This window comes from Pseudomonas sp. IT-347P, assembly GCF_949768005.1.
Taxonomy (GTDB): domain Bacteria; phylum Pseudomonadota; class Gammaproteobacteria; order Pseudomonadales; family Pseudomonadaceae; genus Aquipseudomonas.
On the sequence record NZ_CATKPQ010000009.1, the window covers coordinates 1 to 44,632 of the forward strand.

Consider the following 44,632-nt stretch of genomic DNA (forward strand, 5'->3'; position numbering starts at 1 on the left):
ACCGCCACGCAAAACCCGCCGGATGTACGCCGTCACCGCCGACTTCAAAAACGAGGAACTGCTGGCCGATGCCAGCGAAACACTTGCTTCGGCCAGAACCATCGCCCATGACTTCGCCCATCTGGTACCCGCGTCGCAACGCAGGACGCTGTTGGGGATCGCGCAGCTGATCATGCTCGGCGAGCTGGCGGTGAATCGGGTGATGGATAATCTGGAATTGCCGCAGTAACAAGGATCTGTGACAAAGCCTTGAATGAGGCGGTGTGCCTGCTGACGCCTTCGTGGGCAAGCCCGCTCCCACAGAGGATTTCTGTCGGTCACACGACTGCGTTTACAGCGCCAGATGTGTAGGAGCGAGCCTGCTCGCGAAGGCGGAGGGTCAGTCAGTGAGATGTCGACTGGAAAACCCCCTTCGCGAGCAAGCCCGCTCCCACAGGGGATTTCTGTCGGTCACACGGCTGCGTTTACAGCGCCAGATGTGTGGGAGCGAGCCTGCTCGCGAAGGCGGTGGGTCAGTCAGTGAGAGGTCGACTGGAAAACCCCATTCGCGAGCTGGCTCGCTCCCACAGGGGATCTGGGGTGGCTTTGAACATGCGGGTTAGTCTTCCCCATCCTCGCGGGCAGAAAGATCAAAAGATCGCAGTTTTCGGCGGTTCATACAGGTTGGTATTGCAACTGCAGGAGCTGCTGAAGGCTGCGATCTTTCGTTTAAACGCCGGTCACTGGGCAATCAGGATCTGTTTGGGCGAAATTTCGCCAAACTTGAGTTGCTTGCCATTGAGGTACTGCGTCCCTCGCAGCAACTTCGTTCCCTCCACCTCGACTTCGTCCTCATCCATATACATGAACACGACCTTCGTCACAGGCGCATGAATGCGAGGACCTCGAAGGTGAATCCCGGGTCCGGTCAGGTGACCTTCCAACAGGTTGAGCGCCCAATGGAACCGCATGATCGGCAACTCACCAAGTTGAATCATTGGGTGATCGTCCAGCGATCGAAAATCCCTGCTGGCAATGATGCGTAACTTGCCGCCGACCGTTTCAAACCTCGGCTTGCCATAGCGCACTGCCAGTTCCGGACCGGTCGCCCATTGATCCATGTAATACCGTGGTGAGGTGAACAGCTCGAACAAGGCCTTTTTGTCGAGAATATGTCCGGCGGCATCAAACAGGTAGTTGTAGGAATAGTGGTAAGCCAGGCCGTCCAGCTCTGGCCTGATGGCATTCACCGGATTGTTCAGATACCCCGGGATATAAACATTGGCCATTTGCACAAAGTGGGTGAAGTCCAGATCCAGGTCGAAGCTCGCCGTGTAACGGATGCTCCGCTCCTTCGGGTTTTCCTCCAGTCGCCCTGAAACAAACTCCAGCGTCATTCCTTCAAGCTTTCTATAGATTCGCTCCACCATGATTGTGCTCTCTGCGCTACGGGATTATTCCCAAGCCCATGGCACCTCAGTGGAAGCCGGCCGTCTACTGTCAGAACTAACAGGTACAGAGGGATTTCAGACAGACGGCAACCATCAGGTATCGCGACGCAAATCCGGCGGAATCGGCAAATCGTCCTTGAGCGGGTCCGGGCGCTTGCCCTTGCCGGCGCGGTACTGGCGGATCTGATAGACGTAGGCCAAGACCTGGGCAACCGCCAGGTAGAGCCCGCCGGGGATTTCCTGATCCAGCTCAGTGGAGTAGTAGATCGAACGCGCCAGCCCCGGCGATTCAAGCAGCATGACATTGTTGGCCACGGCGATTTCGCGGATCTTCAAGGCGAGGAAGTCGCTGCCCTTGGCCAGCAGTACAGGCGCCCCGCCCTTCTCCGAGTCGTACTTGAGGGCGACGGCGTAGTGAGTCGGGTTGGTGATGACCACGTCGGCGTCAGGAATCGCCGCCATCATGCGCCGCTGGGACATCTCGCGCTGGGTCTGGCGGATGCGCTGTTTGACCTCCGGGCGACCCTCCTGATCCTTATGTTCGTCGCGCACTTCCTGCTTGGTCATCAGCAGTTTCTTGTGGGCTTCCCAGAGCTGTACCGGTACGTCGACGGCGGCAATGATGATCAAGCCGCAGGCCAGCCATAACGTACTCCAGCCGACCAGCGTGACGCTGTGAATGATCGCCATCTCAAGCGGCTCGTGGGCGATCCGCAATAAATCATCGACGTCGGCTGACAACACCACCAACGCCACGCCCAAGGTGATCAGGAACTTGGCCAGCGCCTTGAGCAGTTCGACCACTGCCTTGAACGAGAACATCCGCTTCAGGCCCGCTGCCGGGTTCATCCGACTGAACTTGGGCGCCATGGAGCCGGCCGCGAACAGCCAGCCACCAAGGGAAATCGGCCCGATCAGCGCCGCCAGCAACAGAGTGATCATGATTGGCTGGATCGCCAGCAGTGCCATCTGCCCCGACTGCAACAGAAACGCGCCCATGGAACCCTGATCCATGATCACCTCACGCGAGAGCGTGAAGTTCAGGCGCATCAGTTCCATCAGGTCTTCGGCCAGCATGCCGCCGAACACCAGCAACGCACCGGCACCGGCCATCATCACGGCGAGGGTGTTGAGTTCTTTGGAACGGGCAATCTCACCCTTCTCACGGGAGTCTTTTTTGCGTTTGTCCGTGGGGTCTTCTGTTTTGTCCTGACCGCTTTCGCTCTCTGCCATGACTCAGCGCGCCCGTGCCAGTTCGCGTAACAGTTGCAAGGCTTCAGTGGCCAGCGGCTGATACTGATTGAGAATGTCTGCCAGACCGACCCAGACGATGAACAGGCCGAGCACCAGGGTCAGCGGAAAACCGATGGAGAAAATGTTCAGTTGCGGCGCGGCGCGAGTCATCACGCCAAATGCGATGTTGACCACCAGCAACGCGGTGACTGCCGGCAACACCAGCAACAACGCCGCGCCCAGTACCCAGCCGAGTTTGCCGGCCAGCTCCCAGTATTGCGCGGTCATCAGTCCGCCGCCGACCGGCAGTGTGGTGAAGCTCTCTGTGAGGACTTCGAACACCACCAGATGGCCGTTCATTGACAGGAACAACAGCGTCACGAGCATGGTGAAGAACTGCCCGATCACCGCCACCGAAACGCCGTTGGCCGGGTCGACCATCGAGGCGAAGCCCATGCCCATCTGGATCGCGACGATCTGCCCGGCCACGGCGAAGGCCTGGAAAAACAGTTGCAGGGAAAACCCGAGTACCGCTCCGACCAGAATCTGCTCGGCAATCAATAGCAAACCGCTCAGATCGAGCGGACTGACCGCTGGCATCGGCGGCAGGCTCGGCGCGATGCATACGGTAATCGCCACCGCGAAATACAGGCGGATCCGGCGCGATACCAAAGTGGTGCCGAACACCGGCATCACCATCAGCATCGAGGCGACACGAAACAGCGGCAACATGAACGACGCCACCCAGGTGCTGATCTGGGTGTCGGTCAGCTGAAGCAGCGATTGCATGGCTTAGCCGATGACCATCGGGATGTTTTTGTACAACTGAATGATGTATTCCATGAACGTCTGCACGATCCACGGACCGGCGACGATCAGGGTCACCAACATTACCAGCAGCCGCGGCAGGAAGCTCAGGGTCTGTTCGTTGATCTGCGTGGCGGCCTGGAACATCGCCACCAGCAAGCCGACCAGCAGGCTCGGCACCACCAGAATCGCCACCATCAAGGTGGTCAGCCACAGCGCTTCACGAAAGATATCGACCGCGACTTCCGGCGTCATGGCGAGACACCTCCGAAACTGCTGGCCAGAGTGCCGATGATCAGCGCCCAGCCATCGACCAGCACGAACAGCATGATTTTGAACGGCAGCGAGATGATCAGCGGCGAGAGCATCATCATCCCCATCGCCATCAGCACACTGGCCACAACCAGGTCGATGATCAGGAACGGAATGAAGATCATGAAGCCGATCTGGAACGCGGTTTTAAGTTCGGAAGTCACGAAGGCCGGCACCAGAATGGTCAGCGGCGCCTGATCCGGGGTGGCGATGTCGGTGCGTTTGGACAGGCGCATGAACAGCTCCAGATCGCTGGTGCGCGTCTGGGCGAGCATGAAGTCCTTGATCGGCACCTGGGCCTTTTCCACCGCTTGCTGGGCGGTGAGCTTTTCCGCCAGATACGGTTGCAGGGCATCGTTGTTCACCCGGTCGAACACCGGCGCCATGATGAACAGGGTCAGGAACAGCGCCATGCCGGTAAGGATCTGGTTCGACGGCGTCTGTTGCAGGCCGAGGGCCTGACGCAGGATCGAGAAGACGATGATGATCCGGGTGAAGCTGGTCATCAGAATCACGGCCGCCGGAATGAAGCTCAGGGCGGTCATGATCAGCAGGATCTGCAGACTGACCGAATACTCCTGCGCGCCGTCGGCGTTGGTGCCCAGCGTGATCGCCGGGATCGACAACGGATCGGCGGCGAACGCCAGTGGCGCGGCCAGCAACAGGGCCAGCGTCAAGACGATGCGTAGCGCACCCATTACTTCGTATCCTTCTGATCCTTGCCGAGAATCTTCAGCAGATGCTGGGCGAATTCCGGGGTCGCTTTTTCACTGGTCGCAGGCACCTCGACCGGTTCCTTGAGCACATGCAGCGCGGTGATCGTACCGGGGCTGAGGCCGAGCAGAATCTGCTCGTTGCCGACCTGCACCAGCAGCAAGCGGTCACGCGGACTGAGGGCGCGCGAACCGATCAGCTCGATCACTTGCCCCTTGCCCGCAGGCCCCGCCTGCTGCACCCGGCGCAACAGCCAGGCGAGGAAGAAGATCACCCCCAGCACCAGCAACAGGCCGAACACCAGTTGCGTCAGTTGCCCGGCCACACCGCTGTGGACCATCGGCGCGGTGGCCGCAGGCACTGCGGTTGTCGTCGACGGCTCGGCGGCCAGCACACTCAATGGCAATGCCAGCAATGCCCAGAGAAACCGTTTCACTCAGCGCAGCTTCTTGATGCGTTCGCTTGGGCTGATCACGTCAGTCAGGCGGATGCCGAACTTCTCGTTGACCACCACCACTTCACCGTGCGCAATCAGGGTGCCGTTGACCAGCACGTCCAGCGGCTCGCCGGCCAGGCGATCGAGCTCGATCACCGATCCCTGGTTGAGTTGCAGCAGGTTGCGAATGTTGATGTCGGTACTGCCCACTTCCATCGAGATCGACACCGGGATGTCGAGGATCACGTCCAGGTTCGGGCCGTCCAGCGTCACTGGATCGTTGTTTTTCGGCACACTGCCGAACTCTTCCATCGGCAGACGGTTGGAGCTGGCAGCGCCAGCGTCAGCGGCCAGCAGTGCATCGATGTCAGCCTGGCCGGCGTCACCGGTTTCTTCCAGGGCCGCAGCCCATTCATCGGCCAGTGCCTGATCGTCCTGCGCGTTCATATCGTCGTTCATCATGTGTCCTCGGCGGGCAACAATTCAGTTAAATGCGGGGGGTGAAAGGCGCCGCCTCAGCGACGCTCGATCGGCTCGATCACCTGCAACGCGAGGTTGCCTTTGTGCGAGCCCATCTTGACCTTGAAGGCCGGCACGCCGTTGGCGCGCATGATCATGTCTTCCGGCATTTCCACCGGGATCACGTCACCCGGCTGCATGTGCAGGATGTCGCGCAGTTTCAACTGACGGCGCGCCACGGTGGCGCCAATCGGCACATCGACATCGAGCACGTCCTGACGCAGCGCGTTGACCCAGCGCTCGTCCTGATCGTCGAGGTCGGACTGGAAACCGGCGTCGAGCATTTCCCGCACCGGCTCGATCATCGAGTACGGCATGGTCACGTGCAGGTCGCCGCCACCACCATCGAGTTCGATGTGGAACGTGGAGACCACAATCGCTTCGCTCGGGCCGACGATGTTGGCCATGGCCGGGTTCACTTCCGAGTTGATGTACTCGAAATTGACTTCCATGATCGCCTGCCAGGCTTCCTTCAGATCGACGAAGGCCTGCTCCAGCACCATGCGCACCACGCGCAGTTCGGTCGGGGTGAATTCACGCCCTTCGATCTTGGCGTGACGACCGTCGCCGCCGAAGAAGTTATCCACCAGTTTGAACACCAGTTTGGCGTCGAGGATGAACAGCGCGGTGCCGCGCAACGGTTTGATCTTGACCAGGTTGAGACTGGTCGGCACGTACAGCGAGTGTACGTATTCGCCGAACTTCATTACCTGCACGCCACCGACGGCAACGTCCGCCGAGCGGCGCAGCATGTTGAACATGCTGATGCGGGTGTAGCGGGCGAAACGCTCGTTGATCATTTCCAGCGTCGGCATGCGTCCACGGACGATGCGATCCTGGCTGGTCAGGTCATAGCTTTTGACACTGCCGGGTTCGGCAGCGTTATCGGTCTGTACCAGACCATCGTCGACGCCATGCAACAGCGCGTCGATTTCATCCTGGGACAGCAGATCCTGCACGGCCATGTCGTGTTCCTACTGCAGTACGAAATTAGTGAAAAGCAACTGTTCGATCACCACTTTGCCCAGCTCTTTCTGCGCCACTTCCTGGACGCTGGCTGTGGCCTTTTGGCGCAACATCTCCTGGCCGACCGGGGTCGCCAGTGTGGCGAAATCCTGACCGGAGAAGAGCATCACCAGATTGTTGCGAATCACCGGCATGTGCACTTTGAGCGCTTCCAGATCGGCCTGATTACGCGCCAGCATGGTGATGCTCACCTGCATGTAGCGCTGACGGCCGTTCTGGTTGTAGTTGGCGACAAAGGCCGGCGCCATCGGCTCGAAAATCGCCGGTTGCTTGCCGACTGGCGCTGCATCAGCGGCCTCGGCAGGCTTGCTCTGGGCGCTGTGCATGAAGAACCAGGTCGCCCCCACGGATGCACCAATGGCCAACAGCAACGCCAGCACGATCACAATGATCAGCTTGAGTTTGCCTTTGGTTGCGGGGTCTTTCACTGCTGCTGTTTCGCTCTTCGCCATGCCAATAATCCGTCACTAATCGGGTTTTCACAGTCGCACGGCAAGGCAAGAGCAAGTGTTATGCCAGAAGTGTCGGTGGTAGTGGAGACAACGCTAAAGTCAAAGGCACCCTCACCCCTGCCCTCTCCCGGAGGGAGAGGGAGCCGACCGAGTTATTTTGCCGTGGTACGTCGACCTGAAGTACCGAGTCGACTATGGATTCGGCGTAAATAATCAGGTCGGCGAGCGTCCTGAGCATCCCCCAATCAGTCCCCTCTCCCTCTGGGAGAGGGCTAGGGTGAGGGGCTGTTGATTTGATCAGGCGTAATAGTCGACTGCGCTGCTGCCGATCACGCTGGTGGTTTGCGCAGCGGCTTCAGCAATGGCAGCAGGCGCCGGTTCTTCATCCGCCGAATCGAGGCGACCGCCGGCAGCGCTGGTGCGACCACTCTGGCCCTGCTGCGCCTGCTCCTGGCCTTGCTGCCCCTGCCAGCCCCGATTCTGGTCGGCAACATTGACGTCGACCTGCCCCATGCCCTGCTGATTGAACATTTCGCGCAGACGATGCATCTGCCCGTCCAGCGCTTCACGCACACTTGGATGCGCGCTCATGAAGGTCACTTGCGTCTGCTGATCCGGAACCATGTTGACGCGAATGTCCAGACGCCCTAGCTCAGCCGGCTGCAATTGAATGTCCGCCGCCTTCAGATTGGCGCTCGACAGATACATGACGCGGTTGACCACTTCTTCGGTCCAGCCGCTCTGGTGCATGGCGATCGGCTGGTTCACCGGTACGGCGTTGGCTGTTTTTGGCGTGGCGGCCTGAGTCAGTGCCGCCAGACGGTTGGCGAAGTCATCCACGCGGGTATCGCTGGTCGCGTTCTTGAGGTCCTTGAGGCCGTCGTCGATCAAGCCGCTGAACGCCTTCTCGCCCCCCTGGCTGGTGCTGTCCTTGTCGGCTTGCACGTCGAGCATGCTGGCCATGCCGGCGGCGAAATTCTGTGCTGCAGTCAATTCGCCGTCGGCCTGCGCCTGAGCCGGCGACGCCTTCGGTTGTGCCTGGCTGGCAGCGGAAATATGCCCGCCCTGCTCCATGGCCATGCGCACGGCTGGCATCGAGTCGAGGGGATCGGCAGCAGGATCGAAATCACTGTCAGTGGTCGGTGACGGATCTTTGACCGTACCCGGCAATGCGGCGAGCGCAAGGGTTTCAGTGTCTGGCTGGGCCGTGGCTACAACAGTCGGCGTCTGCACCACAGCTGCCGTGACCACCGGCTGCACAGCCGTTGCCAGTGCCGGATCGAGTGTCGGGTCAACCGGCGCAGCATCCACCACCGGAGTCTGCGCGGCGTCAGTGTTGTCGTCGCTGCTGGCGCTGGTGTCATCGGTCGCTGCAGTTTTGTCGGCAGGCAAGTCGTTGCCGCTTTCGGCAACCGCCGGTTGCGCAGCGGCAGACGAATCTTTGCCAACGTCCTTTTTGCCGCTGCTGTCAGCGACCTTGTCCCGTGAAGACCTGGGCGAATTGTCAGCGGTGGCGACAGGCTTGCTCGACCCCTGATCGGCGAACACTTTGGCGAAGCTGGAGGCTTTATCCCCGGTATCTACGGCCATGGCCGACGCTTTGGCAGAGGCGGCTTGCGCCTTGGCCTGAGCGGCATTCTGAAGAAGGATGTTGGGGGTCGCAGGCATGAAACGGTCTCCGCTGCACTGGGATCGTAGGTACAGTTGCGCAGATAACTGCAAGTGCCGGGCCAGTTTTGTCCGGCGCTTGAGAAAAGCGCCGGATGGCGGGTCAATGCGTGTGTGCGTGGTGTTTTTCGTTTTCGTAAACCGGGCGGACTTCGGCGAACTCGCCCGTGATGTCCGCGACCAGCCTGGCAATGTCCGAGGGGCTTTTGATTTTGGCTCCCGATTCCAGCTCCTGGCAGAGCTCCGCCAACCGGACAGCCCCCATGTTACTGGCACTGCCCTTGAAACTATGGGCAGCTTCCGACAACGCTTTGGCATCCGAGGCCTTTTGCAACTCGTGCAAGCGATTTTCGGAATCGGCCAGAAAGGTATCCAGAAGCTCCGGATACCCCTCTTCCATGACTTCGCGCAGTACGCTCAGCACCTCGCGATCGATATGTGTGTCAGTCACTTGTTCACTCCTTGATCAAGAATTGCGCGAATTATGCCTCAACCTCCCAGGAAAACTCCACGCGGGCACTACGACCTTCGTCCGACCAACTGGCGTTATGCCCCAATTGCCGGACCAGACTGACGCCGCGCCCCGACAAACGGACACCGTCCAGCGGCCGCTCCATGATGCGCGCCACATCAAAACCCTTGCCGCTGTCTTCGACGCGAATCACCAGGCGGCCGCCCTCGCCTTGTGGCTGCACCTGCAGATGCACGCGGACAAAACCGTCCTGTAGCGCCTCCAGCCGATCATTGCGCTGCTGATAATACCGGGCAAAACCCGCCGCATCGCGCTTGAGGCCGGAATCCAGCCCCAGCACGCCGTGCTCCAGCGCATTGGAATACAACTCGGCCAGCACGCTGTATAAAGCGCCACTCTGTCCCCGCAGCCCATGCACCTCAAGCAGCAACTGCAACAGGTACGGCAAGGGATTGAAGCGCTTGAGCGTGGCCCCGCGAAATTCGAAGCTCACTGACCAGTCGAGCGGGGACGACTGACCGCTGTCGGAATACACCGGCGCCGAAGGCTTGACCTGCGCCAGCTCCAGCAGGCTGACCTCGACCATGCTGACATCGTCGCGCGCCTCGCCGCGAAAATCCCGCAGCGCCTGCTCGATATCCTCGAACAAGCGATCCGGCTCGCGATTGGCGGCAAACACTTGCTGCAAACGCTCGACCCCGAACAGTTGATCACTGGCATCGCTGGTGTCGATCACGCCGTCGGACAACAGAAAGACCCGATCACCGGCGGCCATCGGATGCACTTCCGTACGGTCATCGAACGCCTGCGCGCTCAGCACGCCCAACGGCAAATGCCGTGCTGCCAGTGGTTCACGCTCGCCCGTGGCGATCCGGTGCAAATACCCGTCGGGCATGCCGCCATTCCATACCTCTACGCAGCGGCGCTGGAAGCTGAGGCACAGCAGCGTCGCACAGCAGAACATGTCCACCGGCAGGATGCGTTTGAGCTTGGCATTCATCTCGCGCAGCGTTTCCGCCAAGCCATAACCCTTGGCGGTCATGCCATAGAACACTTCGGCCAGCGGCATCGCACCGACCGCTGCCGGCAGGCCATGGCCGGTGAAATCGCCTAACAGCACATGCATGTCACCCGCCGGCGTGTAGGCCGCCAACAGCAGGTCACCGTTGAACAAGGCATAGGGCGATTGCAGGTAACGGATGTTCGGCGCACTCAGGCAGCCGGAGTGCGCGACCTTATCGAACACCGCTTTGGCGACGCGCTGTTCGTTGAGCAGGTAATCATGGTGCCTGGCGATCAGGTCGCGCTGTTGCAACACCGTTGCCTGCAAGCGGCGCAAGCGATCCATCGCCTTGATTTTGGCGGCGAGGATCACCTGGTTGTAAGGCTTCGCCAGAAAGTCGTCACCGCCAGCCTCCAGACATCGAGCCAGCGCCTCGCTTTCAGTCAGCGACGTGAGAAAAATAATCGGCACCAGCGTCTCGCCCGCCAGCGCCTTGATCCGCCGTGCCGCCTCGAAGCCATCCATGACTGGCATCATCGCGTCCATCAGCACCAGATCGGGTTGTTGTTGCTGAAAAGTTTCGACCGCTTCGGCGCCATTAGCCGCTGTCAGCACCTGATGGCCCTGGCGACGGACGATGGTCGACAACAGCAGCCGGTCGGCGGCGCTGTCTTCAGCGATCAGGATAATCAGCGGCTCTTGCGCCAGCATGGGCGTCAACTGATGTCGAAGAGTTTGTCGAAATTGGAAATCGCGAGGATTTTCTTCACATCGGAACTGCTGTTGACGACGCGGATATCCGACTCGTCCCCACCGGCGTGGTCTCGCAGCAGGAGCAGCATGCCCAGCGCCGAGCTGTCGAGGTAAGTGGCCTTCTTCAGATCCACGACTATGGATTCAGGCTTCTCGTGGAGTCGCTCATAGGACTCGCGAAACTCCTGATGCCGACCGAAATCGAATCGCCCCTCGATCGATATCGTCAGCTTTTTCCCATCTTGAGAGACTTCTGTAACGACTGACATTAACTGGCTTCCTTGTCATTGACGAACCTGTACAAGGTTTAGCACCTGCACAGGGTTGCAGCAAGGCGCATCACAGAACCAAATGTGGGAGCGAGCTTGCTCGCGAAGGCGTCGTATCAGTCAACAATTCAGTCAACTGAGCGATTGCCTTCGCGAGCAGGCTCGCTCCCACAGGGTTTAGCGGCGCGGTTTAGAACGGATTCTGCCGCGGTAACCGCTGCGACAACTCATCAAGCAGCTTCTGTTCGCGCTTGTCTTCGAGGCGTTGCGCTTCTTCGCGATAGCGCTGTACCAGTTTGCGCAAACCCTCGACCTTGGCGAATGCCTGTTGCCATTCCTCGCGAGCCTTGTCGAGCTTGTTCTGGTGCCAGACCAAGCTCTGCCGCTGCTGATCAACCGCAGTGTCGAGCTGCGCCAGAAAGCCCTGAAAACCGAGCAGCCATTGCCCGGTCACGCCGGTGCTGCCGCGCACGATCCATTGCTGCGAGTAATCCAGACGAAAGGCATTGAGGTCGGCCAGTTTGCTTTCCGCAACCTTCACCTGGCCCTGAAAATAGCCCAGCCGTTGCACGGCGGCTTTCTCGGCCTTTTCGGCCATGTCCACCACCGGTGCCAGGCGTGCAGCGCGGCTGACGGCCATGGCCGGTTACCCGCCCGCCGCCGGGGCGAACAAGGTCTCGAGATAGGCCTGGCTTTCACCCATGTTGATTTTGTCGTTGAGGCCCTGACGCTGGTAGCGGACCAACTGCGGCTGCAAAGAGATCGCCAGATCGGTCTCGCGGTCGCCGCCGGCGACGTAGGCGCCGACGCTGATCAGATCGCGGCTCTGCTGATAGCGCGACCACAACTGCTTGAAGTATTGCGCGCGCTGCATGTGCTCCGGGGAGACCACCGCCGGCATCACCCGGCTGATCGATGCTTCGATGTCGATGGCCGGATAGTGCCCCTCTTCGGCCAGACGCCGGGACAAGACAATGTGGCCGTCGAGTACGCCTCGCGCCGAGTCGGCAATCGGGTCCTGCTGGTCATCGCCTTCGGACAACACGGTGTAGAACGCGGTAATCGAACCGCCGCCCTTCTCGGCGTTACCGGCACGCTCGACCAGTTTCGGCAACTTGGCGAACACCGAGGGCGGATAACCCTTGGTCGCCGGCGGTTCGCCGATGGCCAGGGCGATTTCCCGCTGGGCCTGGGCGAAACGGGTCAGCGAATCCATCAGCAACAGGACGTTCTTGCCCTTGTCGCGAAAATACTCGGCGATCCGCGTGCAATACATGGCAGCGCGCAGACGCATCAGCGGCGCATCGTCCGCCGGCGAGGCGACCACGACGGAGCGCTTGAGGCCTTCTTCACCGAGGATGTGCTCGATGAATTCTTTAACCTCTCGACCCCGCTCACCGATCAGGCCAACGACGATAATGTCGGCCTCGGTGAAGCGGGTCATCATGCCCAGCAGTACGGATTTACCGACACCGGTACCGGCGAACAGACCCAGACGCTGGCCACGGCCGACCGTCAGCAAACCGTTGATGCAACGGATACCGACGTCCAGCGGCACGCTGATCGGGTCACGGTTGAGCGGGTTGATCGTCGGGCCGTCCATCGGCACCCAGTCTTCGGCCTTCATGCCGCCCTTGCCGTCCAGCGCACGACCGGCGCCATCAAGGACGCGCCCGAGCATGCTCATGCCCATCGGCAAGCGCCCGGTTTCGGCCAGCGGCACCACGCGGGCACCCGGAGCAATACCGGCGACGCTGCCGACCGGCATCAGGAACACCTTGCCGCCGGAAAAGCCCATGACTTCCGCTTCAACCTGAGACGGGTGGTAGCTGTCGTCGTTGATCACCAGGCAGCGCGTGCCCATGGCGGCGCGCAGGCCTTCGGCTTCAAGGGTGAGGCCGACCATGCGCAGCAGGCGACCTTCGAGAATCGGCGCGCCGGCAATCTCGGTGGCCTCAGCGTAAGTACTCAGGCGCTTGGCGAAACTGGTGCGTTCAAGGCGCATCGGGTTGGTCCGCGAGCGGCTCTTCAGGTGAGGCCGCCGGTTTTACATCTTCTGGAATATCCAGGCTCAAATCCGCCTCGGCCGGGTGCAAAGCCTGTTCGTGCAACTGATCGAACAGTTTGGCCATGACCTGAGCAACGCGGGTTTCGATGCTCGCATCGATGCGGCTGTGCTCGGTTTCCACCCGGCAACCGCCGGGCATCAGCGCTTCGTCTTCAACGATGCGCCAGGTTTCCTCATGACGCTCGCGCAGGGCTTTGGCCTGTTCGAAGTCCTGCGGATTGACGTACAGGCGTACGTTGTCGACGCCCAGCGGCAAAAGCTTGAGGGCGTCGCGCATGACGTGTTCGATCTGGCTGGAATCGATGGCCAGTTCGCGCTTGATCACCTGTTTGGTGATGTGTTGCACGAGATCGACCAGCGACTTTTCAATCTGCGTGTCTTGCTCGGCGATCGGCTCGAACAGGTTCGCCATCAACTGCTCAAGGCTAGCCAGCTTCGCCGCCAGCGCCACTTCAGCTTCCTGACGGACCTTGAGCGTGGCGCTGTGAAAGCCTTCCTTTTCGCCGATGCCGAAGCCCTCGTTGTAAGCCTCCTGACGGATGCTTTCGAGTTCTTCCAGAGTCAGTGGCTGGACTTCTTCCAGCGGCACTTCTTCCATTTCCGGCGGTTCGGGTTCCGGCTCAGGCTCGGGTTCCGGTTTCGGCGGGTCGAAGCTGGGCATGGCCCAGGATTCGAAACCCCGGACATCGCGGGCACGGATCAGATCCGTCACATCGTCGTCGTGCTTGTCCATGGGCTTAGATCATTTCCTCGCCACCTTTGCCGCCGAGTACGATCTCGCCAGCTTCGGCCATACGACGGGCAATGGTGAGGATTTCCTTCTGCGCGGTTTCGACGTCGCTGACGCGCACCGGGCCTTTGGCCTCGAGGTCGTCGCGCAACAGTTCGGCGGCACGCTTGGACATGTTCTTGAAGATCTTCTCTTTGACGCCTTCGTCCGAACCCTTGAGGGCCAGTACCAGCACATCGGAAGACACTTCGCGCAGCAACGCCTGGATACCGCGGTCGTCGACATCGGCGAGGTTGTTGAACACGAACATGAGGTCTTCGATCTGACCGGACAGGTCTTCGTCGACTTCGCGGATCGAGTCCATGAGCTGACCTTCGATCGAGCTGTCGAGGAAGTTCATGATGTCCGCCGCACGCTTGATGCCACCCAGGGTGGTGCGCGAGGCGTTCGAGTTGCCGGAGAACTGCTTCTCGAGAATCTGGTTGAGTTCTTTCAAGGCTGCCGGTTGCACGGTGTTCAACGACGAGACGCGCAGGATGATGTCCAGACGCACCTTGTGGTCGAAGTTACCGAGTACTTCCCCGGCCTGATCCGGGTCGAGGTACGCGACCACGATCGCCTGAATCTGCGGGTGCTCGTAACGGATCACGTCAGCAACGGCGCGCGGCTCCATCCATTTCAGGCTGTCGAGGCCACTGGTGTTGCCACCAAGCAGGATGCGGTCGATCAGGCCGTTGGCCTTGTCTTCGCCGAGTGCCTGGGTGAGCATTTTGCGCACGTAGTCATCGGAACCGACGCCGAGGCTGGTCTGGTCGCCGACGATGTCGACGAACTCGCTCATGACCTGCTCGACCTGTTCGCGATGGACGTTGCCCATCTGCGCCATGGCCACACCCACACGCTGAACCTCTTTCGGGCCCATGTGGCGCAGCACTTGCGCGGCATCGGTCGAACCCAGGGACAGCAGCAGAATCGCGGCTTTGTCGACCTTGGTCAGTTTGACGGCGGCGGCTCGGTTATCACTCATCTGCGTTAATCCACTCTTTTACGACCTGAGCCACGCGACCCGGGTCTTCAGCTACCAGACTCTTGATTGCATTCAGCTGTGCGTCATAACCCTCGCTCGGGCTCGGCAACAGAATGCTCTGCGGACCACCGAGGCTTACGCGGTCGTTGGCCAGGTCGCCGTCCAGGCCGCCCATGCCACCGAGTTCCACGTCACTGCCAAGACCGGCCAGCTCCTTGCCTTTGCCGCCACCGGTGATGTTGTTGAGCACCGGACGCAGCACACCAAACACCAGCACCAGGATGAACAACACACCCAGCACTTGTTTGACGATGTCCCAGAACCAAGGCTGGGAGTAGAACGGAATATCGGCAATCACCTCGCCGCGCTCGGCGGAGAACGGCATGTTGATCACGCTGACGCTGTCGCCACGGCTGGCGTCGAAACCGACCGCGTCCTGGACCAGACGCGTGAAGCGCGCCAATTCGTCGGCGCTCCACGGTGCTCGGGTGGTTTCGCCGTTGGCGGCGTTGATTTTGACCTGATCATCGACAACAACCGACACCGACAGGCGATTCAGGCGACCCTGCTGCTGTTTGGTGTGGCTGATGGAACGGTCGAGTTCGAAGTTCTTGGTCGATTGTTGACGCTTGTCTGCCGGGTAAGGCGCGAGCATTGGCTGGCCGGTGGCCGGGTCCATGATCTGCTGGCCGTTGGCATCCACCAATGGCTGACCCGGCTGCACCATGGCGGCCGGCGCTGCGGCGCCACCGGTGGTCTGCGGTGCCGAGGCTGGCGACGGTGGCTGGTTGCTCAGGGCACCCGGCACGCCTTGCGGGCCATTGCTGGCGGTGCGTTGTTCGTTGACCGACTGCTCGCTGCGCAACGCCGGTTGATCCGGGTTGAACTGCTCGGCAGTCGATTCGACGGCACTGAAATCGACGTCGGCAGAGACTTCAGCCTTGTAGCGATCGTTGCCCAGTACCGGTTGCAGAATGTTGTGCACGCGCTGGGTGAGCATGCTTTCCATACGGCGGCTGTAATCGAACTGCTTGCCGGCCATGGTCATTTCGGAGTTCTCCGCCTGATCAGAGAGCAGATTGCCCTTCTGGTCGACGACGGTGATCTGCGATTTGCTCAACTCAGGCACGGAAGTCGCGACCAGGTTGATGATCGCCACCACCTGACCCGGCTCCAGCGAACGACCGGAATACAGCTCGACCAGTACCGAAGCGCTTGGCTTGCGTTCATCCCGCACGAACACCGAACTCTTCGGAATCGCCAGGTGCACGCGAGCACCCTTGACGTTGTTCAGGCTGGAAATGGTCCGCGCCAGTTCACCTTCGAGGCCACGACGGTAACGGGTCGCTTCCATGAACTGGCTGGTGCCCAGACCCTGTTCCTTGTCGAGGATTTCGAAACCGATGTTGCCGTCGCTGGGAGTGACACCAGCGGCCGCGAGCTTGAGGCGCGCGCGCGACAGATCATCGGCCTTGACCAGCAAGGCGCCAGAGTTCGGTTCGACGGTGTAAGGAATGTCGGCAGAGGCCAGGGTGTCCATGACCTGCTTGGCATCCATGCCGGCAAGGCTGCCGTACAACGGACGGTAATCCGGCTGCTGCGACCACAGCACCACGGCAAAGCCAATCGCCACGCTCGCAGCCAGGCCGACCAACAGGCCCACCTGACGCAGCATGGTCATCTCGGAGAGGTTTTCCAGGAAGGACAGGCCGAACAGCGGCGGTTTGCCGTCTATCGGGGTGGCCTTGGCCGGAACGTTATCGGCGACTGCTTCTGCCATGACTCAATCTCGTCCTTAAACCGGCATCTGCATGATGTCTTGATAAGCCTGAACCAGCTTGTTGCGCACCTGGGTCAGAGCCTGGAACGACACGCTGGCTTTTTGCGAAGCGATCATCACGTCCGTCAGATCGACGCCGCTCTTGCCCACTTCAAATGCGTTGGCCAACTGAGTCGACGCCTGCTGGGTATCGCTGACCTTGTTGATCGCCTGACCGAGCATGTCGGAAAAGCTGCTGCCTCCCAGTTCAGGGACAGCGGTCGTCGATTTCGGCGCAGACATGGCATCCAGCTTCATGGCCTTCATGTCTGTCATCAACCGATTAAATTCAATACCTTGGCTCATGGTCTACTCTCTTGGGCGGCCCGCAATTTTTTGACACTCACTCGGCGGGTACACAGGTATTAGCAACAAGGGTGCCAGCTCATGGGCACCCCTTTGAGAAAAGCATTTTCAATTTTTTGCAGCGCAGCTCAGGTGGCGAACAGATAACCTTCGACGTCCATCCCGGCATCACGCATTTGCGCCAGTTTGTAGCGCAGGGTACGCGGGCTGATGCCGAGTTTTTCCGCAGCTTCCTTGCGCCGTCCACGCTCAGAGCGCAGGGTGTCGATGATCATCTGAAACTCCCGGCGGCGCAGGTCATCGCCCAGGGCGCCGGCCGAATCCGCTTCGATTTCCACCTCGCGAAGCACCGCTGACACCGGCGCGGCGACGGGCAGCGCGGTGTACGTCACGGGGCCGGCCAGACAGAAATCCTGCGGCTGAATCAACCCGCCCTGCTGCAAGATCAACGCACGCTGAATGGCGTTATCCAGCTCACGCACATTGCCCGGCCACGGGTAAGCGGTCAGGCACGCTTGCGCGTCAGGCGAGAGTTTCGCCGCCGCGTGCTTCATTTTATTGACGTGTTTGGCCAGCAACCTTTCGGCCAGCGGCAGGATATCGGCAGTGCGCTCGCGAAGTGGACGCCAAGCGAGAGGGAAAACCGACAGACGGTAAAAAAGGTCTTCACGGAAGCGCCCTGCTGCTACTTCGCCCGCCAGATCGCGGTTGGTGGTGGCGACCACGCGAATATCCAGAGCAATCGGTTTGCGCGCGCCGACGCGCTCGACCTCGCGCTCCTGCAATACGCGCAACAGTTTGGCTTGCAGGCCGAGGGGCATTTCCGAGATTTCGTCGAGCAACAGCGTGCCGCCGTCGGCCTGCTCGAACTTGCCCGCTTGCGCAGCAATGGCGCCAGTGAACGAACCCTTTTCATGGCCGAACAACGTTGCTTCAAGCATGTTGTCCGGGATCGCCGCGCAGTTGATCGCAATGAACGGCTGGCTGGCGCGATGGGATTGCTGGTGAATGTAACGCGCCAGCACTTCTTTACCGGTGCCGGATTCGCCGGAGATCAGCACGGTGGAATCGCTGCGCGCCACCCGCGCGGCCAGCTCCAGCAACTGCGCACTGGCCGGTTCGACCGCCACTGGACCGTCGCCGTCGCTTGCGCCAATAGTGCCCAGCGCATGCCGCGCCACCAGATCCAGCAAAGCCTTGGGTTCAAAGGGTTTGACCAGGTAATCCGCCGCGCCCTGACGCATCGCATCGACGGCTCGCTCTACCGCGCCGTGCGCCGTCATCAGCAACACCGGCAATTGCGGTTGGCGGGCACGCAGCAGAGAGAGCAATTGGTGACCGTCCATGCCCGGCATGTTGACGTCACTGACCACCAGACTGAACGCCTCGCGCGCCACTGCCGTCAGCGCGTCTTCAGCGCAACCGACGGCGTGGTAATCGTGCCCGGCCAGCAACAACGTATCGGCCAGCGCCTCGCGCAACGAGCGGTCATCCTCGACCAGCAAAACCTTGATGCCCATGTCAGTCACTCAGCCCCCTGTACCGCGGAAAACAGCGGCAGGATCACCTGCGCGCATGTGCCGCGCCCGACTCGCGAACGCAGGCGCAATTCTCCCTGATGCGCCCGGGCCACCGCCTTGACCACGGTCAGGCCGAGGCCGGTGCCGGTGACTTTGGTGGTAAAGAAAGGTTCGCCGAGGCGCGCCAGAACCGTAGGCTCGATGCCGCTGCCACTGTCGCTGATGCTCAGGCGCAGGTTGTTGTCACGGGTGTAGCAATGCACTTTCAGGCGCACGTCGCCGGCACTGGCCTGAATCGCGTTTTCGATCAGATTCAACAGCGCTCCGACCAGCGTGTCGCGGTTGCACAGCAGCTCGCCGGCATGACTGTCGCACTGCCAGCGGATGGGCACGTCCTGTACATGCGTCAGCGCCGCCGCTTGCAGCGCCTGCATCAAGGTGTTCGGGGTGAGGCGATCGGTCAGCGGCAATTCACCGCGAGCGAAGACCAGCATGTCGCGCACCTGATGCTCCAGCTCGTGCAGGCGCTCTTTCAGGCGCCCGGCGAAACGCTGCTGGGTGGCGACCGGCAATTCCTGCTCAGTCAAATGACTGGCGTAGAGCAAAGCGGCGGACAGCGGCGTGCGGATCTGATGGGCCAGCGAGGCAACCATGCGGCCCAGCGAGGACAAGCGCTCGTGGCGCGCCAGTTGATCTTGCAAATGACGGGTTTCTGTCAGGTCATTGAGCAGCACTAACTGCCCCGGCTCGGCATCCAGCGAGCGGGTGGCAATCGACAGGCGTCGACCATTTTTCAGGGAAACTTCATGACCGTCGTCTTCACGCGGGGCGAAGCAGCGTGCAATCACATGGCGCCACAATTCGCCCTCAAGCGGCAGACCGAGCAGTTCGATGGCTGCCGGATTGGCCTCGCGGACCATGCCGTGACCGTCAATGACGATGACGCCACCGGGCAACAGATCAAGGAGATTTTGCAGGCGATTGGCCAAGCGCTCTTTTTCCGCCAGCTCCTGCATGCGCTGGGCGCTGACTACCGCCAGCTCACCCTTGAGTTCGGTCACCCGCGCTTCAAGCATGCTGTAAGAGTCCGTGAGGCGGCTGGACATCTGGCTGAACAGCTCGAATGCCTGCTCCAGGCCTTGTCGGCTTGCCTGCTCTACGGAGGACGGCTGCCCCTCGGGACTGGAGGCAGAAGACATCTGGGCGTGGGGCATTGTGCTTTCTCGCTTGGCTGACCGTCAGTTAAACGGAACGTTGCGAGGGCTGTAGCAATACCCGTGCCGAAAAAAAACTGCTTATAAATGAAGCAGTTGAAAAACAGGCGTCAATCCTCCGCCTGTTCATCTCCATCGCGTCGGCTCATGCCGTACTTGCGCATCTTCTCGACCAGGGTCGTACGACGGATACGCAGGCGTTCAGCCGCGCGCGCCACAATACCGTTGGCATCATCCAGCGCCTGCTGAATCAGCCCCTGCTCGAGACCACCGAGGTAATCTTTCAGGTCCAGGCCTTCCGGCGGCAGCATGGCGTTGGCGGTGAAGTCCGGCGTATGGCCGTTGATCGCCACACGCTCTTCGAGATCGCTGCGCAGGCTGTCGACCATTTGCTCGTCTTCGTCGTCGACGTAGCGGAATTTCTTCGGCAGTTCGACCACACCGATCACCCCGTACGGGTGCATGATCGCCATGCGTTCGACCAGGTTGGCCAGCTCGCGGACGTTGCCCGGCCAGCCGTGACGGCACAGCGACATGATCGCCGCCGAGTTGAAGCGGATCGAACCGCGTTTCTCGTGCTCCATGCGCGAGATCAATTCGTTCATCAGCAACGGAATGTCTTCGACGCGCTCACGCAGCGGCGCCATCTCGATCGGGAACACGTTCAGGCGATAGTAGAGGTCTTCGCGGAAGGTGCCGATCTCGATCATGCTTTCGAGATTCTTGTGGGTCGCGGCGATGATGCGCACGTCGACGCTCTGGGTTTTGTTGCTGCCCACGCGCTCGAAGGTGCGCTCCTGCAGCACGCGCAGCAGCTTGACCTGCATCGGCAGCGGCATGTCGCCGATTTCGTCAAGGAACAGCGTACCGCCGTTGGCCAGTTCGAAACGGCCGGCACGGCTGGTGATCGCACCGGTGAAGGCGCCCTTCTCGTGACCGAACAATTCGCTTTCGAGCAGTTCTGCCGGGATCGCCCCGCAGTTGACCGGCACGAACGGCGCGTCGCGGCGCTTGGAATGGTAATGCAGGTTACGCGCAACCACTTCCTTGCCGGTGCCGGATTCGCCGAGGATCAGCACGCTGGCATCGGTGTCGGCAACCTGTTGCATCATCTGGCGCACGTGCTGGATCGCACGGCTGGTGCCGACGAGGCTGCGGAACAGGTTGGGTTCGCGATGACGACCGCGCTCGCGGGCCTGGTCATACATCTCGCGATAGACCTGGGCACGGTGCAGCGAATCGAGCAATTTGCTGTAGCTGGGTGGCATTTCGAGGGTCGAAAGCACCCGGCGACGCTGGTCTTCAGGCAGGTCAACGGAAGAATTATCGCCCATTAACAAAACCGGAAGGAACTCATCCCAGGTCGAGAGTGTCTTTAGCAAGCCCAAAAGCGCACCAGGAGCATTAACGGTCCCGATCAGTACGCAAATGACCTCACGACTAGACGACAAAGAGCCGACTGCCTGCTGCCAGTCATGGCTGCCGCAGGGTAAATTTTCTTCGCCGAGAAAATTCAGAATCACCGCCAGGTCGCGGCGGCGAACGCTATCGTCATCGATCAGCAGAATTTTGGTTTCACGCCACATGCAATAGCAACTTCCCTAGTCAACTCAATGCCCGAAATTAGGGGCAAGCGAGACGCTTGCAGGACACCATGTGCCTGTAGACGCCTGAAATCTGAAAACAGCCACTAGTTAAGTCAAAAAACCGTGCACAGTCAAATTTATGGCGCACATGCCTGGATTAACTGGAGGTCAATTAACCAAACAGATGGTAAACCTTTGCCGCCTTCTGCGCTTGGGTGATCTGCGACATCTCGTTGGCTATCGCCTGCCGCTCACCCATGGCCACCTCAAGCAGGTCCTTGTAGACGTGGAGCAACTCCTCAAGGTTGTCGCGCAACGCGACTTCATCCAGCGCAGCTTCAGCCATGACGTCTTCCATGCAGGAACGGCAAGCCAGATCCAGCTCGCCAATGGCCTCCCAATTGCGCTCGCCGAGGGCAGTCACCAACGCTTCACGGGTATCGGCGATTCGCTGCAATACAAGACTCATGGTGATCTCCTTAAAACTGCGGGCCTGGTGGAGCAATACCGTCCCAGCCTTCCTTTACAGTGCGCAGGAGGCCGGCAACTTCGTCGAGAATCTTCGGATCGCTCTTGACGTTGGCCTCGGCGAGTCGCTTCATCATGTAGATGTAGAGCTGGTTGAGCTCACCTACCGAATCAGCGCTGTTTTCCAGATCCAGGCCTTCACACAATCCACCAATGATGCCAACGGCCTTGCTGATGGCCGTGCACTTGGCTGGAATATCTTTGCGCTCAATCGCGCCCTTGGCCTGAGCGATACGCTCCAGGCCGCCTTCCATCAACATTTGCACCAGACGGTGCGGGCTCGCTTCGGACGTCTGTGCATGCGCGCCGACTTTCTGGTACTGCCGAAGGGCTAACATCGGATTCATGTTCTACCTCATTGCCACAATGACTCGTATATCCAGTGTATCGCCAACGAATCACAGAACTTTAGATCAAAAGACAAAAACCCGGCGCACGCCGATAAAGCGTAGCCGGGTTTTTGTCATGCCCTCGTGTTACTTCGCGGACTGCTGAGCGTTCAGCGAGGTGAAGAACGAGGTAATGCTGCTCGCCGTCGCTTTCATCTGCCCCACCAGCAAGTCCATGGCGTTGTATTTTGCAGTCAACGTCTTGGTCAGGTTGGCCACACGCAAATCCAGCGCCAGTTGCTGCTCGGTCAGGCTCTTGGTGTTTTTGGTGAGAATGGCCATGCGTTGATCAAGCAAACCACTACCGGTAATACCACCTGCAGCTGGCTTGAGATACGGGTCCACCGCTTTGCTCATGCGCGCCAACAGACCGTTGCTGTCGTCGGTACCCGTGAACAACTGCTGAACCTGACCAGTCATGCCTGGCTGGGCCATGGTTTTGGTGAATGCGTTGGTATCAAACGTCAGGTTACCGGTGTTGCGGTCGGTCATCACACCCAACTGCGACAGCACTGCCAACGGACCACCCGCACCCTTCGCCGTCAACTCGCCACGGATATCGGCAATCAGTGCGCGCGGCATCGCGTCGCCTGTGAACGCCGCTTGCACGGTCAGCTTGCCATCGGCATCCGGCGTCGCCTTGGACAGCGTATCGATGGTGGTCTTCAAGGTGTTGTAAGCGTCGACGAACGACTGAATCGAGGCTTGCAGACCTTTGGTGTTGGCATCCACGCCGACAACTGTCGGCTTGCTCGGCGGCGTGCCCTCACTGACAGTCGTCAGATTCAGGGTCAGACCACTGATTGCGCCGGTCACCGTGTTGCTTTTGCTGGTAACTTCAAGGCCGTCGATCGTCAACTTGGCGTTCATCGCAACGCCGTTGACGGCGCCTGAAGCACCTGCAGCCGGGCTAGTGCCCATCGGCTGGGTACCATCGATTTCCAGACCGGCAATACCGCTGACTTTGAGGTCAGAGCCTTCGCCGGTTTTGCTCGAACTGATCACCAGACGCGAAGCACCGGTGCTGTCGGTCACGATGTTGGCGGAAATGCCGTTGGCGCCCTGAGCCTTGTTGATGGCGTCGCGGGTGCTCTGCAACGTGGCATTGGCAGGAATGTCGACATTGTAATCAGTGCCATTCTGACTGATTTTCAGGGTACCACTCGGAATGGCACTGGAGGCGCCGCCGGCGAAAGAGGCACTGGCGATTTTCGAGCCTGTAGCCAACTGCGTTACAACGACATTGTAACTTCCCGAGACCGCGGAACTGTCGGCGGTGGCGCTCAGGTTCGTATTGCTGGAAGTCGCGGTGAAACCGGCAAATGCAGGGTTGGTCTTACTGCTCAGATTGGTCATCGCCGTTTGGAACGCAGTCAGTGCACTCTTCAACGAACCGATACCGGAAATTTTCAGCGTGTTGGCTTTCGTCGCAGTATCGATCTGCGTCTGCTTCGGTGCCTTGTCGGCATCGACCAATGCAGTGACGATCGCACCGATGTCCAGGCCGGAACCCAGTCCGGAACCCGGTAGAATTGGACTTGCCATGTGCATCTCCCTTCAGATTGTTGCCATTCTTTTGACCGTTACACGCATCCTGAGAACGGACAAACATTATTCATGCCAGCTATCAGACTTTGGCGTCGAACAACACGTGGCTTGCATTGGCCAGGCTGTCTGCCAGCTTGAGAGCCTCAGCGGAGGGAATCTGTCGAACGACCTCACCCGTCTCGCTTGCGATCACCTTGACGATGACCTTCCCGGAATGTTCGTCGATAGAGAACTCCAGATTGCGCTTGATCGACTGGACAAACTTCTCGATCTCCTGCACCGCCAGCTTCAACTTGGCATCATCCGTATCCTGACTCTTGGCAGCGACCGGAGCTTCAGGCTTGGCAACCTTAGGCGTTTCTGACGATTTGTCAGCAACCGGAGTTACTGGCTTGGGAGCCGGATAAGACTGGTTAAGCTTGACGCTCATGTCCATGCTCATCACCTCCTAACGTAAAAAGGCGAGAGAGCACGACCAGCGCACCCTCCCGCCCAAACTCATTCCGAATTACTGAAGCAGTTTCAGTACAGCGGAAGGCAGTTGGTTGGCTTGAGCCAGAACCGAAGTGGAAGCTTGCTGCAGAGTTTGCTGCTTGGTCAGGTTAGCAGTTTCTGCGGCGAAGTCGGTGTCTTGTACACGACCCTGTGCAGCGGTGGTGTTCTCAACGATGTTCTGCAGGTTGGAGATGGTGCTGGTCAGACGGTTTTGCGAAGCACCCAGGCTGGCACGGGTATCACCGATCGCAGCGATAGCAGCGTCGATTGCAGTGATAGCGTTGTCGATGTTGCTACCGGCGGTAGCAGCGTCAGTACCGGTCAGAGCCAGAGTGCCTTTGTCCACGGACAGGCTGACGGCGTCGAACTTGGAGCTCAGTACCAGGTCGATGTGGTTAGCAGTACCGGTGTTTGCGCCAACTTGCAGAGTCACAGTACCCGCCGAACCGTCCAGCAGGTTTTTGCCGTTCAGGTTGGTGGAAGCTGCGATACGGGTGATTTCGTCCGACATGTCGGCGAATTCTTTGTTGGTCGCTTTCTGGTCAGCAGTGCCGTTAGTGCCGGTACGTGCTTTAACAGCCAGTTCACGCATACGCTGCAGGATGTCGGTAGTAGCTTGCAGAGCGCCTTCAGCGGTCTGAGCAACGGAGATACCGTCGTTGGCGTTCTGGATAGCCTGGTTGCCACCGCGGATTTGCGATTGCATACGAGTGGAGATCTGCAGGCCAGCGGCGTCGTCTTTGGCGCTGTTGATTTTCAGGCCGGAAGACAGGCGCTGCATCGAAGTCGACAGAGCGTCGGAAGCGCGGTTCAGGTTTTTCTGAACGTTCAACGATGTGGTGTTGGTGTTTACTGTTAAAGCCATGACGAATTCCTCGTTGGTTGGGTACTGCGGCTTCCGGCCCTGGCAACCGCCGGGTATGGCCTAGAGAACCTTCGTAATAGTTATCGTCGGGTTGGCAGGTTGCTTGAGGGCTTTTTGAAAAAATTTTGCCATCACCCGGCCACCCCTGAGAAAACAAGGGCTTAGCCGCCCCTCAGCCACGTAAAAATGACGTCATAAAACCAACCATGGCGCAAACCTGCGGGCCAGTGCTGCCGCCTGTCTTCAGGCCGGGACACTTTCCAGCAACTCGATCAGTTCGTACTCCATATAATCAGCCAGCCCCAACCAATCCTGGCGCTCCTGACAATCGAGCATTTGCGTGAGTACCTGCGCCCACATCTGCCGGACATCTGCAGACGCCGAGAGCAGCAACTGCTGCGCACCTTCAAACACATCGACCATGCTCAGCGCTGCCTCGACATCCCGCCCCAGCCGAAACAGGCTTGCACACTGACGGCATTCACCAATGCTTTTTTCCAGCGCCGTCATTGCACGAACTCCTGGTTGAATTGCGTCCCGGCAATCAGTGCGCCTGCCCTGCTGCTATTGAAGAACTGAACGTGCGGATGCGCCGCGATGTAACGCTCCAGCACACACAGATACCCACGGAAGTTGAGTTGGGTGCTGACACGCTGGCCATGCCCGTCGCGCACCCAATGCCGCGCCTGACTCACCCCCGGCCCAAGCTCGCCATCATTCCAGCCAGCGTGGGTCTTATTCATCGGGAAGGCGAAGTCAGCGCCGAACAGAGTGATGCGGGGCGCGCCCATTTTCACTGCCAGATCCACCGCCGGGTGAATCACGCTGCCTCCTACATGCAACTCTCCACGCGGATACTCTTCACGCAATTGCGCATACACCGGACTGGCCGAATAGCCACCGTAACGTTTGCCCTTCCACGCGCGCAGTACCTCGGGATCGCTCATCGGCAAGTACACCAGCGGGATACCTTCGGACGCTTCGAATGGCAGGTGCCGAAAGCTGATGCGTTGATCGATGGTCACCACCAGATCCGGCTCGATACCGTGCTCACGCAAGGGCCGATAAGCCGTGTCGACACAGATGAACAACGGTCGATCCGCTTGCCCGCGCACCGCTGCCAGTCGCGCGAAATGGCCTTCGAGCGTTGGCCCTGTGGCAATCACGTAAATGTCCCGTTCGGCGCAGGTGCCAAACAATTGCGTCACATCGTCGTCGCCGAGCAGCACCGGCAGACAGTCTTGCAAACGCTGCTGAATGAACGGCGACTGCACATCGAATTCAAGGTTGTTGAAACTCAGATGGACTTCATTGACCAGGCGATCACGGATTTTCGCGTTGAAGTCGTCGGCCAGCAGCATCTCGGCTGGCAAGGCAAAAAACGGCGAGCAAATGTCTGACAGGTCGCCAGCGTAGAACAACTGCACGCGCGGATCTTCCAGCCAATGCCGCTGTTCAAGCAGTTGCACCACCAACGCGAACAGCGCGCCATTGAGAATGTGCACGTACAGATGCTCAAGCCCTTCGCGCTCCAGTAGCACGCTGGGCAAATCGCCGAGGCCGGTACCGTAGACATGCAATTGCGGCTTGTCCGCCAGGCTTGCCGCCTGAATCCGGGCTTCATGGATGCGGTCATGGCGGCTGGTGAGTTGAACACCATTGACGCTGAGCGTCGAACCCAACCCCTGCACCAGTTCGGCCTGGACCGCCGCACTGTCTTCTGCCATCAGTCGCTCGAACAGCGCCGGCCAGCGCCTTTGCAACACCTGGGCATTGGCTTGAAAAAACTCGCTCATGGCGCCTCGCGCTCCCTCTTCAGGCAAAAAAATAGCGTTCAAGGTTAACCTTGAACGCTATTTTTGTATCCGCCGTTTTTACCCTGGCTCAAGGGCGATAGATGATCGCCGAGCCCCACGACAGACCGACACCAAACCCGCTCAGCGCAATACGCTGCCAATCGGAATCAATGACGTGTTTTTCCAGCAGAAGCGGGATGCTCGACGACACGGTGTTACCGGTCTCGACCATGTCCTTGATGAATTTCTCCGGCTCGCCTTCAAAGCGCCGCGCCACGGCATCGACAATCGCCGCGCTGCCCTGGTGAATGCAGAAGGCATCAATGTCATCAGCCTTCAGGCCGGAGTCATCCAGCAGTTCATGCAAGTGTGCCGGGACCTTGAGGAGTGCAAAGTTGAAGACCTGACGACCGTTCATGAAGAACACGCCATCGGTCACCTTCAAATGCGGTGCGCCGGAACCGTCGGTGCCGAACTTGGCTTTGCCCAGCGCCCAGGTCGGATCTTCGCCCATCCACGTGGCGGTGGCGGCATCGCCGAACAGCATGGTGGTGTTGCGGTCTTCCGGATCGACAATCTTTGAATACGGGTCAGCGGTGATCAGCAGGCCATTCTTCAGCCCGGCGGCTTCCATGAAGCCTTTGATCGCGTAGATGCCGTAGACATAACCGGAGCAACCCAGGGAAATGTCGAACGCCGCCACGTTGGTCGGCAGACCGAGTTTGTCCTGCACGATCGCAGCGGTGTGCGGCAGGCCTTCTTCGTCACCGTTCTGGGTCACGACGATCAAGGCATCGATCGATTCACGCTTCAGATCAGGGTTGCTGGCAAACAGCGCATTGGCCGCTTCCACGCACAGGTCGGAGGTTTCCTGTTCAGCGTCTTTGCGCGGCAGGAACGCCGAACCGATCTTGCCAAGGATGAACTCTTCATCCTTCTCGAATTTTGCACCTTGTGCGTAATTGTCCACGCCGGCTACAGGAACGTAGCTCGCAATGCTTTTTATGCCAATCATTACGGCTTCCCAATAAAAAACAGCCCAAGACCACCGCTCGCAAGGATTTTCGAGGGGCGCCGACAAACAGAAAACGGCCGCCACAACGGGCAGCCATGGGGAGCGCAAAGGGCTATCACTGGAATCGAAAACGAGCCAGGCGCCATCTCCCCGATCAATACAATACAGTGAAGATGCGCGTTATGACTCGCAGGTCACGCTATTTTGCCGAATCGGTGCAGATTGGGTTATTCGACCAACGACCAGTCCAGCGGCGTGCCACGCTTGATGGGTGCGCGCGCGCGGCGGCCAAGAACAGCCTCGGAGTGCTTGGGCGGCAGACCGAGACCGGGGCGAATGGCGCGCAGATTGTCCCCGCTAAAGGTGTCACCGGCGGCCATGTCGGCCGTGACATACAGCGAGCGGCGATAGACCAGCGACTTGCGTTCAGCCTCTGTGACGCCGTAATGCACCTGGCCCATGGCCTGCCAGGCGCGTTCGGTTTCTATCACCAGACTGGCCATTTCCGCCGGTTCCAGGGAAAAACTGGCATCGACGCCACCTGCTGAACGGTCGAGGGTGAAGTGCTTTTCCACCACGGTCGCGCCAAGCGCCACCGCCGCCACCGACACGCCGACGCCCATCGAGTGATCTGACAGCCCCACTTCGCAACCGAACAATTCCCGCAGATGCGGGATCGTGCGCACGTTGCTGTTGAGCGGTGTCGCCGGGTAGGTGCTGGTGCATTTGAGCAGCACCAGGTCCTTGCAGCCGGCTTCGCGGGCGGCGCGCACGGTTTCATCCAGTTCGGCGATGCTGGCCATGCCGGTGGAGATGATCAGCGGTTTACCGGTGGCGGCGACACGGCGGATCAACGGCAGATCGGTGTTTTCGAAACTGGCAATCTTGTAGGCCGGCACATCGAGGCTTTCGAGAAAGTCCACAGCGCTGTCATCGAACGGTGTCGAGAACGCGAGCATGCCGAGTTCCTTGGCGCGGGCAAAAATCGGCGCATGCCATTCCCACGGTGTATGGGCTTTTTCATACAAATCGTAGAGCGAAGTACCCGCCCACAGATTGCCCGGATCCTTGATGAAGAACTCGCCTTCGGCCAGATCCAGGGTCATGGTGTCGGCGGTGTAGGTTTGCAGCTTCAAGGCATGCGCGCCGGCCCTGGCCGCCGCTTCGACGATTTGCAGGGCGACGTCCAGCGACTGGTTATGGTTGCCGCTCATCTCGGCGATGATAAAGGGCGGCGCGTCGGCACCGATCGAGCGGTGGCCAATCTTGAAACTAGTCATGGGCGTGATCCTTCAACATACGAGTGAACGCACAGGCCCCTTGGGTAAACCCGGCGTCACGAAACACATTCAGTGAGGGCCGGTTGTCCGGCAGGACGCAGGCGTTGATGACCGTCAGTTGTGGCCAGTGTGCGGCAACAAATGCCTGACCACGGGTCAACAGTGCCCTGCCCCAGCCGAGGCCGAAACGCCCTTGCAGCAAGTAGATCGAAACTTCGGCTTCAAATCCGCGCAGGTCATAACGCACGACACCGACGGCGCCATCGTCCGCCTCGGCGATCAATAGCAACCGCTGCGGATTACGCAAACTTGCCGTCAGCCAGTTGAGGTGTTGCCCCCAATCGATCGCACCCGTCTCCGGCGACCAGCGCCGCACCGCTTCGGCATTACGCCCCTCGAACAGCAACTGCGCATCGTCCAGCGTCGCCGGGCGCAGCTTGAGCACCGCGCCGGCCAACGCTGCCGCTACGCGCGCGGCACCGCGACCGTCGACCAGTTGTCGTGAGCGCTCGGCCAGGCTGTGCCGCAAAAAATGATTGCTCATGACAAAACCGACGGCATCACGCAACTGCTCGACGCTGACCTGCTCGCGAGCGCCCATGAACACATGCGCCCCCGCTGCGGCCATGGCCTCTCCGTTGACCTGCTGGTTGTTCGCCACCGCAATGCAAATCGTCGGCAAGCCCAACGCCGCACGCTCCCAACTGGTGCCGCCACCGGCGCCGATAAACAGGTCGGCTTCGCTCATGCGTTGGTAGAAATCAGTGACAAAACTGTGCAGACGCCAGTTCGGCCGCGTCTCGGCCAAGGCCTGCATCGGCGCCCACGCCGGGTTGTCGGCACCGGCGACAAAGTCCACTTGCAACTCGTGGAAATCGGCCAGAGCGAGCATTGCGTGGTGAGTCTGCATCGCCGCATCGAAACCGCCGAAATTCACCAGTACCCGGCGAGCCGAGGGTTTGATCTCGATGGCCGGGCAATTGAACTCTTCACGCAGCATGGCATAGCGCGGGCCCAGCAACGTGCGGCAACCCTCAGGCAGCAACGGTGTGTAGTTTTCGCTGAGGCCGGACAAATTCTGATTGAGTAAAAGATCAACGCTGTAGCGCCGGGTCGCCAGATCGTCCACTGCCGCTATGCGCTGCGCCCAACGCCGGGCAGCGGTTTGCCAGTGGTGGTCGAGGCCGTAGTGATCGACGATGACCCAGTCGAATTCGGCATGACCGGCCAACTGTAGATCCAATGCATCGATGTCGGCCTGCCACGGCAGCATTGATTCGATGGCTTGCTGCGGGTCTTCATCGGGATATCGATCAGGTAGCGCAAAAGTTTCAAAACCTTCGGCGCTCAGCATATCGAGCCGATGCCCCGGCAATTGCCGGCAGGCAAAGGCGACATGACTGCCCTGCCCGCGCAACACTCGCGCCAGCGTCAGGCAGCGGGCGATATGGCCACTGCCGATGGTTGGCGAGGCGTCGGCACGAATCAGCACTCTCATTGCAGCTCTCCGCCAGCCTTGAGTGCGGCGTACAGGTACTCGGCGCGCTTCCAGTCTTCGGGCGTGTCGATGTCCTGCACCAGATGCCGCGGCAGTATCACCGGCAGACTGACTGGCGAATAAACCACTTCACCGCGCAACCACGCATCGCTGCGCCCCCAGTAAAACTGACCGGCGTCCTGAAATGCTTCGGGCAAATCCTGCGAACGCGTATTGCGAAATTCTGGATACAACGCGGTCAAGGCACCCTGCCCGTCCAGCGTCAGCGCACGCTGCACCGGAAACCCGAAACTGCACACCGAGAACGCGAAAGACTTGTCTGGATGCTGCTCCAGCAACTCGATTCCCTGGCGCAGATAGCGTGGCTGCAACAACGGCGCCGTGGCGTACACACAGCAGGCGTAATCGAACGCCGGCAACTGCTGCAAGGCATGCACGATCACTGCCGCCGTACCGGTGTAATCGTCGGCCAGTTCAACCGGGCGCAAAAATGGCACTTGCGCGCCATGGGCTCGCGCCACATCAGCAATTTCGGCATCGTCGGTGCTGACCACCACCTGATCGAACAAGCCGCAATCCAGCGCAGTAAGAATCGAATGGACAATCATCGGCACGCCGTCGAATGGCAAGAGATTCTTGCGCGGGATGCGTTTGCTGCCGCCACGGGCCGGGATGATTGCAACGTTGCTCAAGGACGTTTTTCCAAAAGGAACCAGGTGACATCGTCTGCCGGGAATTGCGGATCGCGGTGATAGACGAAACCGTAATCCAGCAGGTGCAGATCTGGGTAGCGATCGAGCATTTCACCGGCGAAATCGCGCTTGAACAGCTTGCCGGTGTTGCCACGATAGGACACTTCCACCGGTGCCGGATTGTAATACTCGGCGATCAGGATGTAGTGCTGACTCAATTCATACAACTGCGCATAAGCGGTCGGCAACAGCTCCGGAGCCAAGTGAATCAGCACGCCTTTACTCAGTGTCAGGTCGTAGCGGCGCTCGCGCGGGAAATCGAACAGCGAGCCATGCCAGATCTGTGCAATGTCCAACGCCCGTGCCTGAGCACAAGCGCTGTCATTGATCTCGACGCCGAACAGCTGGCAACGGGGCAGCAGTTGATGCAACGCCTGCAAATTGTTGCCGGCGTTAGTGCCCAGTTCGACCAGGCTCTCGATGCCAGCGGCGCGGCTCAGCGCTTTGGCAAACAACGCCAGATTCGCCGCCACCAGCGGCTCACCCACATTGCGTTCGACGTATTGGTTACCGAAGTCGCCCTGCCAGAATTTTTCCTGCTCACTCAATTGACGCATTGCAGATACTCATCCATTGCCTCAGCGGCAATTATTCGGTCAGCCGACACAATTGCTCGACCACGTAATCCTGCTGTTCATCGCTCAGCAGCGGAAACAGCGGCAGGCTGATCGCCTCGGCGTAATAACGTTCGGCCTCGGGGAAATCGCCCTCGGCAAACCCCAGATCACGGTAGTAGGGCTGCAGGTGCACAGGAATATAGTGCAGGTTTACGCCGATCCCGGCGGCACGCAAGCCTTCGAACACCTGACGGTGACTGAGGCTGATGCGATCGGTCTGCAAGCGAATCACATACAGATGCCAGGCCGATTGCGCCTCAGGCTGAGGGCTTGGCAACGTCACCGGCAAATACGTCAGCAGGCGATCGTAGCGCGCCGCCAACTCGCGGCGACGGGCGATAAAATCGTCGAGTTTGCCCAGTTGTGACAAACCCAACGCGGCCTGCAAATCGGTGATCCGGTAATTGAAGCCCAGTTCGATCTGCTGGTAGTACCACGGACCATGGCCGGGTTCAGTCATCTGCTGCGGATCGCGGGTCATGCCGTGGCTGCGCAGACGCTGCAAGCGCTCGGCCAGCTGCGGGCGATTGGTCAGCACCATGCCGCCTTCGGCGCTGGTGATGATCTTCACCGGATGAAAGCTGAACACCGTCATGGCCGCGAACTCACCACAACCCACCGGGCGCCCGGCGTACGACGCACCGACAGCGTGAGAAGCATCTTCGATCACGGTGAAGTTGTAGCGCTCGGCCAGTTCGGCAATCTTGCGCATGTCGCAGCTCTGCCCGGAGAACGCCACGGCCACCAGCACTTTCGGCAAAGTGCCGTCCTGCTCGGCCTGATCGAGTTTCGCCTCGAGGGCGAAGGCATCAAGGTTCCAGGTCAACGGATCGATGTCGACGAAATCAACCTCGGCACCGCAATAACGTCCACAGTTGGCTGAGGCGAGAAACGTGTTGGGCGTCGTCCACAAACGGTCGCCCGGCCCCAGCCCTGCCGCCACACAGGCAATGTGCAACGCTGCCGTGGCGTTGCACACCGCCACGGCGAAATCCGCCTGGCACCGTTCGGCCATCGCCTGCTCGAAGCGCTCGATGGTCGGTCCCTGGGTCAGCCAGTCCGATTGCAACACCTCGACGACCGCGTCAATGTCCGCCTGATCGACGCTCTGCCGACCGTAGGGAATCATACCGAGAGCTTCGCGTGCAGGTCGGCGATTTGCCCGACCGAGAGGAAATGCGGATTGGTGTCGGAGCGGTACTCGAAGTCCTCGCTCACCGGCCGGCCACGCTCGCCAACCTTATCGACGGCAAAATCGACATCGACGCTGGTAAAGCGGATCGACGGCTGAATGGTGTAGTGATCTTCGAACTCGAGGGTCATCCGCGCATCGTCCAGCGGCACCATCAACTCATGCAGCTTTTCGCCGGGACGAATGCCGACGTTCTTGTGCGGCAGATGTTCAGCCATGCCGCGCGCCAGATCGACGATGCGGATCGACGGGATCTTCGGCACGAACACTTCACCGCCGTGCATCCGCGCAAAGCTGTCGAGGACGAACTGCACACCGTGGTCGAGGGTGATCCAGAACCGCGTCATGCGTTCGTCGGTGATCGGCAACTCCTGAGCACCGTCGGCGATCAACTTGCTGAAGAACGGCACCACCGAGCCACGCGAGCCCGCCACATTGCCGTAGCGCACCACGGCAAAACGGGTTTCCTGCTCGCCGGCAATATTGTTGGCGGCGACGAACAATTTATCCGAAAGCAACTTGGTCGCGCCGTACAGATTGATCGGGCTGGCCGCCTTGTCGGTAGACAGCGCGACAACTTTTTTCACGCCATTGTCGATGGCGGCGGCGATGATGTTTTCCGCGCCATTGACGTTGGTGCGAATGCATTCGGTCGGGTTGTATTCCGCCGCCGGCACTTGCTTCAACGCCGCGGCATGCACCACGTAGTCGATGCCGCGCATGGCCTGACGCAGACGATCGGCGTCACGCACGTCACCAATGAAATAACGCATGCACGGCGCGTTGAACGTCTGCTGCATTTCGTACTGCTTCAACTCGTCACGGGAGAACACCACCACGCGCTTGGGCTGGTATTGCTCAAGCAGACGGGCGATGAATTTACGCCCGAACGAGCCGGTGCCGCCGGAGATGAAGATCGATTTACCGTTGAACATAGGTTGATTCCTGTCCGGCACGCTTAGGCGAGCAACTGTGCCCAATTGATCGAGCTGTTTTCGGCCAAGGTAAAACCTTTGCCGTTCAGGGCCAGGTTGGCGTTGTAAGCCGAATCCTGCGCGAAGGCATCACTCCATTTCTCACGGAGTGCCGCCAGTGCTTCAGGGGCCTCTGGCAACGCGCCGGTATGCAGCACTTGCACCGAGGGTGTCCACACCGTGAGGAAACCGTTCTGACCGGCTTTGAGACACAGGTCGACATCGCTGAAACCGTCAGCAAACGTCACTTCGTCCAGGCCGCCAAGCGCGTTGAACAGCTCTTTGCCCACCATCAGGCAAACCTTCGACACAGCCGAGTAATTCTGCTCGACGGCCAAACGCTGCATGTAACCTTCAGCCGCGTGTTTTTCGCCGATGAACGCCGATCCCACGCCCTCGTTCAAGCCAAGAATCAAACCGGCCTGGGAAATCTTGCCGTCGCGATCGACCAGTTTGGCACCGACGATGCCGACTTCCGGACGCTGGGCCTGGTTGAGCAACGAGTCGATCCAGTTCGGGTTAACCACCTCGCTGTCAGTGGCCAGCAGCACCAGGTACTCACCCTGCGCCTGCTCGCTGGCGGCGTTGTACAACGCCACCTCACCAAGCGGCTGATCGGCACGCAAGACATTGACTCGAGGATTGCGCAACTGACCCAGCCAATCGTTGACCGCCGCCGACTGATTCGGGTTGGCCGCCACCAGCAATTCATATCGGCTGTAGCGGGTTCTGAGCAGCACGCCCTCCACGCAACGGCGCAACGCTGGCAGGTCATCACTGGCCGGCACAATGATCGACACCATTGGCAGTTCGGTATGACGATAATCGACCTGCCAGGTACCTGGCAGTGCCGAAGTGACCTTGGCCTTGTAGCCGCGATTGCCCAAGTGACGCAGCAACGCCAGGCGCTCATGGGCATTCTCTTCCCGTGCAGCGGCCTGGGTGATCAGCAGCGGCTCGTCGAGGTGTGCCAGGCCGCCGAGACCGCCCTGCTCAATCAGGCGCAACAACAGGTCAAACTCCAGCGCCTTGCTGAAATCGGCCTGATAGCCGCCCACTTCAAGGAAAACGTCTCGTCGAATCAGCCAGTGGCGCGCCATCAGCGATGGAACGCTTTGCAGCAAATCGAGGTTGAAACCTGGGCGGAACACGTCCACCAGCGCACCGTCTTCAGTACGCTGGATTTCATCGGTGGCCACCGCGCGAAGACCGCTGGCCGACATCAATTCCAGACCAGCGCGCAACAGGCCACCGGCGGTGAATTCATCGCCCACGTTGGCCAGCAGCAACCAGTCGCATGGCGACTGCGCGGCGCTCTGGTTGAGTTTGTCGACGAGATTGCCCGGCGTGACCCGGACGAAGTGCAAGGTATTCTGCGCGGTGGTGGCAGTCTGCGGTTCGCCCGTGGTGAACACCACGATCTTGAAAGCTTTGCTGTGCCCTTCGACGAGGCTGTCGAGGGTGACTTGCAGCTTGTCGACGTCGTTGTCCAGATCCACCAGGAAAATGCCGAATTGTGGTCCGCCATTGTTCGCCGCCAGATGCGCGGCAACCAACCCGACCTGTTCGGTGTCCGGCTTGCGGGCTGCCATCCAGTCGAGCAAACGGCCTGAGCGCATCTTGTTGAAAACCGGGTAGTGCTCGACGTTCGATACAGCGTCAAGACGTGCCGCCCATGCAGCCATTTCCTGCGCTTGATCTTCCTCGTCGAGCACTGGCAGTTGCTCGGCCAGACGCTTGACCACACGACGGTTGAACATATTGCAGTCATGGGCCTGCCACAAACGGTCGAGGACACTTTCCGCGGTATCGTTATTACGCGACTGCAGCAGGTACTCTTGCCGAGTCCAGATGCCTTCGAGCTTTTCCAGTTGGATACGACCGGCCGGCATCGCGTGCAGCAGAAACTCGAACTGGGTCAGCAAGTCGAAAAAGCGCTGGTTGTAGAACGGCATCTCGACATATTGCCGTGGCCCGAACTTGCGCTCCGGCGCCTTGGTCAGGGGGTTCCAGGTCGACTCGAAAATCGGCTCGGCCGTCAACGCCCGTCCGGTGACGAGACTGTCGGTCATGGCCGCGAAGCTTTCCAGGGCAAACGCCTTGCGCTGCGCCTGGTCGAGATCGGTGATACCCGTCGGCAGCGACGCGAGGAATTCGGCGAAGGCTTCCCGTTCGGCCACCGACTTGGCATCGGTGTATGACAGCGCGTGATACACCTCGGTGTTGTGGTCGGAGAACCCGGCGTTGATCTCGCGCACGACATACGGAATCGGCAGGATGCGCGCCTTGGCGTTCGCCAGCAGGTAATAGGTGTGGCCGATCTCCTGCCATTCGAAACTGGTGCCCGCCGGCAATGCCGCGTACCAGTCCTGAATGATCGAGGTACGGCATACGCCGTAGAACGGCGGCACGTACTGGTGCATGAAATCGAGGACACGATCCTCGGCGCGCTCTGAGGCGTAGTCTTCGCAGATTTTCTTGTCGCGGCGGTAGTAGGTGACGCTGCCTGCCAGCGCCAGGTACATCAGGCAGTAGCCGTGGCACAAACCATAATCGCGGTTCGCTTCCAGAAAGTTGACCGATTCAGCCAGCGACTCGTGGAGGATGAAGTCGTCATCGGCGGCAAACACCATGTAAGGCGTGGTCAGTTGCGCAACGCCATAGGTCAGTTTGGCCTGCATGCCCCAGTAGGCGAATTGCGGCAGATGCTGATAGTCGACCGCCGAAAAATCACCTTCCGGGCGCTCGGGAGAAGAGTCCAGTACCAGGACTTTGCAAGGCAGGGTGCTGTAGTACTTCAGCGCTCGGCGCAAAAAAGCCGGACGGTTATGGGTAATCAACACCACCGTCAGCAACTCGCTCAGTGGCAGCGCGTGTTCAGAACCGTAATTGCCTTGCATAACTTCTCCCACAACCGGCGAAACCGCCCGATAAATACTTTGATGATGGTGTTGATTGACTTAACGAACCCGGCGCAGATAGCCGTCCGACGCGACGGTGATCAGCAGCTTGTCTTGCATCGCTTGATCGATTTCGAAATCACGGTTCTCTTTCAGGTAGGCCCAGACCGCGGTTTTCGGGTTGTCACCCGGACCCCACGGACGATCCGGGAAGGCATCGGCCGGCATGTCTTCGACCACCGTGTCCATGACCACGCAATAGCTGTCGACCGACACCAGTGGTGCGTAGAGACGCAACTCTTCGAGGACATGCTCGTGGGTGTGGTTGGAGTCGAGTACCACGATGACTTTCTTGCCGGCCGCCGCCTGACGTACCTGCTCGACCACCGCCGGATCGAGGCTCGAGCCTTCGATCATGCTGATGCGCTTGATCATCGGATGACTTTCGATGGCCTCGCGGTTGTGCGCACGGATATCGCGATCAATGCCCAGCACTTCGCCGTGACCCTGCAGCTCCAGCAGCGAGGCGTAGTAGATGATCGAACCGCCATGGGCGATACCGCATTCGATCACCAGATCCGGTTTGATCCGCCAGATCAGTTCCTGCATGGCCATCATGTCTTGCGGCAACTGGATGATCGGACGGCCCATCCACGAGAAGTGGTAGGTGTATTTGTGCCTGGCCGACTGGTTGTAGAACTCCTGGGCCAGCGCCTTCAAGTCCTTGTCCTGGCCTTGGGCAGTCACTTCAGCCTGGCACTCCGCCTCGAAGGCTTTGATTAGGTTATCGCTCATTGTCCGGTCTCACTGAAAAGTCATTTGATAGTCACGCCTGGAGGTGCATCAGTTGATGCGCTGCGCCTCGAGCAACTGTTGTAATCGGTCGACCACGGCCCAGAATGCCAAGGGCTCGTGCGTCGGATAGGGGTAATGCCCCAGATTCAAATCGATCGAAGCGCCGCGCTCGCGCAGGCGTTGCTCGACCAGTGTTCTGACCGCAACCGGCTGACCGCTGGCGCAATTGATCGCGCCGTCGAAGTCGTGTTGTTGCAAGATCGCGGCGAGGTACCCGGCAGCGTCTTCAATCGGCAGAAAATCCCGCAGTTGCTCACCGGCCGACATGTTGAACGACGGCTCACCGACATCGATCGCCCGATCCAGTGCGGCCAGCAAACTATTGGGGTTCTGCCCTTCGCCATGCAGATAGAACAGGCGCGCCCACTGCAAGGTGAACGGCTGTTGCTGCTGCAGGTTTTGCAAAAACAGGTGCAGCGTGTGCTTGGCCAGACCGTAAGGGTTGCTCGGCTGTGGCTCAGTGCTTTCGCTGAGCGGGCCGCTTTGCATGCCGTATTCGAAACAGGTGCCGGTCACCAGCACCTGCTGCACGCCCGCCTCGACCGTGCTTTTGATAAAGCGGTAATCGGCCATCAGGTTGTGTTCGAAATGGAACAGCGCCCGATAGTTCGGCAGGCCCGGCCAGGCCAGATGCGCCAGTGCATCGATACCCGCGGTCAACGCAGCGACATCGAGATCGGCGGCGTGAATATCCGCACTCACAAACTCGACGTCGTTGATCCACGGCATGCCTTGCGCCGTTTCTGCGTTGCGCGCCACGGCGCGGATTTCACAACCACGCGCCAGCAATGCCGCCACCAGATGGCGGCCGACAAAACCGGTAGCGCCGGTAACGAGAACCTTCACAGCACTTTCAACTCAGGCACGGCGATCACAAAGCGGCCGTCCCACTGACGCACTTGCGCCAGTTGCTGACTGACTTCGTGCAGCAGGTTCCACGGCAGCACCAACACGTAATCCGGCTTTTCGAGATCGATTTGCGCCGGCGCAACGATCGGAATCCGACTGCCCGGCAAAAACTTGCCCTGCTTGTGCGGGTTCGCATCGGCGACCCAGGCCAGCAGGTCGGGTTTGACCCCGGCGTAATTGAGCAAGGTGTTGCCCTTGGCCGCCGCGCCATAGCCAACGACTCGCTTGCCGTCAGCCTTGGCCTGCAGCAGAAAGCGCAGCAGTTCATGCTTGATGCGTTCAGCGGCGGGCGCGAGGGTGGCGTAGTACTCGGCGGTTTTTACTCCGGCATCCTGCTCGGCTTGCAACTGTTGCTGCACCGCTGGCTGCACCGCGCGGCGCTCGCCGTCCTTGCGCTGGACGAACACCCGCAGCGACCCGCCGTGGGTGGTCAGTTGGCTGACGTCGAAGACTTCCAGACCATTGCGCTCGCACAGGGTCTGCACGGCAGTCAGCGACAGGTACGAATAGTGTTCGTGGTACAGCGTGTCGAACTGTGCGCCGGCCATCAGTGTCAGCAGTTGCGGGAATTCGAACGTAGCCACGCCGGTCGGCTTGAGCAGCATCGCGAAGCCACCGAGGAAATCATTGATGTCCGGCACATGCGCGAGCACGTTGTTGGCCGCCATCAGGTCAGCGCCCCAGCCGTCGCTTTTCAATTGCGCAGCCGTGTCGCGACCGAAGAACAGCTCACGAATCTCCAGGCCTTTTTCGCGTGCCGCTTGTGCAGTGCTGCGCGTCGGCTCGACACCCAGGCAAGGGATGCCACGACCGGCCACGTACTGCAGCAGATAACCATCGTTGGCAGCGACTTCAACCACACGGCTGTCGGCAGTCAGACCAAAGCGCTCAACCATCTCGGCGACATAGCGCTCGGCATGGGCCAGCCAGGTGCTGGAGAACGAACTGAAGTAGGCGTACTCGGCGTCGAACAGGCTGTCGGCGCTGGTGTAATCCTCGGTCTGTACCAGCCAGCATTGCTGGCACACGGCGACCTTCAGCGGCACCCACTGCTCAGCCTGTTCAAGACGATCGGCGTGCACATAGGCGTTGGACGGTGGCGAGGTGCCAAGGTCGATCAGCGGCAGGCTCAGCGGTGCGGCGCACCCACGGCAGTTCATAGACGCACTCCAGCAAAGTGTTGATCGAGCGCGGGATGGCTGGAATCACGCGCTGACAAATTATTGACAGGCAACGGCCAGGCAATCGCCAGCCGTGGATCGTTCACCGACAGCCCGCCCTCGTGCTCCGGCGCGTAATCGGCGCTGTGCAGGTAGAGTAATTCGGCGTCTTCGGTGAGCGTCTGGAAACCGTGGGCGAAGCCGGCCGGGATCAACAGACTGCGACCGTCGTCGGCCTTGAGGTGCTCGGCGTGCCAGTGCAGAAAGGTCTCGGAGTCGGGACGCAGATCCACCGCCACGTCCCACACTTCACCGCGCAGGCAGGTGATCAGTTTGGCTTCCGGGGCGTTGGCATTCTGATAATGCAATCCGCGCACGCTGCCCTTCTCGCGGGTGCAGGAATGGTTGATCTGGCGAATATGGAATTCACTGCCGAACGCACTCAGGCTGCCTTCGCAGAACAGCCGGGCGAAGTGCCCGCGCTGATCTTCGAAGCGCTTGTGCTGGACGCTGAACAACCCGGCCAGCGGCAACGCCTTCAGGGAAAACTCGCTCACAGCGCGCCTCGGTACAGATTCAATTGGCCGAGGGTGACGGTGCGCATGTCATCGCCGTGCTGCCAGGCCAGATGCCAGTCGAGGGTCTGGGTCAGGCACTGCTGCAACGTCCAGCGCGGCTGCCAGCCAAGGACCTGACGTGCACGGCTGCTGTCCAGGCGCAGCAGGCCGGCCTCGTGCAGTTCGCTTTTTTCGATGCGCAGACCACGCGCCTGCGGCCAGCGGCTGGCAAGCAGTTCGACCACTTCGCCAACGCTGCACATGTCCGCTTCACCCGGGCCGAAGTTCCACGCCCCGGCGTATTCCGCGCCTTGCTCGTAGAGGCCGGCGGCCAGTTGCAGGTAACCGGCCAGCGGCTCCAGCGCGTGTTGCCACGGGCGCACGGCTTGCGGGTAGCGCAAGGTCACCGGCTCATCTGCCGTCCACGCTTTGAGCACGTCGGGAATCAGCCGCTCAGGGGCAAAATCACCGCCGCCCAAGACGTTGCCGGCACGCGCCGTGGCCAGGGCCAGACCGTGTTCGGCGTACTTGTCGGCCGGAAAAAACGACGCGGCATAAGATTGTGCGAGCAGTTCACAGCAAGCCTTGCTGCTGCTGTAAGGATCGTGACCACCGAGGGCTTCGTCTTCGCGGTACGGCCACAGCCATTCCTTGTTGGCGTAGACCTTGTCGGTGGTCACCAGCACGCAGGCGCGCACGCAACCGACCTGACGAATCGCTTCAAGCAGGTTCAGGGTGCCCATGACGTTGCTGGAGTAAGTCCCCAACGGATCGCGATAGCCTTCGCGCACCAGCGGCTGAGCGGCCAGGTGCAGAACAATCTCCGGCTCGGTGTCGGCAATGATTTCCAGCAAGGCGCCAAGATCACGCAGATCACCGCGCTGATCGTTGATGCCTTCGTGCACGCGCGCCAGTTCGAACAGGCTCGGTTCAGTCGATGGATCCAGGGAGAAGCCACTGACCTGCGCGCCGAGGCTTTGCAGCCACAGGGTCAGCCAGCTGCCTTTGAAACCGGTGTGTCCGGTGACGAGGACGCGTTTGCCGCGCCAGAAATCCGCACTCAGGCCCATTGCTTCCATGGGGCCTCCCCGCTCTGCCACAGCGCTTCGAGGTGGTTCTTGTCGCGCAGGGTGTCCATTGGCTGCCAGAAACCGTCGTGTTCAAAGGCTTTGAGCTGCTCATCCTGAGCCAGACGGGCCAAAGGCTCGGCTTCCCAAGTGGTTTCATCGCCCGCGATGTACGGCAGCACTTTCGGCGACAGCACAAAAAAGCCGCCATTGATCCAGCCACCATCACCACGGGGTTTTTCGGTGAAGCCAAGGACTTGATCACCCTGCCGCTCCAGCGCCCCGTAACGACCCGGTGGTTGCACAGCGGTGACGGTCGCAAGTCGACCATGGGCCTTGTGGTAATCGACCAACTGGCGAATGTTCAGATCGGACACGCCATCGCCATAGGTAAAGCAGAACGCCTCTTCATCCTGGAGGTAACGGCCGGCACGCAGCAGCCGGCCACCGGTCATGGTTTCCTCGCCGGTGTCGATCAGGGTGACGCTCCACGGTTCGCTGTAATTCTGGTGCACGTCCATGCGGTTTTCGCGCATGTTGAAGGTGACGTCAGAGGTGTGCAGGAAGTAGTTGGCGAAGAAGTCCTTGATCGCATAGCCCTTGTAGCCGAGGCAGATCACGAAGTCGTGAATTCCGTGAGCGGAATACTGCTTCATGATGTGCCAGAGAATTGGCTTGCCACCGATCTCGATCATCGGCTTGGGCTTGAGGTGCGACTCTTCACTGATGCGCGTGCCGAGGCCACCCGCCAAAATAACTGCCTTCATCGTCTCCCCTCTTGTTCGTCACCGGGCTGCGCGCAGCTTTCTTGAGCTATGCGGGCCATCTGGCTCAACCGTTTGCCGGTCCGGGCGCCGGTGGGATGACCGCTAGCGCTCGTTTTATGGCGATTTGAGGGGGACTTGCAGGAAACGCGCCAGCTCGCAGAGCCAATCAGCGGACACGAAAAAGGGGCTGATCCGGTTCATGCAAACCGGGTCAACCCCTCTTCGAACGTCAAACGAACGCCTTCACGTTTCTTGCCTGCGCGAAGGTGCCTGATTCAACGATCAGCCGAACATGTTGAACGCATCATTGCTGGTGGGCAGGCCGATGTACTGGCCGTCAGCCGTCTTGATAACGTCCATAGTGGCGGAACCGGCGAACCAGTCCTTCAGACGTACGCCTTCCTCGGGAGTCTGACCTTCAAAAACACTGTACTGGTGCACGAAAAGGTCGTTGCCAACGCGATCGAACAGCAGTTGCTGAGCGTTGATGTTGGCCAGGACCAACGTGTCGCCTTGACTGACGCCATCATCCTGAATAGTCACCAATCTCCCGCTGGTGACGGTGTAGGTGTCATCACCTTCGCCGCCAAACGCCGAGCCGGCGTTCTGCAGAATCAGCTTGTCAGCGCCGGCGCCGCCGAACAGCGAGAAACCGGTACCGGTACCGGTCAGCACATCGTTACCCTCGCCACCGTCGGCCATGCCGTGCACCACGGTAATCGTGTCATTGCCGGCTTCACCAAAGGCCTGGGTGCCCCGGTCATCCGGCGCGCCAACGATTATGTCGTCGCCATTGCCGCCATACAGCAGGTCAGCCTGCGGCCCACCCGCTGCGACATTCACGGCGAACGGCCCGAGCTGGGTGTACAGGCTGCCATAGATGACATCGTTGCCATCCCCGCCATAGATGACGTCATTACCCAGACCACCCTCCAGACCATTGGCGGCAGCGTTGCCGCTCAGCGTGTCATTGAAGCTTGTTCCGATCAGGCTCTCGACATTGATGAATACGTCACCTTCGGCATCGCCACCCTGACTGACGCCGGACTGCAGATTGATAGTCACGGCGGTGGCGTTGTTGGCGTACCAGACCGTGTCGATGCCTTCCCGGCCGTCGAACACGTCGGCACCCGCACCGCCAACAAAGTTGTCGTTGGCAATCGAACCCAGGAACGTGTCGGCGAACTGGCTACCCTGGAAAATCTCGATCCCGGCGAAGGTGTCCCCCGCGGCATCACCAGCGTTGGCGTTGGTCTTCAGGTCGATGGTCACTGCGCTGTCCGAAGACTCATAGCTGACCATATCGATACCGGTCCCGCCATTGAGTGCCAGTGCAGCGGAACTGCCGACAAAGATGTCGTTGAACCTGGAACCCGTGATCGCCTCAATGCTGTTGTAGGTGTCGCCCATCGCGATGCCGCTGCTGACGCCGGTTTTCAGGTTGATGCTGACGCCCACGGTGCTGTCGTCATAGGACACAGTGTCCATGCCCGCACCGCCGAAGAACTGGTCGGCACCACCACCGCCGAACAGCACATCGTTACCGATACCACCGGTGATGATGTTGTCGCCAGCATTGCCATAACCGGTAAACGCGACCGTCCCGGTGTAGGTCATGCGCTCGACGTTGGCCGCCATGGTGTGAGTATTCCAACTGACGCGAATCTCGTCGTTACCACCACCGTCCTGTTCGATGATCGTTACACCACCACCGTTGACGAAGTAGACATCATCACCGGCACCGCCTTCGAAAGTCGCGTAGCTGATGGCCGCTGCAGTGAAAGTGTCGTTGAATGCCGAACCGACAACTTTATCGATGTTGGTCAGGGTATCGCCCTGCGCATCGCCACCGCTGCCCGCCACACTGGTACCCGGACGAATCTCGACGTTGACTGCTTCGGCAGAAGCCGAGTAGTCGACCGTGTCGAAACCAGTGGCACCATCAAATGCAAACACCCGGCTGTCAGCAAAAATGATGTCATTGAAGTTCGACCCGCGAATGGCTTCGATGCTGTTGTAGGTATCGCCCGCACCGATCCCAGAGTTAACGCCGGTTTTCAGGTTGATGTTCATACCCACAGCGCTGTCGGTGTAGGCCACGGTA

The 44,632-nt window shown here is 60.0% G+C and carries 44 protein-coding genes and 1 pseudogene; 1 reads left to right on the plus strand and 44 read right to left on the minus strand.

Annotation, left to right across the window (positions count from 1 at the left end; translation table 11 throughout):
* A partial coding sequence (locus ACM6IV_RS03835; protein WP_414868793.1) for a DUF6124 family protein occupies window positions 1-229 on the plus strand: 229 nt, incomplete at its 5' end.
* A 490-nt stretch (window positions 230-719) separates the two neighbouring features.
* On the opposite strand, the gene ACM6IV_RS03840 is transcribed toward ACM6IV_RS03835, so the two are convergent.
* The 44 genes and pseudogenes from ACM6IV_RS03840 to ACM6IV_RS04055 form a co-directional block, all read right to left on the minus strand.
* On the minus strand, window positions 720-1,409 hold the full coding sequence (locus ACM6IV_RS03840) for a hypothetical protein (protein WP_414868794.1): 690 nt from the start codon (window positions 1,407-1,409) through the stop codon (window positions 720-722).
* 114 nt (window positions 1,410-1,523) lie between these two features.
* Window positions 1,524-2,663: a flagellar biosynthesis protein FlhB gene (gene flhB, locus ACM6IV_RS03845; protein WP_414868795.1), complete on the minus strand. Its 1,140-nt coding sequence runs from the start codon at window positions 2,661-2,663 to the stop codon at window positions 1,524-1,526.
* A gap of 3 nt (window positions 2,664-2,666) precedes the next feature.
* The gene (gene fliR, locus ACM6IV_RS03850; RefSeq protein ID WP_122593412.1) at window positions 2,667-3,452 is read right to left on the minus strand and encodes a flagellar biosynthetic protein FliR; all 786 of its coding nucleotides are present in this window, start codon (window positions 3,450-3,452) and stop codon (window positions 2,667-2,669) included.
* Window positions 3,453-3,455: 3 nt separating this feature from the next.
* Window positions 3,456-3,725 carry a flagellar biosynthesis protein FliQ gene (fliQ, locus tag ACM6IV_RS03855; protein ID WP_007920026.1) on the minus strand — a complete coding sequence of 90 codons (270 nt, stop codon included), beginning with the start codon at window positions 3,723-3,725 and terminating at the stop codon, window positions 3,456-3,458.
* Window positions 3,722-4,480 (minus strand): flagellar type III secretion system pore protein FliP, encoded by a 759-nt coding sequence (gene fliP, locus ACM6IV_RS03860; protein WP_007920027.1) that lies wholly within the window; start codon window positions 4,478-4,480, stop codon window positions 3,722-3,724. Before fliP ends, fliQ begins: the two co-directional genes overlap by 4 nt.
* Window positions 4,480-4,932 (minus strand): flagellar biosynthetic protein FliO, encoded by a 453-nt coding sequence (fliO, locus tag ACM6IV_RS03865; RefSeq protein WP_414868796.1) that lies wholly within the window; start codon window positions 4,930-4,932, stop codon window positions 4,480-4,482. Before fliO ends, fliP begins: the two co-directional genes overlap by 1 nt.
* Window positions 4,933-5,391 (minus strand): flagellar motor switch protein FliN, encoded by a 459-nt coding sequence (gene fliN / locus ACM6IV_RS03870; RefSeq protein WP_053118377.1) that lies wholly within the window; start codon window positions 5,389-5,391, stop codon window positions 4,933-4,935.
* 56 nt (window positions 5,392-5,447) lie between these two features.
* Entirely contained in the window at window positions 5,448-6,416 is a 969-nt protein-coding gene (gene fliM, locus ACM6IV_RS03875) for a flagellar motor switch protein FliM (RefSeq protein WP_003222890.1), read from the minus strand.
* A gap of 9 nt (window positions 6,417-6,425) precedes the next feature.
* Window positions 6,426-6,929 carry a flagellar basal body-associated protein FliL gene (fliL, locus tag ACM6IV_RS03880; protein ID WP_007920033.1) on the minus strand — a complete coding sequence of 168 codons (504 nt, stop codon included), beginning with the start codon at window positions 6,927-6,929 and terminating at the stop codon, window positions 6,426-6,428.
* 297 nt (window positions 6,930-7,226) lie between these two features.
* Entirely contained in the window at window positions 7,227-8,597 is a 1,371-nt protein-coding gene (locus ACM6IV_RS03885) for a flagellar hook-length control protein FliK (protein ID WP_414868797.1), read from the minus strand.
* A 103-nt stretch (window positions 8,598-8,700) separates the two neighbouring features.
* Window positions 8,701-9,048, minus strand: a complete 348-nt coding sequence (locus ACM6IV_RS03890; RefSeq protein WP_414868798.1) for an Hpt domain-containing protein — start codon at window positions 9,046-9,048, stop codon at window positions 8,701-8,703.
* Between the two features lie 31 nt (window positions 9,049-9,079).
* Entirely contained in the window at window positions 9,080-10,783 is a 1,704-nt protein-coding gene (locus ACM6IV_RS03895; protein WP_414868799.1) for an ATP-binding SpoIIE family protein phosphatase, read from the minus strand.
* 5 nt (window positions 10,784-10,788) lie between these two features.
* Window positions 10,789-11,094 (minus strand): STAS domain-containing protein, encoded by a 306-nt coding sequence (locus ACM6IV_RS03900; protein WP_414868800.1) that lies wholly within the window; start codon window positions 11,092-11,094, stop codon window positions 10,789-10,791.
* Between the two features lie 190 nt (window positions 11,095-11,284).
* The gene (fliJ, locus tag ACM6IV_RS03905; protein WP_414868801.1) at window positions 11,285-11,734 is read right to left on the minus strand and encodes a flagellar export protein FliJ; all 450 of its coding nucleotides are present in this window, start codon (window positions 11,732-11,734) and stop codon (window positions 11,285-11,287) included.
* A gap of 6 nt (window positions 11,735-11,740) precedes the next feature.
* On the minus strand, window positions 11,741-13,099 hold the full coding sequence (gene fliI / locus ACM6IV_RS03910; protein WP_116254413.1) for a flagellar protein export ATPase FliI: 1,359 nt from the start codon (window positions 13,097-13,099) through the stop codon (window positions 11,741-11,743).
* Entirely contained in the window at window positions 13,089-13,895 is an 807-nt protein-coding gene (gene fliH, locus ACM6IV_RS03915; protein WP_414868802.1) for a flagellar assembly protein FliH, read from the minus strand. The genes fliI and fliH overlap by 11 nt, the downstream gene beginning before the upstream one ends.
* A gap of 4 nt (window positions 13,896-13,899) precedes the next feature.
* Window positions 13,900-14,919, minus strand: a complete 1,020-nt coding sequence (gene fliG, locus ACM6IV_RS03920; protein ID WP_039761172.1) for a flagellar motor switch protein FliG — start codon at window positions 14,917-14,919, stop codon at window positions 13,900-13,902.
* Window positions 14,912-16,699 carry a flagellar basal-body MS-ring/collar protein FliF gene (gene fliF, locus ACM6IV_RS03925; RefSeq protein WP_414868803.1) on the minus strand — a complete coding sequence of 596 codons (1,788 nt, stop codon included), beginning with the start codon at window positions 16,697-16,699 and terminating at the stop codon, window positions 14,912-14,914. The genes fliG and fliF overlap by 8 nt, the downstream gene beginning before the upstream one ends.
* 15 nt (window positions 16,700-16,714) lie before the next feature.
* Complete coding sequence (gene fliE, locus ACM6IV_RS03930; protein ID WP_414868804.1) at window positions 16,715-17,044, minus strand: flagellar hook-basal body complex protein FliE; 330 nt, start codon at window positions 17,042-17,044, stop codon at window positions 16,715-16,717.
* Between the two features lie 128 nt (window positions 17,045-17,172).
* On the minus strand, window positions 17,173-18,564 hold the full coding sequence (locus ACM6IV_RS03935; RefSeq protein ID WP_414868805.1) for a sigma-54-dependent transcriptional regulator: 1,392 nt from the start codon (window positions 18,562-18,564) through the stop codon (window positions 17,173-17,175).
* Between the two features lie 5 nt (window positions 18,565-18,569).
* Entirely contained in the window at window positions 18,570-19,763 is a 1,194-nt protein-coding gene (locus ACM6IV_RS03940) for a sensor histidine kinase (protein WP_414868824.1), read from the minus strand.
* 125 nt (window positions 19,764-19,888) lie between these two features.
* A complete protein-coding gene (locus ACM6IV_RS03945) occupies window positions 19,889-21,364 on the minus strand; it encodes a sigma-54 dependent transcriptional regulator (protein ID WP_007920053.1) in 1,476 nt (491 codons plus the stop codon).
* Window positions 21,365-21,536: 172 nt separating this feature from the next.
* Window positions 21,537-21,833, minus strand: coding sequence for a flagellar protein FliT (locus ACM6IV_RS03950; protein ID WP_414868806.1), 297 nt, complete (start codon window positions 21,831-21,833; stop codon window positions 21,537-21,539).
* 10 nt (window positions 21,834-21,843) lie between these two features.
* Window positions 21,844-22,239, minus strand: a complete 396-nt coding sequence (fliS, locus tag ACM6IV_RS03955) for a flagellar export chaperone FliS (protein ID WP_007966231.1) — start codon at window positions 22,237-22,239, stop codon at window positions 21,844-21,846.
* A 129-nt stretch (window positions 22,240-22,368) separates the two neighbouring features.
* Window positions 22,369-23,826, minus strand: coding sequence for a flagellar filament capping protein FliD (fliD, locus tag ACM6IV_RS03960; protein WP_414868807.1), 1,458 nt, complete (start codon window positions 23,824-23,826; stop codon window positions 22,369-22,371).
* Between the two features lie 82 nt (window positions 23,827-23,908).
* Window positions 23,909-24,265 (minus strand): flagellar protein FlaG, encoded by a 357-nt coding sequence (locus tag ACM6IV_RS03965; RefSeq protein ID WP_414868808.1) that lies wholly within the window; start codon window positions 24,263-24,265, stop codon window positions 23,909-23,911.
* A gap of 72 nt (window positions 24,266-24,337) precedes the next feature.
* Entirely contained in the window at window positions 24,338-25,189 is an 852-nt protein-coding gene (locus tag ACM6IV_RS03970) for a flagellin domain-containing protein (protein WP_123376257.1), read from the minus strand.
* Window positions 25,190-25,432: 243 nt separating this feature from the next.
* Window positions 25,433-25,699 (minus strand): hypothetical protein, encoded by a 267-nt coding sequence (locus ACM6IV_RS03975; RefSeq protein ID WP_414868809.1) that lies wholly within the window; start codon window positions 25,697-25,699, stop codon window positions 25,433-25,435.
* Window positions 25,696-26,985 carry a motility associated factor glycosyltransferase family protein gene (locus ACM6IV_RS03980; protein WP_414868810.1) on the minus strand — a complete coding sequence of 430 codons (1,290 nt, stop codon included), beginning with the start codon at window positions 26,983-26,985 and terminating at the stop codon, window positions 25,696-25,698. The genes ACM6IV_RS03975 and ACM6IV_RS03980 overlap by 4 nt, the downstream gene beginning before the upstream one ends.
* Before the next feature lie 88 nt (window positions 26,986-27,073).
* Window positions 27,074-28,000: a ketoacyl-ACP synthase III gene (locus ACM6IV_RS03985; protein WP_007920064.1), complete on the minus strand. Its 927-nt coding sequence runs from the start codon at window positions 27,998-28,000 to the stop codon at window positions 27,074-27,076.
* Window positions 28,001-28,227: 227 nt separating this feature from the next.
* The gene (gene pseI, locus ACM6IV_RS03990) at window positions 28,228-29,280 is read right to left on the minus strand and encodes a pseudaminic acid synthase (protein ID WP_414868811.1); all 1,053 of its coding nucleotides are present in this window, start codon (window positions 29,278-29,280) and stop codon (window positions 28,228-28,230) included.
* A complete protein-coding gene (gene pseG, locus ACM6IV_RS03995; protein ID WP_414868812.1) occupies window positions 29,273-30,778 on the minus strand; it encodes a UDP-2,4-diacetamido-2,4,6-trideoxy-beta-L-altropyranose hydrolase in 1,506 nt (501 codons plus the stop codon). The genes pseI and pseG overlap by 8 nt, the downstream gene beginning before the upstream one ends.
* Window positions 30,775-31,470 carry a pseudaminic acid cytidylyltransferase gene (gene pseF / locus ACM6IV_RS04000; RefSeq protein ID WP_414868813.1) on the minus strand — a complete coding sequence of 232 codons (696 nt, stop codon included), beginning with the start codon at window positions 31,468-31,470 and terminating at the stop codon, window positions 30,775-30,777. Before pseF ends, pseG begins: the two co-directional genes overlap by 4 nt.
* A complete protein-coding gene (locus tag ACM6IV_RS04005) occupies window positions 31,467-32,087 on the minus strand; it encodes a pseudaminic acid biosynthesis-associated methylase (protein WP_414868814.1) in 621 nt (206 codons plus the stop codon). Before ACM6IV_RS04005 ends, pseF begins: the two co-directional genes overlap by 4 nt.
* Window positions 32,088-32,118: 31 nt before the next feature.
* Complete coding sequence (pseC, locus tag ACM6IV_RS04010; protein WP_414868815.1) at window positions 32,119-33,276, minus strand: UDP-4-amino-4,6-dideoxy-N-acetyl-beta-L-altrosamine transaminase; 1,158 nt, start codon at window positions 33,274-33,276, stop codon at window positions 32,119-32,121.
* Window positions 33,273-34,274, minus strand: a complete 1,002-nt coding sequence (gene pseB, locus ACM6IV_RS04015) for a UDP-N-acetylglucosamine 4,6-dehydratase (inverting) (RefSeq protein WP_414868816.1) — start codon at window positions 34,272-34,274, stop codon at window positions 33,273-33,275. Before pseB ends, pseC begins: the two co-directional genes overlap by 4 nt.
* Before the next feature lie 23 nt (window positions 34,275-34,297).
* Window positions 34,298-37,213, minus strand: coding sequence for a glycosyltransferase family 2 protein (locus ACM6IV_RS04020; protein ID WP_414868817.1), 2,916 nt, complete (start codon window positions 37,211-37,213; stop codon window positions 34,298-34,300).
* A gap of 60 nt (window positions 37,214-37,273) precedes the next feature.
* Complete coding sequence (locus ACM6IV_RS04025; protein ID WP_414868818.1) at window positions 37,274-38,008, minus strand: cephalosporin hydroxylase family protein; 735 nt, start codon at window positions 38,006-38,008, stop codon at window positions 37,274-37,276.
* 48 nt (window positions 38,009-38,056) lie between these two features.
* Complete coding sequence (locus tag ACM6IV_RS04030; protein WP_414868819.1) at window positions 38,057-38,914, minus strand: NAD-dependent epimerase/dehydratase family protein; 858 nt, start codon at window positions 38,912-38,914, stop codon at window positions 38,057-38,059.
* Window positions 38,911-40,137: a methyltransferase domain-containing protein gene (locus ACM6IV_RS04035; RefSeq protein ID WP_414868820.1), complete on the minus strand. Its 1,227-nt coding sequence runs from the start codon at window positions 40,135-40,137 to the stop codon at window positions 38,911-38,913. The genes ACM6IV_RS04030 and ACM6IV_RS04035 overlap by 4 nt, the downstream gene beginning before the upstream one ends.
* Window positions 40,134-40,694: a dTDP-4-dehydrorhamnose 3,5-epimerase gene (gene rfbC / locus ACM6IV_RS04040; protein WP_414868821.1), complete on the minus strand. Its 561-nt coding sequence runs from the start codon at window positions 40,692-40,694 to the stop codon at window positions 40,134-40,136. The genes ACM6IV_RS04035 and rfbC overlap by 4 nt, the downstream gene beginning before the upstream one ends.
* Entirely contained in the window at window positions 40,691-41,773 is a 1,083-nt protein-coding gene (rfbG, locus tag ACM6IV_RS04045; protein WP_414868822.1) for a CDP-glucose 4,6-dehydratase, read from the minus strand. Before rfbG ends, rfbC begins: the two co-directional genes overlap by 4 nt.
* A complete protein-coding gene (gene rfbF / locus ACM6IV_RS04050; protein WP_414868823.1) occupies window positions 41,755-42,528 on the minus strand; it encodes a glucose-1-phosphate cytidylyltransferase in 774 nt (257 codons plus the stop codon). The genes rfbG and rfbF overlap by 19 nt, the downstream gene beginning before the upstream one ends.
* 282 nt (window positions 42,529-42,810) lie before the next feature.
* Window positions 42,811-44,632, minus strand: a pseudogene (locus ACM6IV_RS04055) (calcium-binding protein); the annotation flags it as partial.

Coding starts and splice junctions, on each gene's coding strand:
- ACM6IV_RS03840 (WP_414868794.1), bottom strand. CDS start 1,409: ATGGTGGAGCGAATCTATAGAAAGCTTGAAGGAATGACGCTGGAGTTT.
- flhB (WP_414868795.1), bottom strand. CDS start 2,663: ATGGCAGAGAGCGAAAGCGGTCAGGACAAAACAGAAGACCCCACGGAC.
- fliR (WP_122593412.1), bottom strand. CDS start 3,452: ATGCAATCGCTGCTTCAGCTGACCGACACCCAGATCAGCACCTGGGTG.
- fliQ (WP_007920026.1), bottom strand. CDS start 3,725: ATGACGCCGGAAGTCGCGGTCGATATCTTTCGTGAAGCGCTGTGGCTG.
- fliP (WP_007920027.1), bottom strand. CDS start 4,480: ATGGGTGCGCTACGCATCGTCTTGACGCTGGCCCTGTTGCTGGCCGCG.
- fliN (WP_053118377.1), bottom strand. CDS start 5,391: ATGAACGACGATATGAACGCGCAGGACGATCAGGCACTGGCCGATGAA.
- fliM (WP_003222890.1), bottom strand. CDS start 6,416: ATGGCCGTGCAGGATCTGCTGTCCCAGGATGAAATCGACGCGCTGTTG.
- fliL (WP_007920033.1), bottom strand. CDS start 6,929: ATGGCGAAGAGCGAAACAGCAGCAGTGAAAGACCCCGCAACCAAAGGC.
- ACM6IV_RS03885 (WP_414868797.1), bottom strand. CDS start 8,597: ATGCCTGCGACCCCCAACATCCTTCTTCAGAATGCCGCTCAGGCCAAG.
- ACM6IV_RS03895 (WP_414868799.1), bottom strand. CDS start 10,783: ATGCTGGCGCAAGAGCCGCTGATTATCCTGATCGCTGAAGACAGCGCC.
- ACM6IV_RS03900 (WP_414868800.1), bottom strand. CDS start 11,094: ATGTCAGTCGTTACAGAAGTCTCTCAAGATGGGAAAAAGCTGACGATA.
- fliJ (WP_414868801.1), bottom strand. CDS start 11,734: ATGGCCGTCAGCCGCGCTGCACGCCTGGCACCGGTGGTGGACATGGCC.
- fliI (WP_116254413.1), bottom strand. CDS start 13,099: ATGCGCCTTGAACGCACCAGTTTCGCCAAGCGCCTGAGTACTTACGCT.
- fliH (WP_414868802.1), bottom strand. CDS start 13,895: ATGGACAAGCACGACGACGATGTGACGGATCTGATCCGTGCCCGCGAT.
- fliG (WP_039761172.1), bottom strand. CDS start 14,919: ATGAGTGATAACCGAGCCGCCGCCGTCAAACTGACCAAGGTCGACAAA.
- fliF (WP_414868803.1), bottom strand. CDS start 16,699: ATGGCAGAAGCAGTCGCCGATAACGTTCCGGCCAAGGCCACCCCGATA.
- fliE (WP_414868804.1), bottom strand. CDS start 17,044: ATGAGCCAAGGTATTGAATTTAATCGGTTGATGACAGACATGAAGGCC.
- ACM6IV_RS03935 (WP_414868805.1), bottom strand. CDS start 18,564: ATGGGCATCAAGGTTTTGCTGGTCGAGGATGACCGCTCGTTGCGCGAG.
- ACM6IV_RS03940 (WP_414868824.1), bottom strand. CDS start 19,763: ATGTCTTCTGCCTCCAGTCCCGAGGGGCAGCCGTCCTCCGTAGAGCAG.
- ACM6IV_RS03945 (WP_007920053.1), bottom strand. CDS start 21,364: ATGTGGCGTGAAACCAAAATTCTGCTGATCGATGACGATAGCGTTCGC.
- ACM6IV_RS03950 (WP_414868806.1), bottom strand. CDS start 21,833: ATGAGTCTTGTATTGCAGCGAATCGCCGATACCCGTGAAGCGTTGGTG.
- fliS (WP_007966231.1), bottom strand. CDS start 22,239: ATGAATCCGATGTTAGCCCTTCGGCAGTACCAGAAAGTCGGCGCGCAT.
- fliD (WP_414868807.1), bottom strand. CDS start 23,826: ATGGCAAGTCCAATTCTACCGGGTTCCGGACTGGGTTCCGGCCTGGAC.
- ACM6IV_RS03965 (WP_414868808.1), bottom strand. CDS start 24,265: ATGGACATGAGCGTCAAGCTTAACCAGTCTTATCCGGCTCCCAAGCCA.
- ACM6IV_RS03970 (WP_123376257.1), bottom strand. CDS start 25,189: ATGGCTTTAACAGTAAACACCAACACCACATCGTTGAACGTTCAGAAA.
- ACM6IV_RS03975 (WP_414868809.1), bottom strand. CDS start 25,699: ATGACGGCGCTGGAAAAAAGCATTGGTGAATGCCGTCAGTGTGCAAGC.
- ACM6IV_RS03980 (WP_414868810.1), bottom strand. CDS start 26,985: ATGAGCGAGTTTTTTCAAGCCAATGCCCAGGTGTTGCAAAGGCGCTGG.
- ACM6IV_RS03985 (WP_007920064.1), bottom strand. CDS start 28,000: ATGATTGGCATAAAAAGCATTGCGAGCTACGTTCCTGTAGCCGGCGTG.
- pseI (WP_414868811.1), bottom strand. CDS start 29,280: ATGACTAGTTTCAAGATTGGCCACCGCTCGATCGGTGCCGACGCGCCG.
- pseG (WP_414868812.1), bottom strand. CDS start 30,778: ATGAGAGTGCTGATTCGTGCCGACGCCTCGCCAACCATCGGCAGTGGC.
- ACM6IV_RS04005 (WP_414868814.1), bottom strand. CDS start 32,087: ATGCGTCAATTGAGTGAGCAGGAAAAATTCTGGCAGGGCGACTTCGGT.
- pseC (WP_414868815.1), bottom strand. CDS start 33,276: ATGATTCCCTACGGTCGGCAGAGCGTCGATCAGGCGGACATTGACGCG.
- pseB (WP_414868816.1), bottom strand. CDS start 34,274: ATGTTCAACGGTAAATCGATCTTCATCTCCGGCGGCACCGGCTCGTTC.
- ACM6IV_RS04020 (WP_414868817.1), bottom strand. CDS start 37,213: ATGCAAGGCAATTACGGTTCTGAACACGCGCTGCCACTGAGCGAGTTG.
- ACM6IV_RS04025 (WP_414868818.1), bottom strand. CDS start 38,008: ATGAGCGATAACCTAATCAAAGCCTTCGAGGCGGAGTGCCAGGCTGAA.
- ACM6IV_RS04035 (WP_414868820.1), bottom strand. CDS start 40,137: ATGAACTGCCGTGGGTGCGCCGCACCGCTGAGCCTGCCGCTGATCGAC.
- rfbG (WP_414868822.1), bottom strand. CDS start 41,773: ATGGAAGCAATGGGCCTGAGTGCGGATTTCTGGCGCGGCAAACGCGTC.
- rfbF (WP_414868823.1), bottom strand. CDS start 42,528: ATGAAGGCAGTTATTTTGGCGGGTGGCCTCGGCACGCGCATCAGTGAA.